The following is a 56,422-nucleotide window of genomic DNA, read 5'->3' as shown; positions in this document are numbered from 1 at the left end:
TACGGGGGGCGTATCCTGTCCTCTACCGAAGCTCTGGAGCTCGGTGAAATTCCGAAGAGCCTGGTCGTTATCGGAGGAGGCTACATCGGAATCGAGTTAGGCCAAACGTTCGCCAAGTTCGGTACCAAGGTAACTGTGCTGGAAGGTTCGGACACGATTCTCCCAGGTTTTGAGAAGGATTTGACACAGCTGGTGTCCCGCAAGTTGAAGAAATCCGGCGTCGATATTCATACCAACGCTCTGGCCCAAGGCTGCGAACAAACGGATAAGGACGCTACCGTTACATTTACGGTTAATGGAGAAGAAAAGCAGGTTACTGCCGAATACGTACTGGTGACAGTAGGCCGCCGTCCGAACACCGATGGCGAGCTTGGTCTGGATCTGATCGGAATCAAGATGACGGATCGCGGCATGATCGAAGTTGACGAGCAAGGCAGAACCAGCATTCCGCATATTTATGCTATTGGCGACATCGTTGCCGGTCCGGCGCTTGCCCATAAAGCTTCGTATGAGGGCAAAGTGGCGGCAGAATCCATTGCCGGCTTGCCAAGCGTTGTAGATTACCGTGCGATTCCGCTGGTCGTATTCTCCGATCCCGAGATTGCCAGCGTCGGCATGAGCGAATCCGAAGCCAAGGAAAAGGGAATCAACGTATCCGTGGGCAAATTCCCGTTTGCCGCTAACGGACGGGCATTGTCCTTGAACGCTACGGAAGGATATGTTAAAGTGATTGCGAACAAGGAAAATGGTCTTGTGCTTGGCGCACAAGTCGTTGGTGCGGAGGCATCCAACATTATCGCAGAACTGGGACTGGCTATCGAAATGGGGGCAACTCTCGAGGACATCGCCCTGACGATTCATGCCCATCCTACATTAGGCGAAATTGTGATGGAAGCTTCGGAGGTCGCTCTCGGACACCCGATTCATATTAAAATATAACGCACGACAACAACATGGATTCCTACAGACCAACCGCAAGGTTGGTCTTTCCATGTTGATCTTAATTCAGATACGACTTGGCCGAAAGATTGGGAGGGATTTCATTGCTGCTGCATAAAGGAGAGGTGCTGTTTCGTCAAGGGGAGACAGGGTCCTTGTATCATCTCAAGAGCGGGATGCTGAAGATCGTCCGGGTCCATCAGAATGGATCGGAATTGTTGATGAATATCATTGTTCCAGGGGAAACGATACCCCATCATTCTTTAATCTCCCAAAATCCGTATCACGGAACGGCTGTGGCGATCGTAACCAGCGAGGTGGAGCCGATTCCGGCGGAGGAATGGTATGGCAAGCTGGAGCGCAATCCGGAGAAGTACCGGGAGGTCGCTCTTTTACTGCAGCAAAAGCTAAGAATGATGCAGCAGCGAATGGATCATTTGACCACCATTTCTCCCTCGGATCGGCTGAGCATGTTCCAGAACTGGTTCGCCGAGTATATTCAAGAGGTTCCGGTCAGTGACGTTCTGACCCAAGAGGAAATCGGGCAATGGATCGGTATCCGTAGGGAAACCGTTAATAGATTACTTAAGAAGCATTCCCTCTGATGGTAGCCAGATACCTGTTTTGTCGGTATTATATAAGCGGAAAAAGTATTAACCTTCAAGCTGTTCCTATTGCCAAGATAGAGAACGTTTTATTGCGAAACGGAAAGCTTGTAAATAAGCCGTCTTAAGAAACCAGCTAATGAACAGCAGGAGTCTTAAGACGGCTTTTTATTGGTAATATAGGTGATTCATCAGCGGACGCTTTCCGTCCGAACCTCGCTGGCCAAAGCAATATCCGGCCCGAAGCATTCATAGTGGATTCTATCGGCGGCTACTCCCCATTCTGCCAGCGCACGGTAAACCGTACGAAGCATGGGCACCGGTCCGCAAAGATAAAAGTCACAGTCCGTTCCCGGAACTATGCTTTGCAGCCAAGGAAGATCGATGTTTCCATCCTTGTCATACAACCCGTTACTCCGGTCTTCCGCAGTCGGCCGAGAATAGCAAACATAGGAACGAAGCCAGTCGTTCTCGGCGGTCAGACGGGCAACATGCTCCTTCATGGCATGAGTGGACGAATTTCGGGCGGCATGGATGAAGAACGTCGTCGGACGGTTATTAGGTGAAGCGGCCAACGAATTCAGCATGGAGATCATCGGGGTCAGACCGACTCCTCCGCTGATCAGCACGATCGGCCGTTCCGATTGGCGATCCATTGTAAAGTGGCCGGCCGGAGCGCTAAGCGCCAATATGTCTCCTTCTTGAACAGAATGATGAAGGTAATGGGAGACCACTCCGTCAGGTTTTCCGTCAATCCCATCCTCTCTCTTGACACTGATCCGATAATAACCGGTTCCCGGCTTATCCGACAGGCTGTACTGGCGGATATGGGTATATTGCTGCCCCGGAATCTCCAGCTTCACGCTGACGTATTGCCCCGGTTCAAAGGAAGCCAGTTCCCCATTGTCGGCAGGCTGCAGATAGAAGGAGGTAATCACTTCGCTCTCCTTTATCTTCCGGATGACTTTGAACTCCCGGAAGCCCTCCCAGCCTCCCGGCTGCCGGGAGCTTTCCTCATACATTCCTTTCTCCACCTGAATGAACGCCTGAGCAATCGTTTCATAGGCCTCGGTCCACGCCTGAATTATTTCCTTGCTAGCCAGCTCCCCGAGAACATCTTGAATGGCGAGCAGCAGATGCTTGCCGACTATCGGATAATGCTCCGGAAGCACGCCCAGACTCCGGTGCTTATGAGCGATCTGGATAACGGCGGGAAGAATGGCCTCCAATTTATCGATATTTTGCGCGGCGGCCAGCACGGCCTGTGCGAGAGCCGCTTGCTGTCTTCCTTTATGCTGATTGGCGTGGTTGAAGATGTTTAACAATTCCGGATGATTGGCAAACATCAGTTTATAAAAACGCCCGGTGATTTCCTCTCCGTGTTCCTGCAGGACAGGCACGGTGGCTTTAATCGTCTCTATGGTCTGTTGACTAAGCATAATGTATCTTCTCCTTTCAAGGGATTGAACTGATTTCAGTATAACGTTTCATAGTTTACCCGCGTGTGATCCAGATCACTTCAGAAATGAACGCTCTGTGACTGAATTCGGTCTTTCTCTGGAATAATTTGCGTCTTTTTGGTCAACAATGGGAGAAACAATGATTTCTTCGAGCCATGCAGAACCAGGAAGGGGAATGTTCATGTTGAAAAAATGGATTTCTAGTGCGCTGGGAGCGGCTTTGTTATTTACGGCCTTAATGCCTGTCGCCAATGCCGAAGAGAAACAGAGCGGGGCCATCGATTTAACCCCCGGCGCCCGATCCGCTATATTAATGGATGTCGATACCGGTACGATCATCTTTGAAAAGAATAAAGATGAGAAGCTGCCCCCGGCAAGCATTACTAAAATCATGACCATGCTTCTGGTTATGGAAGCTTTGGACGAAGGCAGCCTGCAGATGACCGACAAGGTGCGGACCAGCGAATATGCGGCTTCCATGGGAGGCTCCCAGATTTTTCTGGAGGCCGGCGAAGAAATGACTGTGGAAGATATGCTTAAGGGAATCGCGATGGCCTCGGCGAATGACGCTTCCGTAGCCATTGCCGAGAAAATTTCCGGCTCCGAAGAAGCCTTCGTGCAAAAAATGAATGAAAGAGCCAAGCAATTAGGGATGAAAAACACGCATTTCGTCAATCCGAACGGACTGCCTGCGGCCGAGCATTATACGACTGCTCATGATATTGCCATCATGTCCAGAGAATTGATGAAGCATGAGGAAATAACGAAATTTACCGGAATGTATCAGGATTACCTGCGCAAAGATACGGCCAAGCCTTTCTGGCTGGTCAATACGAACAAGCTGGTCCGCTTCTACGAAGGAGTGGATGGTCTTAAGACGGGCTATACAAGCGAAGCCAAATTCTGCTTGTCGGCCACTGCGAAGAAAGACAACTTCCGGGTCATTGCCGTCGTTCTCGGAGAACCAAATACGAAAACCCGCAATGCGGAAGTGACCAAGCTGTTCGATTACGCCTTCTCACAGTATACGAATTATCCTATCATCAAAGCCGGAGACAGCCTGGGCGAGCTGAAAGTCAATAAAGGCAAGCACAAGCTAATCCCTCTGACCGCCAAGCATCAGTATGGCGTGCTGCTTAAGAAGGGCGAAGTAAGCGAAGGCATCCGGCATGAGGTGCGGTTAAATACTGAGCTGAAGGCTCCGATCAAATCCGGACAGGAAATCGGAAAGATTGTTGTGTACAAGGCAGACCAGCAGATTAAAGAGTTCCCGCTTTATTCTCCGATGGATATCGGCAAAGCCAACTGGTGGGATATGCTTAAGCGAACCATGGGAGGGTTATTCTTCCTCGATTGATATCCAAAATGCCAAGCTTTGTCGGATTCTATCGCATTCCTTCTACTTCTATCGCTTTTCTTCTAGTTTTGTCGGGGAGGCAGGATTTTCCCGGCAGCCCGTAGAATTGAATGGGCAAGATGGAGGAGGAATGAACAGATGAGTCTACAAATCGAAATGGAACATGGGCGAAGAGCTCTCATTGTCCGACTGGCGGGGGAGCTCGACCATCATACGGCGGATATTGTCAAGACACGCATGGAAGAAGCCATCGCCAATGAAGACGTCAATCACATCATTCTCAGTTTGGAGCAATTGAATTTTATGGACAGCTCGGGGCTGGGCGTTATTCTCGGGCGCTACAAGCAGATTACCGGTAAGGGCGGTAAAATGATCGTCTGCGGGGTTAACCCATCCGTCTATCGTCTTTTCGAAATGTCGGGCTTGTTTAAAATATTGGCCATCGAAGAAAACGAGAGACAGGCGATCTCTAGTTTGGAGGTTGTATCATGAGCAGCAATTACATGAAACTCCAATTTGCCAGCCGGTCGGAGAATGAATCGTTTGCCAGAGTAGCGGTTGCAGCGTTCGTCTCGCAGCTGGATCCTACACTGAACGAATTGACGGATATTAAGACGGTGGTATCCGAGGCGGTTACGAACGCGATCATCCATGGGTATGACGGACGGCCTGAAGGGATAGTCACCATCACCTGTTCCATCGAGGAAGATACCGTGCGAATTTCTGTAGAGGACAACGGCCGTGGAATAACCGACTTGGAGCAGGCGAGACAGCCGCTGTATACATCAAAGCCGGAGCTGGAAAGATCGGGGATGGGCTTTACCATTATGGAAAATTTCATGGATAATATCGAAATTGCCACGCAAGTCGACAGCGGAACGACGGTTACAATGACAAAGCGGATAGAATCAAAAAAATGCGCCGTTTGATTAGGGGTAATGGATATGAATGTCGATTTAAAGAACGCCTCTCATAGCTATCTTGACGATGCGGAAGTAAAGCGGCTCATCGCCCTCAGCCAATCCGGCGACCCGATTGCCAGGGATACGCTGGTGAACTGTAATATCAGGCTCGTCTGGTCGGTCGTTCAACGGTTTCTTAACCGGGGATATGAGGCGGAGGATTTATTCCAAATCGGCTGCATCGGCTTGCTGAAGTCGGTGGATAAATTCGATTTATCCTATGACGTTAAATTTTCTACCTATGCGGTTCCGATGATAATAGGTGAAATTCAAAGATTTCTGCGTGATGACGGGACAGTGAAGGTCAGCCGCTCGCTCAAGGAATTGGCTAATAAAGTACGCAAGATGAAGGATGAGCTATCCAAGACGATGGGGCGGCTGCCAACGATCAAAGAGGTGGCGGACGCGCTCGAAATCGATCCGGAAGATGTCGTCATGGCCCAGGAAGCCAACAAACCGCCATCCTCCATTCACGAAACCGTGTTTGAGAATGACGGCGATCCCATTACTCTAATGGATCAAATTTCGGATGAATCCCAGGATAAATGGTTCGAGAAGCTCGCCTTGAATGAGGCGATCGGAATGCTCAACGAACGGGAGCGGTTGATCGTTTATCTGCGGTATTTCCGCGACCAAACACAATCGGAAGTGGCCGAAAGGCTGGGGATTTCGCAAGTGCAGGTATCCCGGCTGGAGAAAAAAATACTGCAATCGATTAAAAATCAGATTGCGCAGTAATTGTTTTGCCCGGCAGCAAAACATATTTTAATCTGTCGTCGGATGGAATTAAAATGAATTAAAGATAAAAACCTCCAAATTGTACGGAGGGATAAATAAAAATGTGGCGAAGAGGAACGAGCCGAAGGCTGTGGCGTAAAAGTTCCGTGATTCGCCGCATTTTTTTGTTCTCTATTGCCTATGGAATAGGCCCGAAGGCTTTTTTGCCGTTTCGTGAAGTGTAAAGGACCAGGGCCGGGGCTTAGCTTTTCCTGGGAATGATTAGCGAGCCGCCGTTCTTCACATAATAAAGCAAGCCAGGGAACGGAAATTCGTAAGGGAGGGAGACGAGATGGAACGCCGCAATCATTCTGTCATCTATATCCGTTTTAGAAAAAGAATCCGCTGCAGGCCCGGACAATCGATCGTGCTCGGCCAGATTGCACAAATCGTTGCGGAACCGGAATGGGAAGGGAGGCTAAAGGACCTGCCGATCCGTTTCCCGGAGCCTAAAGACGGAAATATGCTGCTTATCGATATGATTCACGTAGTCCGGAAAGTAAAACAGCTGCTTCCGGAGGCGCAAATCGAACTCTATGGCGAACCCCATGTTCTGGTCGAAATTTCTAAGGATGAGCGACGAGCCCATCCGCTCGTGATCGCTTTTGTGTGGGTGCTGCTGTTTATCGGCTCCGGGTTGGCGATTATGAACTTTCATGTCGATGTCAGTATGCCTGCAGTCCATCGGAGAATTTACGAATTGTTAACCGGGAACACCACTGAAAAACCGTACCTGCTGCAGATTCCGTACTCTTTTGGGATCGGGGTGGGAATGGTTTTGTTTTTCAACCATTTGTTCAAGAAGAAGTTTAACGAAGAGCCCAGTCCGCTTGAGGTGGAGATGTTTCTGTACCAGGAAAGCATGAACCAGTATATTATTACCGAAGAATATGCCAAAATGGGCGGCAAGGAAGCGGCGCCTTATGATGACGGTATTCGTTAGTCTCCTGCAGATCCTGATCGGTCTGGCGGGAGGACTGGCCGTCGGCAGCGGTATGGTTGCTTTTCTGGTCGTGCTGGATATCATTCCGAGGCTCGCGCAGGTGACTAAATCCTACCGGTACATTCACTGGTATGAAGGGGCCGTCATTAGCGGGGCTTTATACTGGACGTTTGCCGATTTTTTCGATTGGCAGGCGGCCATGACTCCTTTTTCTGCTGTGTTTCTCGGTTTTTTCGCTGGGGGCTTCGTCGGCATGCTGGCGGCGGCCTTGACCGAGATTATCAATGTTCTGCCGATTCTGGCCAAACGGCTCGGATTAGGACAATATGTCATCCTGTTTTTGATGGCGATGATTTTCGGGAAGGTCATTGGCTCCTTGCTGGAATGGTTTCTGTTTTAGGGATTCGAAAAGGCATCGTTAGAAGCTTTTTTTACCACATGAGAAGCTTTAAGCTTTTACAAAGTTAAGATGGGTGTAAGTAAGATTCTCATTGGCATAAAAAGCTACCTTTAATACCGGGTTATTCATCCTCGAAAAGGCTTCGTTAGAAGCTTTTTTTATCCCGCTGAAAAAAGATATAGATCAGGCTAAGGTCCCCAATAAGCCTCTTTTGGATTGTGTTCTAAGAGGGAGTATGATAAATTTTATAAGAATAATAATCGCAGCAATCAGGTCCAATGGCTTATAGTATAGGGAAATATACATCATTTAGTTTCCATTTATTTACTTTTGTTGTCCCGGTACGAGATGCTGCGGCCAATAATCAAAGGTTATATATTATCTGCAGTAAAGTGTCCTAGGAAGCAAGGGACAATGGAGTGTCTTAGGGGTTTGGTTTTGTATTCCTGCTTCCGTAGAGTCAACTTTATTGCTTTATCTATAGTCTGGTTCTCTGCATCAGTGCAAAGATATTCTATTGGGAGAGGAAGTATCGATTATGTTTCTACATGGTACCAGTCAAATTAATGATAAAGGGCAGTTGGAAATAGGTGGCTGCAATACGGTAGACCTGGCGGCCCGCTTCGGAACGCCGCTGTATGTTATGGATGAGGCGTTGATTCGCCAAAGATGCCGGGAATATATTAATGCTTTTCGCGAGTCCGGTTTGAAATTTCAGGTTGCTTATGCCAGCAAAGCTTTTTGCGTTATGGCCATGTGCCGTATTGCGGAAGAGGAAGGCATGTCTCTTGACGTAGTTTCCGAAGGAGAGCTGTATACCGCTCTGCAAGCCGGTTTTCCGGCGGAGCGCATTCATTTCCACGGCAACAACAAGACGCCCGCGGAAATTGAGATGGCGATAGACGCGAACATCGGCTGCTTCGTGGTGGATAACTTCATCGAGCTGCATATGCTGAATGCGATCGCGGCCGAGAAGAAGCGGAAGGTCAATATTCTGTTAAGGATTACCCCGGGTGTGGAGGCTCACACCCATGAATATATATCGACAGGCCAGACGGATTCCAAATTCGGCTTCGATTTAGGAAACGGTTCGGCTTATCGCGCAGTTGAAGAGGCTGTGGCACAGCCTAATCTGGAGCTGCTCGGAATTCATTCCCATATCGGCTCCCAAATCTTCGAAGTAGACGGCTTCAAGCTGGCTGTCGAGAAGATGATCGGCTTCGCAACGGAGGTTCGCTCCGGGCTGAACGTCACCTTCCGCGTAGTTAACCTGGGAGGAGGCTTCGGCATCCGATATACGGAGGAGGATACGCCGCTGCCGTTGCGGGATTATGTCAAAGCTATTACAGACGGAATTGTAACCTATTTTAGCAGCCACAACTATCCGCTTCCGGAAATCTGGATCGAGCCGGGACGCAGTATCGTCGGAGATGCGGGAACGACTCTATACACCGTCGGCACGGTCAAAGAAATTCCGGGAGTGCGCAAATATGTGGCCGTAGATGGCGGAATGACGGATAATCCGCGTCCGGCCTTGTATGATTCGAAATACGAGGCCATGCTTGCCAACCGGGGGAAGGATGCGAACGCGGAGACCGTATCGATTGCCGGCAAATGCTGCGAAAGCGGAGATATGCTCATCTGGGATTTAGAGCTGCCCAAGGTACAGAACGGGGATATTCTGGCGGTATCATGTACGGGGGCGTACAATTATGCCATGGCAAGCAATTATAACCGGATTCGCCGGCCTGCGGTTGTCTTCGTCAAAGACGGACAGGCCGATCTGGTTGTCAAACGGGAATCGTTGGACGATCTGACGGATTTGGATGTTATTCCGGAGCGGCTTCAGAAGAAGGCGGCAGGAACGGTCTAAATCAATAAAGGGGAGCATGGACGTTTGCAGTCCATGCTCCCCTTTTATTGCAGGCTTGGTATCCCGTCCGTCTTGCGTGAAAATAGCCCGGTTCTGAATATGCCGGCTTCGCATCGGAACCCGATGCTGGCGTTTTTGGACCAAGTCGTTTACAATGTAAGAGTAGTCTACTATGTGAGAGAGGAGTGACCTTATGGCTAAGCAAGCGACCATTACATTGGAGAACGGCGGAGAAGTCGTCATCGATCTGTTTGACAAGGACGCTCCTAACACGGTAGCGAACTTCGAGAAGCTCGCTAACTCCGGTTTCTATAACGGTCTGGTTTTCCATCGAGTCATCCCCGGCTTCGTTGCTCAAGGAGGATGTCCCCACGGTACGGGTACCGGCGGTCCGGGCTATACGATTAATTGTGAAATTAATCCCAACAAGCATGAACGCGGGACTCTTGCTATGGCTCACGCAGGTCCGAATACGGGCGGCAGCCAATTCTATATCTGCTATGCTCCGCAGCCTCACCTTGACGGGGTGCATACCGTCTTCGGCAAAGTGGTTAAAGGAATGGAGCATGTGGATGCTTTCCAGGGAAGAGACAAGATGGAAAGCGTGAAAGTAAGCGAAGCTTAAGTAACTGAAATTAATAATCGAATACAATTTCCTTCGGGGTTGGGTGAAATTCCCTACCGGCGGTGATCCCGGGCGGCCATTGGGCGGCTGCGGGCAAGTCCGTGACCCGGCTGCTATGATACTCTTTCGCGGAGCGCAGACGGTGGATCCGGTGAGATTCCGGAACCGACAGTATAGTCTGGATGGGAGAAGGAGAAAGAAGCAAGTGGCCGGCTCGGCCTTGCGCTTTTTTTCACATGTTGGACGATGTGTTAAAGAGGCGGTTTCAGGTGTGCTTATATAAGGACAGGTCGTTGATTACTTATCAGGCATCTTTGTTCTTATGGGAGGACGCCCAACGCCCCCTCTTTAATCTTTACGGCGACAGTGTGCTTTGTTTCGCATGCATCCGCCACGATGTGAAAATAAGCCGGTGAGATCCGTTTATTTGCTTGTTTCCTTGTACCTTAATCCGCCCCCTGAAGAACGAGGCTTGTCGACCTAGCGGCCGGCTCCCGGTTTTCAAGGGGCTTTTTTCCGTATTCGGGATTTAGAGGAGAGAAGGAAGGATATGAATGTGCTGAATGATGAGTATTACATGAGGCTGGCGCTGGAGCTGGCACGCGGAACTCAAGGACAGACGGCCATCAATCCGGTTGTGGGCTGCGTGGTGGTTAAAGAGGGGCGGATCGTCGGGATCGGGGCGCATCTTCGGATGGGGACGGCCCATGCGGAAGTTCATGCATTGACTATGGCGGGCGAGCAGGCCGAAGGCGGCGTCGCCTATGTGACCCTGGAGCCGTGCAATCATTATGGCCGGACGCCTCCCTGCACCGAACGGCTCATCGAGTCCAAAGTGGCGCGTGTTGTCGTTGCATGCACCGATCCGAATCCCAAGGTGGCCGGATTGGGGCTGGAACGGCTCCGAAGCCACGGAATCGAAGTCGAGGTCGGGGTTCTGGAGGTCGAGGCGAGGGAATTGAACGAAGCCTTCAATAAATTTATTGTGACCGGGCGGCCTTTTGTCACGCTGAAGACCGCCAGTACCCTGGACGGTAAAATCGCCAGCCGAACGGGTGACAGCAAATGGATAACGAATGCGCGTTCGCGCGAATTTGTCCATACTTTGCGGCACCGCCATCAGGCAATTATGGTAGGGGTGGAGACGGTAATTGCCGATGATTCGCAGTTAACCACGAGATTGTCTGTACCCGCTCTAAATCCGGTCCGCATCGTTATCGATTCCCGTTTGCGGGTTCCTGCGAATGCGAGAGTGCTTGACGGAGAAGCGGAAACGATTATCGTTACGACTTCTGCCGCTCCCGAAGAGAAGCGCAAGGAGCTTCGGGGGCGCGGAATTGTATTGCTGGAAGCAGGCCCCGGTCCGAGGGTCGATCTGGAGCTGGCGATGCGGATGCTGGGAGAGAGGGAAATCGGTTCGATTCTGCTGGAAGGGGGCGGCAGGTTGAACGGGGCTATGCTTGAACAGGGCCTCATTGATAAATGCTATCTGTTCTATGCCCCGAAAATCATAGGAGGCCCCGAAGCGCCCGGCAATTTCAGCTTTCCCGGCTTTGACCGTATGAGCGAGGCCGTCACGATAGATAGGCTTAAGGTGGAGAGATTTGATGAGGATATTTGTATCGTTGGATATCCGGTGAAGAAATAAATAGATGCAGCAGAGATCGGAAAGGAGGAAGTTAATTGTTTACCGGACTTGTGGAAGAAATCGGAACCCTGCGCCGCATTTCCAGGCAGGGAGAGGCCATGATTTTAACGATTGAAAGCAAACGCGTGCTGGAAGATATTCAGGTTGGAGACAGCATTGCGGTCAATGGGGTTTGTTTGACGGTCATTGCCTTTGACGACGCATCTTTTACCGCAGATGTCATGCCCGAGACGTTCCGCAGATCGACTCTTCATCAGCTCGCACCCGGGAAACGGGTCAATCTGGAACGGGCCATGTCCGCGCAGAGCCGTTTCGGCGGACATATCGTACAAGGGCATGTGGATTCGACGGCGGTTATCTCGTCAAGACGCAGGGAAGATAACGCCGTCGTCTTCCGGTTGGAGCCGGAGGAGCCGGCCATTATGAAATACATCGTTCCCAAAGGCTCGATAACAATAGACGGGATCAGCCTGACCGTCGTCGAGGCGGAGAGCGACTATTTTACCGTTTCGATAATTCCTCATACGCTTGCGCAAACGGTTCTGCAGCACAAGGAGCCGGGAGAAGCGGTCAATATCGAATGCGATATCCTGGGCAAATATGTGGAGAGACTGTTATCCTTCCGGGAGCAGCCAGCGGGCCGCGCCGGTAGGAAACCGGTATTGACGGAAAGCTTTTTGGCCGATCACGGATTTTATTAATGGAAAAGGGGGGATACGCTATGGCGGATCCGGTACAATTTGATAAAATTGAAGAAGCGATTTATGATTTAAGCATAGGCAAGGTAATAATCGTGGTAGACGATGAGGACCGGGAGAACGAGGGCGATTTTATCGCGTTGGCGGAACGGGCAACTCCCGAGGTCATCAATTTCATGATCAAGGAAGGAAGAGGGCTTGTCTGCGCGCCCATTACGGAGGAGCGCGCGAGCGAGCTGAATTTGCCGCCGATGGTCAATCATAATACGGATTATCACGGTACGGCTTTTACCGTTTCGATAGACCATATAGAGACGACTACGGGCATTTCCGCGCATGAGCGCTCTCTGACGGTTCAAGCCTTGATAGACCCGCGGGCGAAGCCGGAGGATTTCCGCAGGCCCGGGCATATTTTCCCGCTGATCGCCAAGAAGGGCGGGGTGCTGCGCAGAGCGGGCCATACCGAGGCGGCCGTCGATTTGGCGGTGATGTGCGGCTCGTCCCCGGCAGCGGTCATTTGCGAAGTCATCAAGGAAGACGGATCGATGGCCAGGGTGCCGGACTTGGCCCGGATTGCGAAAGAGCATGACCTGAAGCTGATTACGATCCGCGATTTGATTCGCTACCGCAATGAGAAGGAAAACCTGGTCAAACGCGAAGTCGAGGTGAAGATGCCTACCGATTTCGGGCAGTTTACCGCGGTCGCCTATACAAATCAGGTGGATAACAAGGAGCATGTCGCACTTGTCAAAGGGGAGATTGACGGCTCCCGGCCGACGCTTGTCCGCGTTCACTCGGAATGCTTGACCGGCGACGTCTTCCACTCCCAACGCTGTGATTGCGGACCGCAGCTTGCCGCTGCATTGAAGCAAATCGACGAGGCAGGCTCCGGCGTTCTGCTCTATATGAGGCAGGAGGGCCGCGGAATCGGCTTGATCAATAAATTGAAGGCCTATAAGCTTCAAGAGCAGGGACTTGATACGGTTGACGCCAATCTCAAGCTTGGCTTTGCCCCCGATTTGCGCGAATATGGAATCGGAGCGCAAATTCTGAAGGACCTGGGAGTGCGCAAGATGAAGCTGTTAACGAATAACCCGCGCAAAATCAAAGGTCTGGAGGGCTACGGCCTGGAAGTGGTGGAAAGAGTCCCGATTCAGATGGAAGAGAACGAAAGCAATACCCGCTATCTGCACACCAAGAAGGAAAAATTGGGTCATTTGCTTCATTTTATAAACGATACAGAAGAGGAGACGAACAAACATGGCAAAATGGTATGAAGGACATTTAGTTTCTAAAGAAGCAAAATACGGAATCGTGGTAGGCCGGTTTAACGAATTTATCACCAACAAATTGCTGTCGGGGGCTCTGGACGCTCTTAAGCGCCACGGGGTGCTGGAGGAGGAGATCGAGATCGCCTGGGTTCCGGGCGCTTTCGAAATCCCGCTGATCGCCCAGAAGATGGCGGAAAGCGGCAAGTATGATGCCGTCATTACTTTGGGTGCTGTGATCCGGGGGTCTACGCCTCATTTCGATTACGTATGCAGCGAGGTTTCCAAGGGAGTGGCCGCAATCAACCTAAAGACCGGTATTCCGACGGTGTTCGGCGTACTGACTACCGATTCCATAGAGCAGGCCGTGGAAAGAGCGGGCACCAAAGCCGGCAACAAGGGCTGGGAAGCCGCAACGACCGCTATTGAAATGGTCAATCTTGTCAAGCAGCTGCAGGCCTAATGGACTTCGGGCCTTACATTGATCTGGATACGCTGTTGTTTCGGGCGGTAGCTTTCCTGCTTGCCGTTACGTTGCATGGCTGCTGGATGGCCCTGTTCTCCCGCTGGCTCGGGGACAGAACCGCCGGGGAGCAAGGCCGCCTCAGCTTAAATCCGGGCAAGCATCTCGACCCTCTGGGAACGGTCATGGTGCTGTTCGGCCCCTACGGATGGAACCGGCCGGTGCCGGTCCATCCGGATCACTTCGGGAAATCCGCCAAAGGGAAGCTGGCGCTGTGGGCATTGTCCGGGCCGCTGCTGCATCTGGTGCTGGCGCTTCTGTTCGGCTGGCTGTTTCTGGAGCTTCCGGTAGCGGCAGGTGGGGGCTCATGGGCAGGGGCTTTGTTTAAGGGAATTCTGCACTACTGTTATATCGTCAATGTTATGCTATTTCTGCTTAATCTGCTGCCTATTTATCCGTTGAACGGCTGGAAGCTGCTGCGACATCTGGCCGGTGAGCGGGCGGCGGCCTATCTGGACAAGTATGAGAAATGGGGCCTGCTCGTACTCATTGCGCTTCTTGCGCTTCCGGCAGGGCAGCGGTTGCTTGAAATGCTGTTTCAACTGGTCAATCAATGGCTGATGAAAGGTTATTCGGTATGATGAGGGGGACTAGGAATGAAGATCACTTTCAAATTGGAAACGTTCGAAGGCCCCCTCGATTTGCTGCTGCATTTGATCGATCAGGCCGAGGTAGACATTTACGACATTCCGATTAAGGAAATAACGGATCAATATCTGGACTATCTATCCACCATGCAGGAGCTTGAGCTGGAGGTGACCAGCGAATTTCTCGTCATGGCCGCCACACTGCTGTCCATTAAGAGCAAGATGCTGCTCCCCAAGCCTCCCGTGATCGAGCTCGATTGGGACGGAATGGAGGAGGAAGAAGGGGAAGATCCGCGGGCGGAGTTGGTCCGGAAGCTGATTGAATATCGCAAATATAAGGAAATCGCCGAGCACTTGAAAGACAGGGAATTGGAACGCAGCCTGATCTATACCAGGGAGCCGGAGGACCTGACGGCCTTCATTCCGAAGGTGGAGGTTAATCCGGTGGAAGGGCTTCACGTCGCCGATTTGGTCTGGGCCTTTCAGAAAGCGCTCCGTAAGATGGCCGAACGGAACCGGGTCGCCAAGATCCGCAGGGATGAAATATCCGTCAAAGACCGGATTACTGAAATTGTATCCATACTGGGCAATCGCGGGGGTAAAGTGTTATTTTCCAAATTGTTGGAAACGGGGTACAGCCGGGAGGATATCGTCGTTACTTTCCTCGCCTTGCTTGAGCTGATGAAGATGAAAAAAATACAGTGCTATCAGCACAAACTGTTTGAGGATATTGTCATCCAGGCGAAAGAGGATGAGAGTGAGGGAATCGATGAATACACAACAGATGAAATCAGCTATTGAAGGTTTGCTTTTTGTGGCAGGGGACGAGGGTCTGGATGCAAAGCAACTGGCTGAGGTGCTTGAGCAGGATGTCAGGCAGGTGACGGCAGTCCTGGAGCAGATGAAGGAAGAATTCAAATCCGGGCAGAGAGGGATCCAAGTCGTGGAGATGGCGGGTTCGTACCAATTGACGACCTTGCCCGAGCATGCTCCTTTTTTCGAACGGCTAGCTTATTCGCCGTCCCGAACTTCCCTATCCCAGGCCGCACTGGAAACGTTGGCGATCGTTGCCTATAAACAGCCGATCACCCGGGTGGAAATCGAGGAGATCCGGGGAGTCAAATCCGACCGCGCTCTGAATACTTTGGTGGCCAAAGAGCTGATTGAAGAGGTGGGGCGGGCCGAGGCGATAGGCAGACCCATTTTGTATGGCACGACCAAGCAATTTCTGGATTATTTCGGCTTGAAGAGCATTGAACAGTTGCCGGAGATGGATCATTTCGGGCAGAGCGGCGATCTGGAAGAAGAAACGAGACTGCTGTTCGAGAAGCTGGAGGTTGAGCAGCTCACCTTCGATGATATCAAGTCAGAATATAAAGAGTAAAACGAATGTTTTCATATTGTAGGCACATACTAAACTCCATGTGATGGATTCGGGATGAATTCTTCTTCGCATCGGGGTTTTTTTAGGTATTATTGAAATTTTCCGGGGCTCCCCGCAAATTATTTGCAATACGCTTCGAAGGCATACGTCACTTTGTGGGGGATTATATTTGAGGAGGCTTGCCCATGCTTGTTTTTTGGATTCTATTAGCGGCTGCTCTGATCATCATCGCCGTTATTGTCTCCTTCAGTCATTTGACCGTGAAAATATTCGCCTCCCGGGTCAAGGAAAACGATAGACTCTATATTCAACTTCATGCCCTATACGGAATAATCCGGTTAAGATACGAAGTGCCGGTTATCAAGTTTAAAGGTTTGGACAAAGGACTGAAGGTTCAGACCAAGGGGCTGGATGAGAAAAGCAGCGAACACCTTAACGAAACCAAGGAAATAATCAATTGGGAGAAGATTCAGGAAGCTTACCGCAAATTTAAAATATTCCTCAGCCAAGTGGATAATTATGCGGCCTGGATGAAATCGACTCTATCCCGCTTCAAAATAAGCCAGATGGTCTGGATAACGCGAATCGGAGCAGGAGATGCCCCGGAAACCGCCCTGTTGACGGGAGTTCTCTGGAGCGTGAAATCGACTCTACTCGGTTATCTGTTAAGACATGTCCGACTCCAAACGGAGCCCGAAATTCAGGTTCAGCCACAATATAACCGGACACTATTTACCACGGAAGTTACGTGCATAGCGAAAATTCGCCTGGGTTATGCTATGGTTGCAGGACTAATGCTGCTGGTTCGCACGATGAAAGTGAAGGGAGGATTCAAAACATGGCAGAACATCCTATCCAAGGCCTAATGAAGACGGCCATGGAAAATATCCGCGACATGGTGGATGTCAATACGATCGTAGGCGATCCGGTGGAAACTCCGGATGGCAGCGTGATCTTGCCGATTTCCAAGGTGGGCTTTGGATTTGCGGCGGGTGGCAGTGAATTTGTTACCGATCAGGGAGCCGGAACGCCGGGGACTCCTCATGAGGCTAACCATGCACAGGTTTCTCTTCCGTTCGGAGGGGGAAGCGGGGGCGGAATTTCGATAACGCCAATCGCTTTTCTCGTTGTCGGACAGCAAGGGGTGCGGATTGTTCCGTTGGATAACCAAACCCACTTGTTCGAGCGCCTGATCGACTCCGCGCCGCAGGTTGTAGAGAAAATTCAAAGCATGATGAAGGCAAACGCTGCAAACACCGCTATTTCTCCGAATTCCACTACAACAACGAGCACAACGCAAGGCCAAAAGCAAACTGCAGGTCAAAACATGCTTTCCTAATGATAAGATAAGGCTCCAAGCGGGGCCTTTCGAAGGTCAATGGGCGTTCCTTTTCCGTGCTCATTGTGAAAAGTCTAGCGACCTAATTCGTTTTCCAACGGCAAGATGTATAAAAGAAGCCTTCATTCCACTTATACAGTGATTCCGAAGGCTTCTTCCTTTATGATTGGACCGGTTTATTCTGTTTTCTCATTGGACCGGCATCCGGTTTGCGGTTAGGATCCGCTGTCGGTTGTATCCTCATTCATACGCTCATACAGGAAATCAACGATATGAACGGCTTTCATGGAGGAGCCTAGCTTCTCCTTCTCAATGCCGAGCTTCATCTGCAGCAGACAGCCGGGATTGCTGGTAAGAAGGTAGCGGGCTTCGGTTTTTTTCACGTGCTCCATCTTATGCTCGAGAATATCATTGGCCATGTCCGGCTGGACCAAATTATAAATCCCGGCGGAGCCGCAGCATTTGTCGGCATTTTTCAATTCCACGAAATTCACGTTCCCTGCGCGTTTAATCAACTGCCGGGGGGCGATGCCACCCTTCATGACGTTCCGAAGGTGGCAGGAGTCCTGGTAGGTGACGGTAACCGGCCCGTCGTCCGCATGACCGCCGTGGAAGCGGGGCAGCCGGCCCCGGCGGAACAGAAGGTCGCTGATATCGACAACTCTTTCCGCGAACCAATGAGCCGCTTCGGCCCATTCCGGATCGTCATGAAGTAAATGATTATACTCCATCAACAGGGCCCCGCAGCCTCCAGCATTGGATACGATATAATCGACTCCGGCATCCCGGAAGGCCGCTATATTTCGCCTCGCCAGCTCCTTAGCCGCTTCCATCTCGCCGCTATGGGCATGAAGCGCCCCGCAGCAATTTTGCGCTTCGGGAAGAATTACTTCAAACCCGGCCTTCGCCAGCAGCTTGACGCTATTAATGTTGGTTTCCGTAAACAGCACATCCATAATGCACCCGCGGAACATGCCGACTCGCGCTATTTTCTCGCCTTCTGCCGGGAAGACGGTGCCCAATGTTTCAATAACTCCCTTGGCGCTCGCTTCCGGCAGTATTTTTTCCATCTGGCTCATGGATTCCGGGAACAGCTTCATGACTCCCGATTTCCGCGCCAGCCACTGCAGGCCGGATTTCTGATACAACCTGAGTCCCTTGCCGAGCAATTTCATCCGGCTTTGCTTAGGGAACATATGCTTGAACATGACGCTTCGCACAAATCGGATATGGGGCGGATGATGGGTATGCTGCTCGATGGCCTCTCTGGCTTGTTCGAGCAGATGCCCGTACTTGACGTCGGACGGGCACACCGGCTCGCAAGCTCTGCAGCCCAGGCATAAATTCATCTGGTCCTTGAAGGCTTGATCCGGCTCCATCAAGCCGTCCGCCACCGCCTTCATCAAGGCGATTCTGCCCCGCGGGGAGGCGGCCTCCAGACCGGTTTCGTTAAAGGTGGGGCAGGCCGGCTGGCAGAAGCCGCATCGCATGCAATTCGTCAGCTCCTCATAGTCGAGCTTCAATTGCAGCGCCTCCGCTAACGGATTAACCGTTTTCACTGGCTTCTGAGGTGGCCCGGAATGCTCAGGACGGATTGGGGCTGAAGGTGTGGAAGCTGACGTATGCCGGGTTTCTGCTGTCGGTTTCATTTTTGCACCACCACTCTTTTGCGTGTTTCCCTGGCAAAGATTTTACCGGGATTCATAATGTTGTTGGGATCGAATACCTGCTTGATCCCTTTCATAATTTCGATTCCAACGGGCCCGACCTTCCATTCCAAGTAGGGGGCCTTGACCATTCCAACTCCATGCTCTCCGGTAATCGTGCCTCCCAGCTCGATCGCTGCCTCGAAAATTTCCGCGAACGCCTGCTCCACCCGTTCAATTTCCTCATGATTTCGCGCATCGGTTGTACAGGTTGGATGAAGGTTGCCGTCTCCGGCATGTCCGAACGTACAGATATGAACGTTATACTTCCGAGCGATTTCGTTAATCGCCAGAACCATTTCGGCAATTTTGGAGCGGGGGACGGTAGCGTCCTCCAGAATGGTAGTCGGCCTAATGCGCGCCAATGTCGATAAGGCGCTGCGCCTAGCGGTCATTAGCTTATCAGCTTCCTCTGCATCACGGGCCATCTGTACCTGCGCTGCCCCCTCCTGGCGGCAAATATCGACGATTTGTTCAATGTCCCGGCGAATGGAAGCCTCGTCGTCCCCATCCTGCTCAATAAGCAGAATAGCTTCCATATCAAGCGGCAGGTCCAGCTTGTTAAATTCAGCTACAACCCGCAGCGTGGCGTTGTCCAGAAATTCCAGCGTCGCGGGAATGATCCGGTTACCGACGATTTTGGAAACCGTTCGCGCGGCGGCATGGATATCTTTATACATAGCAAGCATCGTCTGCTTGTACTTCGGTGCCGGCAGCAGCTTGACGGTCGCTTCGGTAATGATGGCCAAGGTTCCTTCCGAGCCGACCAACAGCTTCGTCAAATCGTATCCGGCCACGTCTTTGTAGAGCTTACCGCCCGTTCGGATAATTTCCCCGGATGGAAGCACGGCCTCCAAGGCAAGAACGTAATCCTTGGTCGTCCCGTACTTGAGCCCTCGCAGCCCTCCGGCACATTCCATAATGTTGCCGCCGAGCGTGGAGATAACCATGCTGCTCGGATCGGGCGGATAGAACAGGCCAAGCTCTTCGAGAGCCATATGAAACTGCTTCGTATTCAATCCTGGCTGGAAGGTGGCGGTCAAGTTGTCTTGATCGATCTCGATGAGCCGATTCATCCGGTTCATAACGAGTACAATCCCGCCCTCGACGGGAACCGTCCCTCCGCAGAGATTGGTGCCGGCCCCCCGGCCTACGATCGGAATGCGATGCTCGTTGGCAAGCTTCAAAATTAGCGCGATCTGCTCCTTATTTTCCGGATAAATGACGGCGTCGGGCATGGCCTGGACCATCGGGGTTGCATCATAGGAATGAGTGACCAACGCCTCATTATCGTCTTTAAAATAGGCTTCGCCGACGATGTCGATGAGCTGCCGGCGAACATTTTGCTCCAGCATAAGAGTATCCTCCCCGGGATAAAAATTAATCAGGTCATCTGATGACTTTTCCATCATTATAGCTTATGATTAAATCATTGTATATGGTTGTTATGAAAGATTGGCTGGAGGAAACCAAGCAAATGAGTGTAAAACAAGTCAAGGTGCAAAAGAGCTACGAAATCGTTATGGATGATATACATTCGCGAATCCGTTCCGGAGAGCTTAAGCCCGGGGAACGGCTTCCGTCGGTTGTAGATTTGGCGGCGGATTATGGAGTCGGGCGTTCGACTCTGAGGGAGGCGTTAAGCGCGCTGAAGGCTATGGGCTTCCTGGAAATCCGGCAGGGCGGAGGAACCTTCGTCAGCCAGACCCTTCCGGCCGGGGATGAGTCCGGCAGCGTTCAAGGGGGCTTCCCGGCCTTATTCCATCAGGCGGATTCGTTGAAGGAGATGATGGAAGTGCGCAAAGTGCTGGAGACGGGCTGTGCTACGCTCGCCGCCCGCTATCGGACAGAAGACGATCTGGCCGAGCTGTCCGCTATTATGCGAAGCATGAAGGAGAATGCGGGTGACGACCGGAAGGAGGAGGAAGCCGATATCCGTTTTCATCTGGCGATTGCCAAAGCGTCTCATAACTCCCTGCTCCTGCAGATGATGGAATCCCTCACTCACAAGCTGGAGGAAACCATTAAAGAGACGAGGCTGCTTTGGTTTTATGGAGAAAGAGCTACGGCTAACCGCCTCATTAAGGAGCATCAGGATATTTATGAGGCTATTTTACAGCAGCAGGAAACGACCGCTTCTCAGCGCATGCACGAGCATTTGTCCAAGGTGGAGAAAGTACTGTCCAAATTGTTTTAATAGTTCCGCATAATCATGAGTAAAGCCGCAGTCGGATGACGCGGTTTTTTTGTTTGGCCTTTATCAGGAAGGAAAACGGACATGCTGTATGGGGGTTAGCTTAGGGTCGCAGGTTTGTACCAAAGCCATGCAGTAGCTGCATGGCTTTTTTGCGAGGATCAAGCCAATCCCGTTGAGGACATGCGAAAAGTGGATGTCTTTTCGGGAAAAGACAGGGAAATCAGCCCGATTAAAACGGTATCCCCCCTATGAAAGGAAGGCAGCAGTCTGACCCATCTCACGAAGCCGGACATGTTCCCCGAACCCCCTGCATATATATAAACCAAATATGTCTGCGGACAAGTAACGGCTGAAGACCATTGGGGGGGAAATTATGAGAAGAACCATCGTCTTATGGATCGTCATCGGCTCGCTGCTGGCCGGCTGGGGAGTTACTCCCGCTGCAGTTAAGGCCGAGCCGCCGGCATTATCCACTTACGCCGAGGCGGCTTCCCTGATCGACGTCACATCCGGAAGAATACTGTACAGCAAGCAAGGGGATAAGCCCATGAAAATTGCGAGCCTGACGAAGGTAATGACGGCTATCGTAGCTATTGAGAACGGAAACCTCAGCGATATGGTCAAGATCGGCCAGAGTGCTTTCGGCAAAGAAGGCTCCTCTCTATATTTAAAGCTTGGAGAGGAAATGAGCCTGCATCATTTGCTCTATGGCTTGATGCTGCGGTCCGGGAATGATGCGGCAGTGGCAATCGCCGAGCATATCGGCGGTTCGATTGAGGGCTTTGCTTTTCTTATGAATCAGAAGGCGCAGGAGCTGGGCATGGATAACACGCACTTCATGAATCCGCACGGACTGGACATGGAAGGGCATTATTCTTCGGCCAATGATATGGCCAAGCTGACGGCCTATGCCTTGAAAAACTCCGTGTTCCAGGAAATCGTGAAGACCAAGACGAAGAGGGTGCCCAGACCCGAGGAGAAATGGGACGCCGTATGGAATAACAAAAACCGGATGTTGAACATCTATCCCGGTGCCGACGGAGTAAAGACCGGTTATACGAAGCAGGCCAAAAGAACGCTTATCTCCTCGGCCACCCGGGACGGACAGCAGCTGGCCGCGGTGACGCTCAACGACCCGAACGATTGGCTGGATCACAGCAATATGCTTGATTACGGCTTCCGGCATTATCCGCTTCAACCGCTGGTCAAGCAAGGGGATAAAGCGGGAGACGGCTTGGTGCTGGGTGCTTCCTTCAATTACCCGATGACCGATGAGGAGGCAGCCCGGATTGCGATGGAGCCCGAGCTTCTGCAGGAAGGGACAGCCTCTTACCGGCTGGGCGAGAGGGGAATTCTGAAGCTTCTGATGGACGGCCAAATGATTGGTACGGTGCCCATCTATGCGGAAGGCAGCCCGCAATTGGCGACAAGCGTTCGTTCCGCATTCCGCTTTACAGAGGACGGTCCCGCATCCGGAAACGGCGGATTTATCTACAGGCTCAAGCAGGTATGGAGCGCCTTATTTACTTTATCCCATTGATTCAGTCCGAAGGACAAGGAGGAGGGGGACGATGGTTAATTGGATTTGGCTCTTTTTTATCCTTGCCGGATTTATTGTCGCAGCCATCAACGGCCGAATAGAGACGGTTACCCAAGCCGTCTTTGACGGCGCCAAATCCGGGGTGACGATCTGCTTCGGCTTAATCAGCATTCTGGTCTTTTGGCTGGGGATGATGAGGATTGCCGAAGATGCCGGCCTGTTGAAGATACTGTCGCGCATGCTGAGGCCGGTCGTCCGCTTTTTGTTTCCCAGTGTGCCGGACAATCACCCCGCCCTCGGCTACATTATGTCCAACATGAGCGCCAATTTGCTCGGGCTGGGGAATGCGGCGACTCCCATGGGCATCAAAGCGATGCAGGAGCTGCAGAAGCTTAATCCGGACAAGGACTCTCCCAGCCCGGCAATGGCCACTCTGCTCGCTATCAACACGGCCAGCATCACTCTCATTCCGACTACGTTGATCGCGATCCGCCTCAATTATCAATCCGCCAATCCGGCGGAGATTGTCGGCACGACGCTGCTGTCTACCGCCATTGCTACAGCCGCGGCAATTATCGTCGACCGCTGGTACAGAAGCCGCAGCAGCATTAATTCGTCTTGAAAGGATGAGCCGTCTTGTATTCCATCCTCACCCTGATTTCAGCTTGGTCGATCCCGGTAATCATTGCGTTTATTCCGCTATTTGCCGCATACCGAAAGGTGCCCGTCTATGAGTCGTTCGTTGAAGGGGCGAAGGACGGCTTCCAGACAGCGGTGTCGATCATTCCGCAGCTGGTCGGGATGATGGTTGCGATTTCGGTGTTCCGCGCATCGGGAGCCATGGATATGATGATCGGGCTGATCCGCCCGGCCCTCGATTATATCGGGGTGCCCGGCGAAGTTCTGCCCTTGGCCATTCTGCGCCCCTTAACCGGCTCCGGCTCGCTCGCATACACCGCTGATTTAATGGGGCAGTTCGGGCCCGATTCGCTGATCGGACGTATCGCCTCGACTATTCAAGGAAGTACGGATACGACGCTGTACGTGCTGACGGTTTATTTCGGTGCCGTAGGCATCCGCAAAGCGGGTTACGCTCTCAAGGTAGGCCTTATATCCGATGCGGTGGGCTTTATTGCTTCCATCCTGGTCTGCTATCTCGTATTCGGGTGACCCAATCCATGCGTTTCTCATATACTAAAGCATTCTTACATCGAGAGGTGAACGGCATGCGGCCGTATTCCGGCATCATCATTCATCATTCGGCTTGCTCCTCCATTAACGGCAAAGGCTATGATTTTCTGGTTACATCGGATGGAGATATCATCTCTTCTTTCACCCCGACAGATCCCCATTACATTCATCTTTGTCTGGAAGGAGACTTTTCCCATATCGAATCTTCCGGACAGACTCCGCAGGTGCAGGAACAGTTATTTGTCATCCAGCGCCTTATTCTTCGTTTGTACGAACAATTCGAATTTTCCTCCAGACAGCTATATGGGCATCACCTGCATTGCCCGGGAACGTACTTTCCCTGGGACTCCCTTGTGATTTCACTTCAGGATGGTTATCATTAGTTTTGAGGTGAAGGCATATATGGAAAGATTGCAGAAAGTGCTCGCCCAAGCGGGTGTAGCTTCGAGAAGAAAATGTGAAGAATATATTACCGCCGGAAGGGTAGAGGTTAACGATGCCGTAGTGACCCATCTGGGCGTGAAGGTCGATCCTGAGCAGGATGAGATCAAAGTGGACGGACGAGCCATCCGCCTTCAGAAGAAAATGTATCTGCTATTTAACAAGCCGAGAGGAGTCATAACGAGTGTTAAGGACCCCGAGGGGCGAAAGGTGGTCACGGACTTCCTTAAAGGCATCAAGGAACGGGTTTATCCGGTCGGAAGATTGGATTACGATACGGAAGGCTTGCTGCTGCTCACCAACGACGGCGAATTCGCGAATTTATTGACGCACCCTAAATATCACCTGCCGCGTACGTATCTGGCTACGGTGAAGGGGGTCCCGCACGGAACGGTTCTGGAGCAGCTGCAGCAGGGGGTAGAGCTGGATGATGGCCCTACGGCGCCCGCAGAAGTCGAATATCATGATATAGATCCGGAGAAGAATCAGACGGTTATTCAAATAACGATCTATGAAGGCAGGAACCGCCAGGTGCGAAGAATGTTCGAGGCGGTTCATTTTCCTGTGCTCAAATTGAAGAGAATTCAATTCGGCCCGATACTGCTTGCGGGACTGCCCAGGGGGAAATACCGCCATCTGGACAAACATGAGGTGGAAGCGTTGAAAGCCGCGGCTTTACGGTCACACAATGTTCAAAATAGCAAATAAGCTGCTCCCTTCATTTTAGATATAATTAGGGGGGAGTTTAGCTATTGCGGGATGAAGGTGATCGGTTTGGGAAAATATAGAAGATGGATGCAGATGATCATCCTGAGCTCCATTATTGTTCTTGGCGGATGGACCGTATATTCTGCTGTGAATGACAGCGGGCTGAAGGCTGAACCCGGAGGCCCCGCCCCCCAGTTCAAGCTTATGGATCTGGAGGGAAATGAACGGAGTCTTGCGGACTGGAAAGGAAAGGCCATCGTGATTAACTTCTGGGCGACCTACTGTGAGCCCTGCCGCGAAGAAATGCCCGATCTGCAGAAGCAATACGAGAAATGGGCTTCATCCGATGTTATCGTCCTAGGGGTTAACGCCGGAGAGAGCAAGCTCAAGGCGCAGAATTTCGTCAATCAGGCCAAGGTGACCTTTCCGATCCTGCTCGACAGCGATGAGAAGGTGAGAAAACAATACGGAATCACCCAGTATCCGTCCACCGTGTTTGTTAAGCCGGACGGAACGATCGATCAGATCAAGGTCGGGATGATGGACGAGCCTTTCATTGAACACAGCGTCTCCAAGCTATATACTCGGCAATAAAGATCAGCATTGGCTTCGGGAGGTGGCAACAGGTGATTGAAAATACGAAATGCGAGTGCGGTCACCAGAATCATGTGGGGACCGTACTTTGTGAATCTTGCGGGAAGCCTTTAATGGATGACGCGGGCAACGCGCCGTTGGAGATGAGATACGACGGGGTCGCGCGAAGGTCGCAGAAGACCAATCCGTCCTGGATTGACCGGATCTGGAATTTCTTCTCTTCCGTGAAGATAGCAGTCTATCTGATTATTATTACTCTTTTGCTGTCGATTCTCGGAACGATATACCCTCAGGAAAGTACATTTATCAATTTTGATCCTTCGACCTATTACAAAGAAAACTACGGCACTCTCGGCCATATTTATTATTTGCTGGGCTTGTCCCATACTTATGAATCCTGGTGGTTTATCACCTTGCTGTTTATGATAGGGACTTCGCTTGTAGTCTGCAGTCTGGACCGCGTTCTTCCGCTGTACAGAGCGCTCAGCAAGCAGAAAATCCGCAAGCACCTTATTTTTATCAAACGGCAGAAGGTTTCTTATTCTGCGGAACTGCCCATTTCATCCGAAGATGAAACGGCGGCGGCCGCTTGGGTAGACGAGATGGCTGCACAGCTGCGCAAGAAGAGGTACCGGGTCCATACGGACGGTTCAGCCCTTATGGCGGAGAAATACAGATTTAGCCGCTGGGGTCCTTACATTTTGCATATCGGCCTCATTATTTTCCTGCTTGCCGTTCTTATGAGAGGGATTCCGGGCTGGCATATGGACAAGTACATGGGTTTTCTCGAGGGGCAGACGGTCCGGATTCCGGATACGCCATATTATTTTAAGAACGAGAAATTTACCGTCGATTTTTATGACCAGGAAGAAATGACGGAAAAGTTCCGGGAGAAGGATATTAACGTTTACAAGAAGTTTGAAACGAAAGGAATTCTGTATGAATGTACCGCTAATTGCGACGATGATCCATTTGCAAAACCGGAATTGAAGGAAGTGCACCGCCAGGATATTGTAGTGAATAAGCCGCTGGAATACAAGGACTTGCTGATGTATCAGTTCGATTTCGCCCAGACGCCTACCTTACTGTCGGTAAGGCCGTCGATCACGAACAAAAAGACGGGGGAATCGTACGGCCCCTTCGAATTGTCGATGCTGGAGCCGGAGACAAGTTATGAAGCCGGTCCTTACCACCTGCAGGTGAAAGGATATTATCCGGATTTCGGACTGGATGACAAAGGGACGCCGATTTCCCTGTCGCCCAATCCCAATCAGCCGGCTTTCATCTTTACGATTACCGGTCCCGACTTGGCGCCCGATGGCGAGGTATTCATCTATTTCCCTCGCCAGATAGATAAGGAAACGTTCCGTCAGGATGACATTAACGGTGCGATCGCCGAGAAAATAGAGATTTCCGCAGGCTCTATGGAAAATGTCGAGATTGCCGAGTTTACCAGTTATTTAAACGTTCGTGTCGATAAAGCCATGCCTTATATTTGGGTGGCGTCCGCCATATCCATGATTGGGCTCATCATGAACTTCTACTGGCAGCACCGCCGGATATGGCTTCGAATTGACGGCAGGGAGCTTAACCTGGGCGCTCATACGAACAAGAACTGGATCGGTCTTCGCAATGAAGTGGCCCAAGCGTTAGGCAAGGTCGGTGTGACCGTCGACGCGAAATCGTTAGATACTTATGGAGGGAGAAAATCGTGAGCCAACTTTTAGACAACATCAGCTCCTATAGCGGCAATTATCTCTTGATCGCGTTCATTCTGTATACTGTTGCTTTCCTGCTGTTCGTCATGGGGTTGACAGGCAGAAGATGGAGCGGGCGCACTCCTGAGGAAAATTCCCGCCGGTGGGGCAAACGGGGATTTATTGTTACAGTTGCCGGATTGGTCATGCATTTGCTGTTTTTCTTCACCCGCTGGTATGCCGGAGGGCATATCCCGACGAGTAACATGTACGAGTTTATGACTTGTCTGGCGATGATGATTATCATTGCTTTTGTAATCGTTTATTTAATTTACAAGAAGCCGGTTATCGGAGTATTCACCATTCCGGTAGCAATCGTCATTATGGCCTATGCTTCCATCTTCCCGCGGGAAATTCAACCGCTGATCCCGGCACTGCAAAGCTATTGGCTGGCTATTCATGTTACCATGGCCGCTTTGGGGGACGCCTTCTTCGCGGTAGCTTTCGCGGGAGGCTTGATGCACCTGCTGAGAACGGTCGATTTCAAGTCGGAGACGAAGATTGGCCGCTGGGAGAGAAGAGGGGTAGAATTCACTATCTTCTCACTTATCATGATCATTGCTTTCGTCGGAGCCACGTTCGGTTTTAACGCAGCCGGTTATAAAGCCGAGTTTCAGAAGCAGGTAACGACCGTAGATGCTGCCGGTAAAGAGCAGGTGACTACCCAGAAGGAAGTATATGTCCTGCCTCCGATCGTGAAGCCTCACGGCATGGAGACGGTAGAGATGAAGCCCTTCCTCGGGATGAAGCAGCCGCTGTTCTCCACACCTTCCTGGATGAACGGCAAGGATGCGGGGCGCAAATTCAATACGGTCATCTGGTCTTTCATTAGCGGATTAATTCTGTACGGACTGCTGCGACTGATTCTGCGCAAGCCGCTCGGAGCGAAGATCGCCCCGTCTTTGCAGGGGCTCGATCCGGATGATTTGGACGAGATCAGTTACCGGGCGGTCGCTATCGGGTATCCCGTCTTTACGCTGGGGGCGCTGATCTTCGCCATGATCTGGGCGCATGAGGCCTGGGGCCGCTTCTGGGGCTGGGATCCCAAGGAAGTCTGGGCGCTCATCACCTGGCTGTTCTATGCCGCTTACTTGCATTTGCGCTTATCCAAAGGCTGGCAGGGCAAGCCTTCGTCCTGGCTCGCCGTCCTTGGCTTTATAGTGGTTGTCTTTACGCTTGTCGGGGTTAACCTGATCATTGCGGGACTTCATTCGTATGCCGGTGTATAATATATGGGAGCGAATGGCCGACATTACGGCCGAGGAACATGCTGGAAGGAGTGACAACCGATGTCAGAAACGAACACAACCATCCTGGTGGTCGATGACGAAGAACGCATTCGCCGTCTCCTGAGAATGTATCTGGAGAAGGAAGGTTACGAGATTGATGAAGCGGAGAACGGGGAGATCGCTTTGCAGAAGGCGGTGGATCACGATTATGATCTGATCCTGCTTGACTTGATGCTTCCCGGAATTGACGGAATTGAGGTATGCGCCAGACTCCGGCAGGTGAAATCGACCCCAGTCATCATGCTGACAGCCAAAGGGGAGGAGGCCAACCGGGTGCAGGGCTTCGAGGTAGGAACGGACGATTATGTAGTCAAGCCTTTCAGCCCGCGGGAAGTTATCTACCGGGTGAAAGCGATACTGCGACGCTCGTCCGCAACGGCTTACTTGTCCAAGGATGCCAACTCGAGCAATAATATCGTCTTTCCCCATCTGGTGATCGAGCATGATGCCCACCGGGTGACGGCAGGAGGACAGGAAGTGACACTGACTCCGAAAGAATATGAATTGCTGCACTACCTGGCTATCTCCCCGGATAAAGTATTCTCCCGTGAGGAGCTGCTGAAGGATGTCTGGAACTATGAATTTTTCGGTGACCTGCGGACGGTGGACACCCATGTGAAGAGATTGCGGGAGAAGCTGAACAAAGTCTCCCCCGAGGCGGCTTCCATGATTACTACCGTGTGGGGCGTCGGTTACAAGCTTGAGGTGCCTAAATAGTGTTCATCATTAAGAGCGTGGTAGGCAAGCTTTGGATGACGATTATCGGACTGGTGGCCGTCGTTCTTCTTATTCTCGGATTCTTCTTATTTCGTTACATCGATACCAGCTTTCCGAATGTAAGCAATCAAGAGGAGAACCTGTTGAGGCTTGCTAATAAGATCGCGTCCGAAGCGTCTGCCCACCATAACGACAACCCTTATTTCGAGGCCTTGTCCGAATTGCTCGAAACCCAGGATTCCGGGATGAAGCTTCTGGAACGGGGGGCGATCAGCATGGACGAGCCGCTGTTCATGGCGGGCGACAAAATGATCAAGCTCAAGGAAGTGCTGAAGCCCGAAGAACTGGAGGCAGCATTTGCGGGCGAAACGATTCGCAAGCGATTTTCGGTCTCGATGAACCCATGGCATGGAGGATATGTATATGTGGCGATGCCCTTGTATATCGAAGGGCAGGCCGAGCCGTACTCGGTCATGATCGTTTATCAATCCATGCAGTCGGTCGAGGATACTCAAGTATATGTCAAGCGGCTGTTTGCCCTCGTTTCTTTAATGGGCTTTCTGCTGACGACCTTCTTCGCCTTCTTCCTTATTACCCGGATAACCAAGCCGTTGACCGAGCTGAAGAAAGCGGCCGACTCCATCATCTATGGCCAGTATGACAAAAGAGTTCCTCCCGTCTCCAACGATGAAATCGGCGAGCTGACCCAAACGTTCAATCTGATGGCCGACCGGCTTCAGGGGACGATCAAGGATTTGAACCATGAGAAGCAAAATCTGGCCAGCGTTCTTCACAGTATGGAAGACGCGGTGATTTCCTTTGATCCGGAAGGAAATATCATATTCATCAATCCGCATGGCGAGATGATGATGGAGGATTGGAACGGGCTGGATTGGGACGAGCAGGAAGAAGATGCTATGGCCCCTTATAAAGGGCATATTCCGGACCCTCTGCGCCAGCTGTTTAATGAAGTGGTGAAAGAGACGAAAGGCATCAGCTCCAGGCTCCATGTCAAGAACGGTGTCTGGTCCGTCGTCATGGCTCCGCTGTATTCGGAGGAGCAGGTGCGGGGAGTAGTTGCGGTGATCCGTGACGTTACCGAAGAAACCCGCCTGGAGAAGCTGAGAACGGATTTCGTAGCCAATGTGTCCCATGAGCTGAGAACTCCGTTGTCCATGCTGCAAGGGTACAGTGAGGCTCTGGTGGATGACATTGCGGCATCGCCGGAGGAACGCAAGGAGCTCGCTCAGGTAATTCATGACGAATCCTTGCGGATGGGGCGACTTGTTAAAGATTTGCTGGACTTGGCGCGGATGGAAAACGGCCACATGGAGATGAACCTCCGCGAGGTTAACATTATGGAACTGATCCAGCGTGTGCAGCGCAAGTTTCTTGTGCTTTCCAAAGATCAGGGAATTCGGCTCGAAACCGACCTGCGCTGTCATGACTTGGTGCTCCGCAGTGCGGATGAAGACCGGCTGGAGCAAGTTCTGACGAACTTGCTGGATAATGCCATTCGCCACAGCTCGGAAGGCTCAACCATTACTCTACGCTGCGATAAAGCGGAGTATATGAAAGCCTCGGCTGTAAGGATCCAGATCGAGGATGAAGGCGAGGGTATCCCGCCGGACGCGCTGCCTTATATTTTCGAGCGGTTCTACAAAGCCGACAAGGCGAGGACCAGAGGAGCGGCGGGCGGCACCGGTCTCGGGCTTGCCATCGTCAAGAACATTGTCGACGCGCATCGCGGAACGATTTCCGCGACAAGCACCGTTGGACAGGGAACGACTTTTTCCATCCTGCTTCCGACGGAATCGTAAGCCATTAATCGAAATCAGGCCTCTTCCATTCGTGGAAGAGGCCTGATTTTGTTGAAAAAACGAGACTAATCTTGTTGTACGTGAAACAAACAGTGCCGTTTTACAAAATGATTTGCTTTACTTTCATAATTTCCGGCAGTTTGCTTAATTCGTTGACGACTTCCGCCGAAGCGTGCTTGTCAATGGCCAGAACCATGATTGCGGAGCCGCCCGCTTCCTTCCGTCCCACTTGCATGGATGCGATGTTGACATCGTTCATGCCGAGCAGCGTTCCGACCCGACCGACCATCCCCGGCTTGTCATTATGCGAGATAAGAAGCATGGCGCCTTCCGGAGATGCATCCACCGTATACTTGTCAATCTTCACAATTCTCTCGCCATAGCCTTCAAGAACGGTTCCCGCCAGTGTCCGGGTTTCTTTATCCGTCTTCAAGGTTACGGTAATCAGATTAGTGAAGCTTTCGGAAGCTGACGATTTCTGCACGACAATTTTGATGTCTCTCAGCTTGGCCATATGCATCGCATTGACGATGTTGACATCTCCGCCCAGGTGATTGGAGAGGAGGCCTTTGACAATGTAACGGTTGAGATGGGTCGTATCCAGGTCGGCCAGCTCGCCGGTGAAGCCTACCGTGATTTCCTGGGCGGGGCCTTCCGTCATTTGACCCAGGAAACGGCCCAGCTTCTCGCTCAGCGCGAAGTACGGCTGTAGCTTGTTCAGCACGATCGGTGGAACAGGAGGCATATTCACCGCATTCTTGAACGGCTCGTTGCGCAGAATATGCAGCACCTCCTCCGAAACATCGATAGCGACGTTCTCCTGGGCTTCCACCGTGGAAGCACCCAGATGGGGGGTGACTACGATTTTCGGATGGTTCAACAGCGGATGGTCCGGAGCCGGCGGTTCTTCTACAAATACGTCAAAGCCCGCTCCCGCTACGATACCTTCCTCGATAGCTTCCACCAGCGCCTGCTCGTTAATAATTCCGCCGCGTGCGCAGTTCACGATGCGCACTCCCTTTTTCATAAGCTGGAATTGCGGACGGTCGATCAAGTTGCGGGTTTCATTCGTCAGCGGAGTATGGACGGTAATAAAATCAGCCTGCGAGGCAATTTCGTCCACCGTGGCCAATTTGACTCCGAGCTTGTCGGCGCGCTCCTGGGTAAGGAACGGATCGTAGCCTACAATCTCCATTCCGAATACTTTGGCTCTTTTGGCCACCTCGCTGCCGATTCGGCCCATACCGATAACTCCGAGCACTTTGTTCCTCAGCTCGACGCCTACGAACGATTTGCGGTCCCATTCGCCGGAGACGGTCTTCTTATAGGCTTGCGGAATTTGCCGCGCAACCGCCATGAGCATGGCGAATGTAAGCTCGCAAGTGGCAATGGTGTTACCGTCAGGAGCGTTAACTACGACAATGCCCCGTTGGGTGGCAGCTTCCAGATCGATATTATCCACACCGACGCCTGCGCGTCCGATCACTTTCAAGCGGGCGGCCGCCTGCATGATTTTAGCGGTAACCTTGGTCTGGCTGCGGACGAGAAGTGCATCGTATTCGCCAATAATGGCTGTCAGCTCATCCTCGGAAAGCCCCGTCTTCTTGTCTACGATAACATCGTCAGCCTCACTTAGCTGGCGTATGCCCAAATCACTGATTGGATCAGAAACTAACACTTTGTACATGGTTGATTGTCCTCCTCTAAGTCAGTAAGATACCCGGCGGTTGGGAGCAGCCGTGTATTTAAATTAAAAAACTCCCATCTCCTCTATACGGATTCCGTACAGAAGGGACGAGAGTTAACTTTCGTGTTGCCACCCTTATTCGCTGTATGCTTGCGCATGACAGCCTCAGCGGCCATTCGCTGGCCTTGAAGATAACGGCTTCTGCCGACCGCACCTACTTCGAAGCATGATGGGGAATAGGATCCTTCTCATCCGCTCGTTGTTCAGCGCAGCAACTCCGGAATGCTCCGCATAATTATCACCGCCGATTCACACCGACCATCGGCTCTCTGAAGGCTTCCTTACGCTTGGTTCCATCACTGTTATGTTGCGTTATTGATTTTTTCATAATGTACCATGCAAGTCCGCAAAGGTCAACAACTAATTAAAGACAATTTTGTGTCAACTTGTTCCCGGCCGGCTTCCGCTTTACTTCCCGCTGTGTCTATCCAGGCATTCCTGGTATAGATTGGCGGCGAAAGCGGCATCCTTCCAGCCTTCGATAACGGTCTTCTTATTTTCCAAATCTTTATAAACCTCGAAGAAATGGGCGATTTCCTTAAGCTTGTGCTGAGGGATATCCTCCAACGAATTTACGCCGTCATAGCGCGGATCGTTCACGGGAACGCCTAACAGTTTCTCATCCGGTCCTTTATCATCCGTCATAATGAGGACGCCGATCACGCGGGCTTCGATTACGCATCCGGGGAACGTCGGGAATGAAGTCAGAACGAGAATGTCCAGCGGGTCCCCGTCCAGCGCCAGTGTGTTCTTCAAATAACCGTATTCGGCCGGATAATGCATTGGAGAATACAGCACCCGGTCCAGAATGAAGGCTCCCTTGTCTTCATCGTACTCGTACTTGTTCTGACTTCCTGTTGGAATTTCAATGAAAGCATCTACGACTAAATTTGACATGTTCTTTCCTCCTTAAACTCTAACCATTCCTACTGGAATGTAAGGCTTTTACCGAAACTTACCGTTTATTATTTTATAGTAAGCTGCTCGGCAAAAGCAATCATTGTCCGCTTGAATTCGTCTTTTTTTTTCGTTATCCTTCAAATAAGCTTCATAAAGCTCATTGGCAGAAAGGAAGATCCGCATGATTCACCATAATATAACACCGGAAGATTTCGACCGCAAGCTAAAGGCGGGGGAATTGGCTGCAGATCTTATTGTCGATGTCAGGGAGCAGGAGGAATGGGATTATTATCACCTGGAGGAAGCGGTACACATCCCAATGAATAGTATTCCCGAAAGAATGAAGGAGCTTCCATCCGATAATCTGATTTATATTGTATGCGCCCATGGTGTCAGAAGCGAGATGGTCGTCCGCTACCTGCTGCAGAACGGATTGGAGAATGTCGTTAATGTAATTGGGGGGATGGCGGCAGTTTCCGGTCTCCGCGGTTTTATTTACGACTAGCTGTTACAGCGCGAAAGGGATTCTATGAAAAAGTGGAAGCTAAAATTTAAGAAATGGAAGGCAGGGCAGGTCGATATCAGCAGGCTGGATGACCGGGTGATTCTGCTAAATTTATATTTCACTCAGTTAGCGTGCCTGCTGCTGGCTCTTATTCTTATCCTGTTTCAGAAGAACAACGGGTTGTCGTCCCTGCTGAGTATTACGGATCCTATTCAGGCCGTCCTTTGGGGAGCGGGGTTCGCGTTGGTTGTCCTGGCGGCGGATATGCTGATTTCCCGCTGGGTGCCGGAGGAAGTGACGGATGATGGCGGGATTAATGAGAAGATGTTTGGCAGGAGGCCCCTATGGCATATTCTAATTTTGTGCTTCATAGTGGCGGTTTGTGAGGAGCTGCTGTTTAGAGGGGCTCTGCAGCATTGGATGGGCCCTTATTGGACCAGCATACTCTTTGCGGCTATCCATGTCCGCTATCTTCAGCATTGGCTGATGACGGGCCTCGTGTTTTGCATCAGCTACGGCCTGGGCTGGATCTTCATCCATACCGGGACGCTGTGGACCCCGATCATCGCCCATTTCCTAATCGATCTGGTGATGGGCTGTATAATAAGATTTAAGAAGGATGCGGCGTAACGGACTTGTCTTCCGCCGCAATCCGCCATCAGGCAGCGGATAGCCTCTCAAGGGCTATCCGTTTCTATTGTGCGGGGATCAATGAATCCGTAGCCTTCCTCTTCGAGTTTGTCCAGCAAGGTGTCCAGCGCCTCAACGGTCCATGGGAGCTCATGCATGAGAATATTGCTTCCCGGATGAAGCTGGTCCAGAACATTTTGAATAACGACCTCCGGCTTGTTCTTGGCCGATGCGTCCCAGTCCAGGGAGCCGTTGGACCAGGTCATGAAGAGCGCTCCTTCTTCCTTCACCTTCTCCTTCACGTAGTCGTTCGCCGAACCGAACGGAGGGCGGAAAAACTTCGGCGCACTGCCGACCATCTCGGCGACAATCTTCTGAACGTCTTCAATTTGCTGATCAATCGTTTCCTTGCTTTCGTTTTTCAAATCAATATGGTCCCAAGAATGATTCCCAATGATTTGCCCCCGATCGTGGATCAACTGGAGCAGCTCGGGGTTCTGTTTAATCCGATAGCCATTGACGAAAAAAATCGCTTTGGCCTCATGCTTGTCGAGGGTGTCCAGCATGGATTCAATCATTTCCTTATCCTTCGGGCCATCGTCAAAAGTCAGCAGCACCATCTTCTTGTTTCCATCGGGATCTAAAGGAGTCAGGGCGTAATTGTCTTTCATCCGATAGGCAATGGCAGGAGCCTCCGGAACGGGCTCAGGTGTCGGATCTGCCGGCGGCTCCGGAGACGGAACCGGCGTAGCGGACGGTATCGGATCCGCAGGTGAAGCAGACGGCCCGTTCGCGGCGGAAGGAGCGGAGCAAGCCGTGAGGAGAACCGTCCCCAGAGTAAGAACTATCCAAGTCTTTTTCATAAATATCTCTCCCATGATTAGTTAAAATCGCTGCGTAAAAGTAAACCGGATACACCCTATTGTAACTAAGATCGGCATGAAATCCCAGCCCGGCGGAGGTTTCCTGTTTTTCACGGCGATAAGTTTGATATAGCAGGCAAACAATAAATTGTGAACCGGAATCAAGTAACTATTAGGGAGGCGAAATCAATGCGCATGGCCACTTTTTTAATGGGTGGAATTGCAGGAGCAGCGGCAGCCATCTATGTCAGCCGCAACCGCGATAAAGTTTGGTCCGGACTTGTCCAAGCTGCCGGTTCAGCTCAGAAGATGATGTCCAATTCCAAAGTTTTCGGATTTGCTTCAGCAACCAGCCAGACCGGAGCTTCGAGCGAACCAAAGCAGCCTGAAGCCAAGACTGCCGGCAGCATCGCTGATAATACGCAAACGTCCAAGTATCAGCTCAAGGACGTTGAGGAAATTGTTAGCAAGGATCCCGAGCTTACAGCGACGGTGCAGGAAATATTGGAGCATAATCAGAACCAAAAGTCGGAATTCAGCCCTATTCGCTCTTAATCTGACTTCATGAGCACAGGCCTAGCGGTAAGTTGTCCCGCTAGGTTTTTTATCCAAATTGAAAGTATAAGTTCAAATGTGTTTGTGGGATGAATTACCATTTAACTCCTGATATTTACGATTCTGCATGCCGCCTTCAGACGGTACGGTTTATTTTCCGGGCGGCCGTAAATCGAAGAAGCGAATACATAATTAGTAAAGCTTTTTTATAGATCATTTATTAGGCTCCCAATTGTAAAACCAAAGAAAGGAATACGCTGCCGAAATAAACTATTATCCCTCAATCTTTTTGCAACAAATTGGCCATAAAGAAGAAGAACATGCTATAATAATAGTGCTATAAACTTTTATACAATCCAAAGCACAATTAATCATATTTTTCATAATCTGTTATTAGGGTTCCAAACGACAGATGTGAAAGTAGAAGGGGGGTCCTATATGAAGATTGAGCGGTTAAGTTCGGATAAAATAAGAATTTTCCTAACCTTTGACGATTTGACCGAACGCGGTATTCAGAAGGAAGATATGTGGCGAGAAATTCCCAAGGTTCATGAACTGTTCAGCGAAATGATGGAGCAGGCTTATTCGGAACTCGGGTTCGACGCGACAGGTCCCCTTGCTGTAGAAGTGTTCGCACTGCCTGCCCAAGGAATGGTGGTCATCGTTACGAGAGGGAAGATGAACGGCTCCGATTCCCAGGACTCTCTCTTGGATGAAGAGGAAGATATCTATGAGATGGAGGTAACACTGGAGCAAAGCGATACGATCTCCTACGTCTTCCATGACTTTGAAGAGCTGCTCAGAATGGCGAAGGTGATTAACCCGCTCGTTAAGGACGGCGGTACGCTTTACTCTTACCAGAATAAATGGATTCTTCAGCTTGATCCTGCAGGAATGGATGAGAAAGACAGTAATTACCAGGCGATTATTGCTGTTTTGTCGGAATATGGGGACGCAGCTTCGGTAACTCCGGCTGTATTGGAGGAATACGGGAAAGCAGTCATCCGGCAGGACGCCATTCAAGTTTTGTGTACTCATTTCAAGTGACATAAATATTTCAGGCATCTTCAAAAACTTCTGTTTTTGACGGATGCTTTTTGCTGCGTCAGGAATCCCGGGGCTTAGCGCTGTATAACCAGACTTGGCTTCGATCCATATAGAACTTTATTATCCTCGTGGACCAGGCAGATACCGGCGGGCGTTCATCATTCCAAATCCTATACACGACCCGTCATCCTGTGTGGACAAGCCTGAAAAAATGTCGAAATCCGGTTGATTTTGTGGAAACATCCTGAGGCTTGGTGGTATGCTAGTAACAGCGACTGCTGGATAGAGACGACGGTGATTGGCCGCGGGGCGGCTTAGCACGATCATTCTTTGAACGGAGTGGAATCCATGGGAGGAACAGAAAATTTAAATGTGTTGCATTCGACTCAAGTAGTAGTGAAAGAGGCACTGACCAAACTGGGTTATTCGGAGGAAATGTTCGAGCTTCTCAAAGAACCGTTACGTATGCTTACCGTCCGCATTCCCGTCCGGATGGATGACGGCAAGATTAAAGTCTTTACCGGATACCGGGCGCAGCATAACGATGCCGTAGGCCCCACTAAAGGAGGAGTTCGCTTTCATCCCGACGTGACCGAGGACGAAGTGAAGGCTCTGTCCATCTGGATGAGTCTGAAGTGCGGCATTGTTAACTTGCCGTACGGCGGGGGTAAGGGTGGTATCATCTGTGACCCGAGAGAGATGTCGTTCGGCGAATTGGAGAGGCTGAGCCGCGGCTATGTCAGAGCCATCAGCCAATTGGTCGGACCGACCAAGGATATTCCGGCGCCCGATGTGATGACGAACTCCCAGATCATGGCTTGGATGCTGGATGAATACAGCCGGATTCGCGAATTTGACGCTCCGGGATTCATTACCGGAAAGCCGATTGTGCTTGGTGGCTCGCAGGGAAGGGAAACGGCGACGGCCAAAGGGGTTACCATCATGATCGATCAGGCGCTCAAGAAGCGGGGAATAGATGTGAAGGATGCCCGGATCATTATCCAAGGATTCGGCAATGCGGGAAGCTACCTGGCTAAGATGATGCACGAAGCGGGAGCCAAAGTGCTCGGTATTTCAGACGTATATGGCGCGCTCTATGACGAGAAGGGCCTGGATATAGAATATTTGCTCGATCGAAGAGATTCCTTCGGGACAGTCACCAAATTATTCAGCAACACGATTTCGAATAAAGAGCTTCTCGAACAGCCTTGCGATATACTTGTTCCTGCCGCGATCGAGAATCAGATTACTCATGAGAACGCCCATCTGATCAAAGCGGGAATTGTCGTTGAGGCCGCCAACGGACCGACAACGCTCGAGGCGACCAAAATATTGACGGAACGGGGAATACTTCTTGTTCCTGACGTTCTGGCCAGTGCCGGAGGCGTAGTCGTATCTTATTTCGAGTGGGTCCAGAACAATCAGGGCTATTACTGGACGGAGGAAGAGGTTTACAAGAAGCTTCATGAGGTTATGATTCAAGGCTTCGAGAACGTTTATCAATTGCATCAGACACGCGGAGTAGATATGAGATTGGCCGCTTATATGGTAGGAGCAAGAAAAATGGCGGAAGCGGCGAAATTCCGGGGCTGGGTCTAAATGCTCTGGCTGTCGCTTCTGACGGCTGCGATTGCGCCAGGAATGGCACTCCTAGTTTACTTTTATCTTAAGGACCGGTATGATCCCGAGCCTGTGCACATGGTGGCCAGAATGTTTTTGTTCGGGGCGCTGCTCGTGTTTCCGACCATGGTGCTGCAGCGGGCGCTTGTCCTTGGATTGGGAGAGAGTCCTGTATTATATTCCTTCGTATATTCTGCCGGAGTTGAAGAGTTTTTTAAATGGTTCGTGCTTTACTTCGTTCTATACAAGCATGCGTTTTTCGATGAGCCTTACGATGGAATTGTATATTCCGTTGCCGTATCGGCGGGTTTTGCGACGGTGGAGAATGTTTTTTACGCGCTGTTGAATTTTGTCACATTCTCGGATTTGCTCCTTCGGGCTTTGCTCCCCGTTTCGGGTCATGCTCTGTTCGGAGTATCCATGGGATATCATCTGGGCAGAGCGAAGTTTTCCCAACAGCGAGAGAAACGCTTTCTACTATTTGCCATATGTATCCCTATATTGTATCACGGGTTATTCGATTACATCCTGCTGCTGAGAACCAACTGGATGTTTTTGATCGCTGTGTTTATGGTATTTTTGTGGGTAAGAAGCTTGCGCAAGGTGCGCAAAGCGAATGACAGATCCTCCCGTCGGCACCTTCATCCGCAGGAAGAGGTTAAAATGTCCACATTCAGCTAATAATGACGGATATCAGAATTAGTTGAATACCTTTCGGGAAGGATGGATGAGGCTTGCATCCACGTGTCAAAGTAAGCATCCGCTGCAAAGCGTGCGGTGAGCGGTTCGTGCTGAAGGGAAACCGGGAGAAGGGACGGATCGAAACCGGGTTCAAACGTTGTTTGTGCGATAATGAAAGAGATTTTGATATCGACATACTGGATTACGACTGAGAACAGAGGCTGTGAAGCCTCTGTTTTGTTGTTTTGACCTTCCATAGCCTGTGGGTAGGGCGATTAATCTATCCCTCCGGGCATGAATAAAGCCTTTCCTTTTAACGAAAGCTATGTGCATCTAATGCTGATTTAAAAGGAGAGAATATAAGTATGTATAAGCGATTGAGCGCTGTAATGTTCCCGATACTACTCATTGCTCTAATCGGAACGGGGGTGTGGGGCTACCAGGAGAACCGGGAGAAGAATACGGTATTAATCAAGGCGGAGAATCAATACCAGAGAGCGTTCCATGACCTGACCGCTCACATGGATAAACTGCATACCGAGCTTGGCAATACGCTCGCAGTGAATTCCGGATCCCACGATATGTACCGGAAAGGGCTTGTCAATGTCTGGAGAATTACCAGTCAGGCGCAGAATGAAATCAGCCAGCTTCCTTTAACACTGCTGCCCTTCAATAAAACGGCTCTTTTTCTGGACAATATCTCCAAATTTTCGTACCGTACTGCTGTAAGAGATCTATCCAAGCAGCCTCTGAATGAGGAAGAATCGAAGGCTTTGTTTACCCTATATGAAAGGGCCAAAGAGATCAGAGACGAGCTGCGAGGCGTCCAGGATCAGATTATCGCCAACAATCTGCGCTGGATGGATGTAGAGGTGGCGGTAGCTTCGCAAGGGCAGAAGCTGGACAACGTCATTGTGGACGGTTTTCAATTGGTGGACCAGAAGGTAAGCCAATATCCGGAAGTGGATTGGGGACCGACGATGGCTACCGTTAACCAGGACAAGTCGTTCTCCGCTTTATCGGGAGACGAAGTGACAGCGGAAGAGGTGAAGCAACGGGCCGTACAATTTCTTGGAGTTCAGGATGACGGAAGCCTGCAGGTTAATGAGAATGGAGCCGGCACCGAGGCGAACACCTTCTCCGTGTCCGGCGTGAAGCCGGGTACCGACCGGGAAGTCCACCTGGATTACACGAAGAAGGGCGGCCAGTTGATCTGGTATATGGCACCGAGAGAAGTTACGGAGAAGACGATAGACCTTCGGGCAGCCCGCGATTCGGCATTGGAGTTTCTGGATCATCACGGCTTTTCTACGATGGCTCCGGTGTCTGTAGACGAATATGCCAATGTAGCGAGTCTTACCTTTGCCAACCGGATTAACGACGTAGTGGTGTATCCCGAGAAGATGGTTGTTGAAGTGGCCCTGGACAACGGGGAAGTACTTGGACTGCATGCCGCCGATTATGTTCTCGAGCACAAGGACAGGGAGATCGGGAAGCCATCCTTAACCGAGGAAGAAGCACGCAAATCGTTAAATACGCAATTTGAGGTGACGGGAACCCGTTTATGTCTCATTCGCAACGATATGGATCAGGAAACGCTCAGCTATGAATTTACTGGAAAAGTTAACGGCTCAAACTATAAAATATTTATAAATGCAAACAGCGGTGTTGAGGAAAAAGTGGAGCCCCTGCGCCAGCAAGATGTTGTAGCAGCTCAATAAAAACCGGCGGTAAATATTGGGAAGGAGTCCTTGAGTTCCAGGGCTTCTTCTTTTTTTTGCTTGTAAAGGGCTTTTTTGTCAAGAAAAAAATGGTATAATAGAACTAGGTATTAATACCTATTGGGAGGTGGAGGACTTGCTTCCAGATATCAATCAAGTTATTTCGTTATACATTCTGTCCTGTGGCGAGGATGGAACCGGACAAGAATATAAATCGCGTATAGCCGATGTTTCGGACGATGCTCTGGATATCCAAATTCCTATTCACGAAACAACCGGCCGTTTAAAGCGTCTACATATAGGAGATGAATTGGAAATCGTATTTATTGCCGAAGGAGGAATGAAATATTATTTTCCATCCCGCGTCCTCGGTTACCGCAAAGATAACATAGACTTAATTAGATTGAAGAAACCCGAACCGGGTACAGTGAGCAAAATTCAGCGGCGCAGCTTCCTTCGCGTCCCCGCTCAGCTGGAGTTGATTATGGAGGTACAAGGGCGGCCTGCGGTTCGTGCCATCACGGAAGATATAAGCGGTGGAGGAGTTTCCTTCCGTTGTCCGGGTGAACTGTCCTATTCCCAAGGAGGACTAGTGGAGGGTCGGCTTAAGCTGCCTCAGTCAATGGAAGAGGTCCGGTTTGCAGGCCATATGGTGCGGCGAGCAGAGTCAGAGAACGGAAAACCAATCATTATAGTACAGTTTGCGGAAATCGCCGAACGGGATCGACAGAGCATCATCCGATATTGTTTCAAAAAGCAGATCGATATCCGTAAAAGGTGATGTTTTTGCAATGATGACTTTGATTATGGTATAATCTTGAGCGTTGGCAGGCTTCTTGCGCCTGTTTTGGATGACCGGATCAGGTTATATTATCGGGCAGAGAAGAGATTTTTCCAGCTTTATCTGCCGGGTTATAGTCAACGGTCTGTTATCTTTCTTATTGCCCGGGGCCGCTATTGGACCTGTGCAATATAGAAGGAAAGTATTAAGCGGTTGGCAGATTTTATGGGAGGCACTACTTTTGGAGAAAATTAATGTTGCTCTAGACGGCCCTGCAGGAGCGGGCAAAAGCACGGTAGCTCGGCACGTGGCTAAAGCTATGGATTATATTTACGTCGATACGGGAGCTATGTACCGGGCAATCACCTGGAAAGCGCTTCAACTTGGAATTCGTCCTGAAGATACAGAAGCGGTTATCGAAACCGCACGTAATATGAAACTGGAATTGTTCGCTCACGAGTCCGGACAACAGGTTTATGTGGACGGAGAGAATGTGACAGAGCTTATCCGGTCGCAAGAGGTGAACCGGGCCGTATCCATCATTGCACAAATTCCTGAAGTGCGGCAGCTGCTTGTGGAGAAGCAGAAGAAAATAGCCGCGGCCAAAGGGGTCGTCATGGATGGAAGAGATATAGGTTCCTCAGTGCTTCCCGACGCCGAGGTGAAGATTTTCTTAACTGCAAGTCCGAGAATTCGTGCTGAACGCCGCTTCAAGGAAATGAATCAGCCGGGAATCGACCTGGACGAGCTGGAGAAGCAAATTTGCCAAAGAGACGAGATGGATCGTAATCGGGTACATTCTCCGCTTGTTCAAGCTGAAGATGCGGTGCTTCTAGACACTTCGGACATGGATTTGAACGAGGTGGTTGAAGCGGTGCTCAAGCTATGCCGATCTAAAGTGACGGGGGAAGGTAATTAATGCTGTATCGTGTATGCAGAGCCTTATTAAGGGGGATTTTTGCCGTCCTGTACCGATTGGAAGCCAAGGGACTGGAAAATATTCCGGAAAGCGGTCCTGTGATTCTGTGTGCCAATCATATCAGCAATTTCGACCCTCCGGTTGTCGGCATACCTGTTAACCGCAAGGTCCACTATATGGCGAAGCAGGAATTATTCAACATTCCGGGATTCGGATGGCTCATTCACAAGCTCGGGGCTTTCCCGGTCAAACGGGGAGGAGTCAGCAAGGAATCGATCCGCCTGTCCATTCAGCTGTTGAAAGACGGCAACGTCCTCGGGATTTTTCCGGAAGGAACCCGCAAGAATGCAGGGGGAATGGGGAAGAAAGGGGCCGCCATGCTGGCTATTAAAGCCCAGGCGACCGTCATTCCGGTCGGCATCGTCGGCAGCTACGCTCCTTTTTCTAAAATGATCGTGCTTTATGGGGCGCCAGTTGATCTAACCGAATTCGCTGAAGGCGGCTCGGAGGATTTGGAAAAAGCGACCGAGAAGATCATGACAACGATTCGCGCGATGATCGCCGATCATAAAAATTCGGCGAAAAATTGATTGCTGCGCATGGACATGGTATCTTGGAATTATACAGCTTTTAAAAAATTGTCTATCATGCCCATCTTTACATATATGGGTTGCTAAACGAGGAGGTAATTGACAATGTCTGAGGAAACAAAAATGCATGAGAACACACCTGAAGAAAACACGGAGGCCAACGCGGAGCAAACCGCAGAGGCGGAAGCAGGATATGCCAACATTACCGCACTGAAAAAAGGCGATACCGTACAAGGTAAAGTCGTTAAAGTAGATAACGATCAAGCATTTGTCGATATCGGCTACAAATATGACGGAATCATCCCATTGCGCGAGCTGTCTTCCATTCCGCTGGAAAATGCGGCTGCTGCCGTAGAAGTAGGTCAAGAGGTGGAATTGAAGGTAGTAACGATTGATGACGAGAAGGAGAAGCTCGTCTTGTCCAAGCGTGCTGTCGACAGCGAGAAGGCTTGGGATGAATTGCAAGCTAAGCTGGACAGCCAGGAAACGATCGAAGCCGCTGTGGCCGACGTCGTTAAAGGCGGTCTTGTCGTAGACGTAGGACTTCGCGGCTTTGTTCCCGCCTCGATGGTGGAGCGCCATTATGTCGAAGATTTCAGTGACTATAAAGGACGCACCCTGCGCCTGAAAGTGAAAGAGCTCGATCGCGAGAAGAACAAAGTCATCCTGTCCCAGAAGGATGTTCTGGATGAAGAATTCGAAGCCAACAAGCAAAGAATTTTGAACAGCATCGAAGTAGGGCAGGAAATTGAAGGAGCCGTTCAGCGTCTGACTCCTTTCGGCGTATTCGTAGACATCGGCGGAATCGATGGGCTGGTCCATATTTCGGAAATGGCTTGGCATCATGTTGAGCAGGCATCCGAGCTTGTTAAGGAAGGCGATATTGTGAAGGTGCAGGTGCTTAAGGTAGATCCGGAGAACGAGCGGATCAGCCTGAGCATGAAGGCTGTTCAACCCGGACCTTGGGAGCAGCTCGGCGATCACATTCAACCAGGGGCCATCGTACCCGGTACGGTTAAGCGTCTTGTAAGCTTCGGAGCGTTTGTTGAGATTGCTCCGGGAGTTGAGGGGCTTGTCCACATTTCTCAAATCGCTCACCGTCATATCGGAACCCCGCATGAGGTACTGGAAGAAGGACAGGAAATCAATGTTAAAATTCTGGACCTCAATCCTGCGGAAAAGCGTGTCAGCCTGAGCATTAAAGAAACGGAAGAAGCTCCTGCCGCTCCGCCGAAATCGGAGAAGCCCCGCAAGGAGAAAGATTCTGCCAATGATTATGTGGCTCAACCTAACCAAAGCCTGAGCCTGACGCTCGGCGAGCGTTTCGGCGACAAGCTGAGCAAGTTTAAGTAATACTACCATCGACAGACGGGTCTGCGGATCCGTCTGTTTCTTTGCAGTTCGCCATTCAGCATCCTGGTACTGATCCGACATAAAGTTGGATCAGTACCAGGATGCTTTTTTCTATTTCGGACAAGGGCAGGATGGGAAACGGCCTATTGATCCATACTAAAATTGCAAGTGTCAGGGAAAAATATAGCGCAGGTGAGCCGAAATGAATCCGGGATACTTGTCCTACATATTAATTTGTATAACCGTTATCTTGTTGGTGAGCGGTTGGAAGGATGCACTGCTTAGAGGCGTTTCCGCCAGAGCGATCACTTTGTTTTTCATCGGCTGCTTTGCCCTTTCCGAAGTGAAGTTTTCTCTCGGGCAATGGACAATAAGCGGACCCTACGCCGGACTTGTTATCTTGTTCTTCTTCTTGCTGTTGGCCCTTCCCGAAGAGATATCCGTCTTCTACTTGATGGCCTGCGGACTTACACTCGGCCTGTTTTATTTCCTTGCGAACGGAATATCGCTATCTTTGGCCGGGCTGCCCGGAAGCTCCCAGCTTTGGTTGGGCTTGCTCATCGGTTTGCTTGTTATCAGCCTGTATCGAAATCCGATTGCCCAATTGGCCTGTATCACTCTATGCATTCTTTCCGGCAGTTTGCTGCAAATGTATTCCCATGCTTCATTGGCCGGTTATAGACTCGGCTTCGGGCATATGAAGGATCATTGGTGGCTGTTTGCCTTCAGCGCGAGAATCATAACGGCAGCGTTGGGATACATTGCTTTGATGACAAGAACGTGGTTCCAGCAATGGACAGAGGCCCGGAAGGAGAAAGAATAGCATGCGCTTAATTATCGAGAACCAATTTCTGACCGGGGTAATCATAGGAGTTTTATACGGAGTATTGACCCGTATCATGCTTCTTCGTACAGATTACCGTCAATATCCTACTTATCCTCACGGCCGGATAATCCATATTTCGTTGGGAGTGATTGCGGCAGGCCTTGGTGCTGTAGCGGTCCCTTCTTTGCTCGGCAAAGATTATACGGCCGTTACATTTCTCTCGCTGGCAGCCCAGCAGTTTCGCGACGTCCGCAATATGGAGAGGGAAACCTTGTCCAAGCTGGATGAGATGGAGCTCGTACCACGGGGAGCATCTTATATCGAAGGCATTGCAATGGTATTCGAAGGGAGGAATTACCTGGTTATTTTTACCGCATTCGTGACGACGCTGCTCAGTGTTTTGTTCGCCTGGTATTGGGGAGTTCTGTTCGGTTTGTTGGCATTATTCATAAGCTTCCGGTTCCGGTCGGGCAAGACGGTAGGCGCTATTGCGGATGTCCGCTGTGCGGAAGTGAGAGTGGAAGGCCCCAATCTGTATGTCGGAGACATTTATATCATGAACGTGGGCCTGGAGGAATCGCAGAAGCTGATTGCCAAGCGAGGATTGGGGTTGATCGCCACTCCGAGAAGCACCAACGGCCGGTTAGCTCTGGCCAATCTTGGACAGCGGCAGGCGCTGCTGCATGACTTGTCAACCATCTTGGGGATTTACCGCGATTCCGGAGAGCCGTCCCTTATCCCCTTGTCGAAGCTGGACATTAACGATGGCCGGCTGGGCGTCTTCCTCATGCCTATCGACAGAGACGGGACAAAGGCGGAGAAAGTATTCCTCAACGTTCCACTGCTGGAAAGTGCGATAAAGATGCCCAACCAGGCGAAAATATAATCCGGATTTGCGGAGGCAAGTACAGCAGGAAAAACGAGGAAAGACAAGAAAGCCTGCCATCACCGGTTAGTTGGAAAGGATGATGAAGACGATGGACATCAAGCCGATTCTGGCTATTATAACGATGCACAAAGACAAGGTCAACGCGGGCGGAGCCCCTTTATTTATTACGGAAAATAAAGAGGAGCTGCAGACGGTAGCCTTCAAGCTGGAGAAAATACTGGATGCCATGGCCCATGATTTAGAGAACGGGACGATGATCATCGTTAAACATTAATTAGCCATTTATAAGCATTTTTGCTATGATGGAGAATGGATAAAAAAGAGTAAGCATGGAGTATAGGGAGTGGATGGAATGGCAAAACCCGTTATTGCCATCGTTGGCCGTCCCAATGTCGGCAAGTCAACGATCTTCAATTGGATCGTGGGCGACCGGATGGCCATCGTGGAAGATAAACCCGGGATTACAAGAGACAGGCTATACGGAACCGGTGAATGGCTCGGAACATCCTTTAATGTCATCGATACCGGCGGTATAGAATTGGATGGAGAAGATTCGATCCTTAGATCGGTGCGGGTTCAAGCCGAATTAGCGATAGAAGAGGCCGATGTCATTCTGTTCATGGTGGACGGCAAGGCAGGCGTCACGCCGGACGATGAAGAAATCGCGCGCATCCTGTTCAAATCGGGCAAGCCGGTTGTGCTGGCCGTTAATAAAGTGGACAATATCCAGAGACAGGAGCTCATTTATGAGTTTTACAGCCTGGGCTTCGGCGATCCGATTGCCATCTCGGGTGCTCACGGGTTGGGATTGGGAGACATGCTGGAAGCCGCAGCCCGACATTTTCCCCCGGAGACGGAGGATCCTTATGGCGATGAGGTTATCAAGGTTGCTTTGATCGGCCGCCCCAACGTCGGCAAATCTTCTCTGGTTAATGCCATATTGGGTGAAGAAAGGGTCATTGTCAGTGATGTCGCCGGGACGACTCGCGATGCGATAGATACCCCGTTCGAGAAAGACGGACAGCAGTATGTGCTGATCGATACGGCCGGAATGCGCAAGCGGGGCAAAGTATATGAAACAACGGAGAAATACAGCGTCATGAGGGCGATGAAGGCGATAGAACGCGCCGACGTGGCTCTGATAGTCATTAACGCGGAGGAAGGAATTATCGAGCAGGATAAACATATTGCCGGGTACGCCCATGAGGCCGGCAAGGCCAGCATCTTCGTTGTCAACAAGTGGGATGCGATTGAGAAAGACGACAAATCTACACAGCAGTTTACGCAAAAAATAAGAGATCATTTTTTGTTCATGCCTTATGCGCCGGTGCTTTTCGTTTCGGCGAAGACGAAGCAGAGGCTGAACAGGCTGATGCCGGTTGTGTCTGAGGTGGCTGAGAATCATGCGGCACGCATAACGACGCACCTGTTGAATGATGTCATTATGGATGCCGTAGCGATTAATCCGCCGCCAACCGACAAAGGTAAAAGACTGCGAATCAATTATGTGACTCAAGTAGCTGTCAAGCCTCCCACTTTCGTTATATTCGTTAACAACCCCGAATTGATGCATTTTTCCTATGAGCGGTATTTGGAGAACAAAATACGGGGGTCGTTTAACTTCGAGGGGACTCCGGTACGAATCATTACTCGCAAAAAGTCTTCGGATGAATAAGGTTAAGGGGGAGCGCGAGTGCAAGTTTTTGCAGCATTGATTATCAGTTATCTTCTTGGTTCCATCAGCTTCAGCTTTCTTGCGGGGAAGCTGCTGAAGGGAATCGATATCCGCAAGCATGGAAGCGGTAACGCCGGGGCAACCAATACTTTGAGAATATTGGGCAAGGGACCGGCCATCGCTGTGCTTGCTCTGGATGTGATTAAAGGAATCGCCGCAGTATGGATTGGACGATGGCTCGGAGGAGAAAACGATTGGGTGCCGGTATGGGCCGGACTTTCCGTTATTGCAGGGCATAACTGGCCGGTATATTTCGGCTTTAAAGGGGGCAAAGGGATAGCGACCGCTATCGGCGTGACGGCGACCCTCTGCTTCCTGCCCGCTCTGTTTGCCGGAATTATTGCCATCGGCTCTATATTCATAACAAGGTACGTATCGTTGGGTTCTCTTATTTTTACTGGCCTACTTCCTATTTCTATATGGATAATGGGAGAACCTCTACCGGTATTGATCGGCAGCTTGCTTATTGCCGTATTTTCCTTTGTCCGTCACCGGACGAATATTATGAAGCTGATTCGCGGACAGGAGAACAAGCTGGGAAGCAAACGATGATCCCGCTGGGATCGTGAAGGAAGGAGCAGGAATACGATGGGAAAAAGCAAAACAACGGTCCTTGTAGCCGGAAGCTGGGGAACGGCGCTTGCAACGGTTCTGGCTTCGAATAACCACGAGGTCGTCCTGTGGACCCGGTCCGGACAGCAGGCGGAGGAAATCAACCGGACTCATCGCAACAGCCGGTTTCTGAAGGATACCGTGCTGCCTGACAATATTACAGCCACTACCTCCATCGAAGAGGCGGTCCGGGATTCGCGGGCTGTTCTTGTGGTCTCGCCTTCGCATGGCATGCGGGAGGTTGTTCGTCAAATCCGTCCTTGGCTTCGTCCCGATTCGTTATTAATTCATGCAACCAAAGGCTTCGAAGCGGATTCGCTCAAGCGCATGTCCACTGTCATCAGCGAGGAGCTGCCGGAATACGACCATGACCGAATTGTCGTATTGTCCGGTCCGAGTCATGCCGAGGAAGTGGTTCAGAAGAGCCCTACAACCGTGGTAGTGGCCGCTCAATGTCTGGAGACCGCATATGCGGCTCAAGATTTGCTGAATAACTCGTATTTTCGCGTTTATACGAATCCGGACGTCAGCGGCGTGGAAATCGGCGGCGCTCTGAAGAATATCATTGCTCTCGGAGCAGGGATGTCGGATGGCCTCGGCTTTGGGGATAATGCCAAGGCGGCGCTGATGACCCGCGGGTTGGCAGAGATCGCTCGGCTCGGCGCGGCGATGGGTGCCAGTCCTCTCACGTTCGCCGGTCTGGCGGGTGTCGGCGACTTGATCGTCACCTGCACCAGCCGGCACAGCCGGAATTGGCGTGCGGGCCATATGCTTGGACAGGGAGCCGCTCTGGAAGAAGTACTGGAAACTATGGGCATGGTCGTCGAAGGCGTGAAGACAACCAAGGCCGCTTACGCACTATCCGGCAAATATCAGGTCGAAATGCCGATTACAGCGGCTTTGTATGAGGTATTGTTCAATGGCAAACAGGCTAAAGATGCGGTAGAGGATTTAATGGGCCGCGTTCCAACGCATGAAATGGAAGAAGTGGCGCAGAGCGGACACCTTCGCTGGAATTAGATAGTACCCCGCCTACACATTTGCCGCTTTTCGTACATATTATACCTTAGTGCAACGAAGACTGGACTAAGGGAGGGGAAAGGATGAGCGGCAAACAAAACCCCAAAGACATATTGAACGTGGTCAAGAACAAGACCGGAAAATCCATTTCCGAGAGAGATATTCAGAAGCTGGCCAGTGGAGTGAAGCCGTCCACCTTGCAGAGCGAAGAGCAGCTCCGGCAGTTGATCCGCCAAGTATCGTCTCTGGTCAATGTGAAAGTGTCGGAATCCACTATGAATGATATTATTCAAGCGGTAAAAAGCAGCAAAGTGAATCCGAACAGTCTGGAGCAATTGATGAAAATGATATCCAAAAAATAATCTTGATTGAGGAATAGGGGCCGAGAAATCGGTCCTTTATTTTTTGCGGAATAACAGGGCTATTAAATCTCATGGAATCGAAGAGCTCTTATTTTCCCTGCCGTGTACACAGCTTGGATGTCCACACAATTGTCACCGATTTGTTGGTTAGACCGGATTACAAAAACAATTAGCAGAATGATATAATACATAAGATGCGGATTTTGGAAAGAGAGGTTATCAAATCTTGAGCAGTTTGGATAAAATGTGGGCATCGTTCGTTGCGATGGGCTTGATGCTGGTCGCTACCGTGCTGATTACGTATGCCAGACAAAAAACCAAAGGCTTTGTCCGATTTATCCTTTCTCTTATTGCGTTTCTTCTTTTTGTTCCGATTTTGCTGTACATGCTGCTTTCCATGATTTAACTGACATTGGAGGTAATCGAAGAATGCTCGAGCTTGTGGGCCGCTTTGGGAAGAAAACGGTACAACCTGAAACGGGCCTGTCCATTCTTGAACTGGCCCTTAAAAATAATGTAGACTGGGGATTTTCCTGTACAAGGGGGACTTGTGCCCGCTGCAGGTGCTACATTTCGCAAGGAATGGAATTACTCGAGGAACCTACGGAAGCGGAAATTGCCCGTCTGGATCCGGAGGAATTCGATGAGGGGTTCCGCCTCGGCTGTCAGGCCAGAATTAAAGAAATCGGACCGATTAAGGCTACCAACAAGACCTATTTCTAGAAGTCCGCACCAGGAAACGGAGGAGAAATCCGATCCCGCCGGACCCCACCTATTTTGAATGATTGAAATCGAACCCGGGCTCTTGCTGAAAGACCCCGGTCATTTCACTTTTCAGCTGCAGGTGCGGAATAAAGAATGGAAACCTATAGATGAGATGGTTATACTGTCTAACATCGTAAGAATCTGCTGAGAAGTTTAGTTTGGAGATTAGACCGGAAGGCGCGGTATACGATGAAGCTTGACGATAATGTAGAATACGCGATCAGAGTTATGGACGGGAAGCTGAAGAAAGCCCGCCACGACACCGTGTGGCTGCTTGGAGGAAGCAGCGGACTTCTGCTGCAGGGAGTCGATTTATCGCGGCAGCCCAGAGATATTGATGTATACACAGATTCGAAGGATGCGGAGGAGATTTATTCTCTGCTTAACGATTTCGCGACGGACAAGCTTGGGCCGAGTGAGACGGAAATTTATTCCTCCCGGCTTGCTCACTTCCATATTGCGGGCATGCCGCTAGAGCTGGTCTCGGATTTTCGGATTTCAACCGCTGCCGGCAGCTATCATGTCAATGTAGGCGCTTTGTTTCCTTACAGCCCGGAGGTTGGCTTGGGCGGATGTAAGGTACGTTTGATGCCGCTGGCTCATGAGCTGGTCTTTAACGTCCTCCGGGCGAGGGAGGATCGGTATGAGCCAATTGCCGCGAGAATGAAGCAGGCTCCCGATCAATACTTTCCCGCCTTGGAACGTATTGTGGAAGATAATCGGTTGACTCCGTCCGTTGTTGAGCAAATCAGCCGTTTGACAGAAGTTTGAAAATAAGGTAATATCCACTCCGATAAGCTCGGCAGGAATATGCCGTCGCATAAAGCCGGGAAAGGAAGATAGGATGAACGAGGTACGGTTTTGGCCTGATGAGAGGCAGATTAACGTTCGTCCAGGAACGACTTTGCTGGAGGCGGGCCGCAGGGCCAAGGCCCATATACGCACACGCTGCGGCGGAAGAGCCGCCTGCCTGATGTGCAAAGTCAAGGTGCCGGACCAGTCTGGGCTTACCCCTGCTAACCTGAACGAGAAGCAGAAGCTTGGCTCCCTGATTGGGGATGGATTCCGACTGGCATGTCAGGCTAGAGTAGCCGGGAATGTAGAGGTTCATATCCCGGAGGATCCGCTCAAGGCAGCGGTTCGCAAGCTGTTAGCCGAGAGGCAGGAGGAGGACGGGCTGAACATGCCCGGAAAGGATGAATGAGATGATAGCTGACTTGCGTTGGTCTAGACGCTGGAGGCAGCCGTTAACCGGTCTGATGCTGATACTGACGGTTATGCTGCTTAGCGGCTGCATGTATTCCGGCGAGGTGAAGAAGCGGAATGCTCCGGCCTCGGGGGAATTTATTGTCATTGTGCAGAATGCCGTTGACCAGTATAAAGAAAGAACCGGAGTACTGCCTATCAAAAATAAGGAAAGCGATACGCCAATATACGAAAAGTATTTCATTGATTTCAACAAACTGACTCAGTCCAACCTGCTGAGCATGGTTCCGACGAATTCGTTCGAGAACGGAGGAACCGCCATCTACGTTCTGGTGGATGTTGAAACAGAGCCCAAGGTGAAGCTGATGGATCTGCCCCTGTATCAGCAAATGGTGGATATTCAGCGAGAAGTATTCGCTTATAGGGACAAGCAGGGAAAGCTCCCTAAGGGGGAGAAGGTTGCGGAAGGCGTCTATTTGCTCGATTTTGAGCAGTTACGGATGAAGAAGCCGGTGATCCAGAGCCCGAATTCCGGCCAGACGCTTCCTGTTTTGGTGGAAGATACGGGTGACGTCTATATTGATTATGCACTCGATATAATGAAGGTAATGGAAAAGAAAGGTTCGGAAACGATCGGTCCCGATACGGATCTGCGCGAAATTCTTGTTGCGGAATCCTTGTTTGTGCCGGCGTGGTCCCTACCTTATAAATGGATTGACGGTATGCCCAAATTGGTAAACTCTTTCGGACAGAGCTGAATGCCCGATTTGAGAGAGGCAAGCTGTTACGCGAACTGCTTAATCCAAGCTCCGATAAACTCTATGGTCATTGATCTATGACTATAGAGTTTTTTTTGTAGAATAACCTGTTGCTCTCTCACATATATGATAGAAGTAGCCTTCTTTTATTGGGGGTTGGTCGAAAACTCCTTAGGAAAAGGAAGCGAGGGGGTTAAATGTTGTCATAATCCATAAACCTGTACATATAGTAGTACTAGTCCAATGTATGTACGAGTGTGGCCGCACACGAACCGATCCGGGAACGTTCTCCGGTTCGTCCAAAGCGCGTGCTTCGTCAATAAACCTTGTAGGAGGGGATCTTTTTGGAGAAAATCGATATTTTTAAGGACATCGCGGAACGAACCGGCGGTGACATCTACCTAGGAGTCGTGGGAGCGGTCCGCACTGGGAAATCAACATTCATCAAGCGGTTTATGGAAGCAGGAGTATTGCCAAATATTCGCAATGAGGCGGACCGTGTGCGCGCGACGGATGAGCTGCCGCAAAGCGCCGCTGGAAGAACCATTATGACGACGGAGCCGAAGTTCGTTCCTAACAATGCGGTGCAAATCACCGTGACGGAAGGGTTAAATGTCAATGTGCGCCTGGTGGATTGCGTCGGTTATGCGGTGGAAGGGGCCAAGGGATACGAGGATGAGAACGGCCCGAGAATGATTTCGACCCCATGGTTCGACGATCCGATTCCGTTCCAGGAAGCGGCCGAGATCGGCACGCGCAAGGTCATTCAAGAGCATTCCACACTCGGGGTTGTCATTACAACGGACGGCAGCATTTCGGAAATTCCACGTTCCTCCTACGTAGAGGCCGAGGAAAGGGTCGTCGCCGAGCTGAAGGAAGTCGGCAAACCGTTCATCCTGATCATTAATACGATGAAACCATACAGTGATTCCGCACAGGAGCTTCGTCATGAATTGGCCGCCAAATACGATATCCCGGTTATGGCGATGAGTGTAGCGACAATGGGCGAAGAAGAATGTATGTCCGTTCTTCGCGAGGTGCTCTACGAATTCCCTGTTCACGAAGTGAACGTCAACCTGCCCAGCTGGGTCATGGTTCTGAAGGAAAACCATTGGCTGCGCACCAGCTTTGAGAGCTCGGTCAGAGAGACTGTACAGGACATCCGCAGGCTGCGGGATGTAGACCGGGTCGTGGGGCAATTCTCGGAATATGACTTTATTGACAGGGCGGCTTTGGCCGGAATGAACATGGGTCAGGGCGTCGCCGAGATCGACTTGTACGCTCCGGACGAATTGTATGACAAAATATTGATGGAAGTCGTCGGGGTGGAAATCCGCGGCAAAGATCATCTGCTGCAATTGATGCAGGAATTCACTCATGCGAAGAGGGAGTATGACCAATTTGCGGAAGCGTTGGAAATGGTGAAGACAACCGGCTACGGCATCGCTCCTCCGACTCTTGCGGAAATGGCGCTTGACGAACCCGAATTGATCCGTCAGGGCTCTCGCTTCGGGGTTCGGTTGAGGGCAACGGCGCCATCCATTCACATGATTCGGGTAGACGTGGAATCCGAATTCTCGCCGATCATCGGCACCGAGAAGCAAAGCGAAGAATTGGTGCGCTACCTGATGCAGGATTTCGAGGAAAATCCGCTCAAGATATGGGAATCCGATATTTTTGGACGGTCGCTGCATTCCATCGTACGCGAAGGAATTCAAGGAAAATTGGCGATGATGCCGGATAATGCGCGTTATAAACTGCAGGAAACTTTGGGCCGGATCATTAATGAAGGCTCTGGCGGTTTGATCGCAATCATCCTTTAAATAAGAGCAGGTCATGGTTTAAAGAGCACTCCCCGGAGTGTTCTTTATTTTTATTTTTTAAAAAAAGATTGTAGAATACTTGAAAATGCAACAAAGGTGTATTACTATAAATTTGTTCGTTTTTCCTTGTAAATACGTATATTTTGCGAGTAATCCGTTAACACATGGAGTAAGGACATTTAATTATCGTTGGAGGAGGTGAAAGACTATGAATAAATCCGAATTGATTGCTAAAGTGGCTGAAACGTCGGAGCTGTCCAAGAAAGACGCTACTAAGGCTGTTGAAGCCGTATTCGATGCTATTTCCGAAGCTCTGAAAAGCGGTGATAAAGTCCAATTGGTAGGTTTTGGAAACTTTGAAGTTCGTGAGCGTTCCGCGCGTAAAGGACGGAATCCGCAAACGGGTGAAGAAATCGATATCGCAGCCAGCAAAGTACCTGCGTTTAAACCAGGGAAAGCTCTGAGAGATGGAATTCAATAATCTCCTGTTTACATATCCGATTTCATAAACCGTGCCGCCTTGTCGCGCACGGTTTTTTCAACTTATAAAAGTATAAATTTCACCTTATATCTGTTCTTACCACATTAGAAAGTTTAAGTTCATTAAGCATTAAAATGGAACAAACTTTCTAATTGGCATAAAAAGCTTCCTCTAATACCGGGTTAATCATCTTCGAGATGGCTCCGTTAGGAGCTTTTTTTACATTTCATCGTTAAACACGCCTGCCCAAAGGACGATAGCCGTTTATCCTTGTTTCGAATCATTGGGCACTGCGGCAGTGGAAGCCGCCCGACAGGAAGAATACAACAAATAAGGAATAAGGTCTTGACTTACCGGTTGGGAGGCGATATACTAATTTTTGCAGCTTATGCATCGGGGTATAGCGCAGCCTGGTAGCGCGCACCCTTGGGGTGGGTGAGGTCGCAGGTTCAAATCCTGTTACTCCGATTTTATGTTCCATAACCACTTTCTTCAGTGTACTTTGTACACAGGGGAGAGTGGTTTTGCTTTATTGATCGCTATTTTTGAAAACAGCATGTCCTGCACTTCGCTTCTTTTTGATGCAATGCCTCTAACTAGATTGAGCTGATCGATTGGAAGTCGAAGATTCACTTCCCCGGTTGACATTGTCCTGTTTTTTTAGCATCATTAGGAAACAGAAGAG

At 50.6% G+C, this 56,422-nt stretch carries 62 protein-coding genes, 1 tRNA gene, 1 riboswitch and 1 other annotated feature (1 of these 65 only partly in view); of the genes, 57 read left to right on the top strand and 6 right to left on the bottom strand.

Going from position 1 to position 56,422, the window contains the following annotated elements; all coding sequences use genetic code 11:
- On the top strand, positions 1-939 hold the 3' portion of the coding sequence (gene lpdA, locus ACTHRH_RS04620; RefSeq protein WP_144933379.1) for a dihydrolipoyl dehydrogenase. The gene continues 471 nt to the left of window position 1, outside the view; only the last 939 of its 1,410 coding nucleotides appear in the window; the start codon falls outside the window, past its left edge; the stop codon is at positions 937-939.
- 104 nt (positions 940-1,043) lie between these two features.
- Entirely contained in the window at positions 1,044-1,544 is a 501-nt protein-coding gene (locus tag ACTHRH_RS04615) for a Crp/Fnr family transcriptional regulator (RefSeq protein WP_144933378.1), read from the top strand.
- Between the two features lie 191 nt (positions 1,545-1,735).
- On the opposite strand, the gene hmpA is transcribed toward ACTHRH_RS04615, so the two are convergent.
- On the bottom strand, positions 1,736-3,022 hold the full coding sequence (gene hmpA, locus ACTHRH_RS04610; protein WP_379289381.1) for an NO-inducible flavohemoprotein: 1,287 nt from the start codon (positions 3,020-3,022) through the stop codon (positions 1,736-1,738).
- Between the two features lie 163 nt (positions 3,023-3,185).
- Here hmpA and ACTHRH_RS04605 point away from each other — a divergent pair, with 163 nt between their 5' ends.
- From ACTHRH_RS04605 to ytfJ, 17 genes are all read left to right on the top strand, one after another.
- On the top strand, positions 3,186-4,361 hold the full coding sequence (locus ACTHRH_RS04605) for a D-alanyl-D-alanine carboxypeptidase family protein (RefSeq protein WP_440414298.1): 1,176 nt from the start codon (positions 3,186-3,188) through the stop codon (positions 4,359-4,361).
- Between the two features lie 138 nt (positions 4,362-4,499).
- Positions 4,500-4,853, top strand: coding sequence for an anti-sigma F factor antagonist (gene spoIIAA / locus ACTHRH_RS04600; RefSeq protein WP_144933375.1), 354 nt, complete (start codon positions 4,500-4,502; stop codon positions 4,851-4,853).
- Positions 4,850-5,290: an anti-sigma F factor gene (spoIIAB, locus tag ACTHRH_RS04595; RefSeq protein ID WP_144933374.1), complete on the top strand. Its 441-nt coding sequence runs from the start codon at positions 4,850-4,852 to the stop codon at positions 5,288-5,290. Before spoIIAA ends, spoIIAB begins: the two co-directional genes overlap by 4 nt.
- A gap of 15 nt (positions 5,291-5,305) precedes the next feature.
- A complete protein-coding gene (gene sigF / locus ACTHRH_RS04590; protein ID WP_144933373.1) occupies positions 5,306-6,061 on the top strand; it encodes an RNA polymerase sporulation sigma factor SigF in 756 nt (251 codons plus the stop codon).
- A 331-nt stretch (positions 6,062-6,392) separates the two neighbouring features.
- Positions 6,393-7,043, top strand: a complete 651-nt coding sequence (locus ACTHRH_RS04585) for a stage V sporulation protein AA (protein ID WP_144933372.1) — start codon at positions 6,393-6,395, stop codon at positions 7,041-7,043.
- A complete protein-coding gene (locus ACTHRH_RS04580) occupies positions 7,024-7,443 on the top strand; it encodes a stage V sporulation protein AB (RefSeq protein WP_144933371.1) in 420 nt (139 codons plus the stop codon). The genes ACTHRH_RS04585 and ACTHRH_RS04580 overlap by 20 nt, the downstream gene beginning before the upstream one ends.
- 538 nt (positions 7,444-7,981) lie before the next feature.
- Positions 7,982-9,316 carry a diaminopimelate decarboxylase gene (gene lysA / locus ACTHRH_RS04575; RefSeq protein WP_440414294.1) on the top strand — a complete coding sequence of 445 codons (1,335 nt, stop codon included), beginning with the start codon at positions 7,982-7,984 and terminating at the stop codon, positions 9,314-9,316.
- A gap of 193 nt (positions 9,317-9,509) precedes the next feature.
- Complete coding sequence (locus ACTHRH_RS04570) at positions 9,510-9,941, top strand: peptidylprolyl isomerase (RefSeq protein ID WP_379285531.1); 432 nt, start codon at positions 9,510-9,512, stop codon at positions 9,939-9,941.
- A gap of 25 nt (positions 9,942-9,966) precedes the next feature.
- Positions 9,967-10,139: riboswitch (FMN riboswitch) on the top strand.
- Positions 10,140-10,491: 352 nt separating this feature from the next.
- Positions 10,492-11,589 carry a bifunctional diaminohydroxyphosphoribosylaminopyrimidine deaminase/5-amino-6-(5-phosphoribosylamino)uracil reductase RibD gene (ribD, locus tag ACTHRH_RS04565; protein ID WP_379285533.1) on the top strand — a complete coding sequence of 366 codons (1,098 nt, stop codon included), beginning with the start codon at positions 10,492-10,494 and terminating at the stop codon, positions 11,587-11,589.
- 35 nt (positions 11,590-11,624) lie between these two features.
- Positions 11,625-12,290 (top strand): riboflavin synthase, encoded by a 666-nt coding sequence (ribE, locus tag ACTHRH_RS04560; protein WP_379285535.1) that lies wholly within the window; start codon positions 11,625-11,627, stop codon positions 12,288-12,290.
- 20 nt (positions 12,291-12,310) lie between these two features.
- Positions 12,311-13,564 carry a bifunctional 3,4-dihydroxy-2-butanone-4-phosphate synthase/GTP cyclohydrolase II gene (locus tag ACTHRH_RS04555; RefSeq protein ID WP_144933366.1) on the top strand — a complete coding sequence of 418 codons (1,254 nt, stop codon included), beginning with the start codon at positions 12,311-12,313 and terminating at the stop codon, positions 13,562-13,564.
- Positions 13,548-14,018, top strand: a complete 471-nt coding sequence (gene ribH / locus ACTHRH_RS04550; protein ID WP_144933365.1) for a 6,7-dimethyl-8-ribityllumazine synthase — start codon at positions 13,548-13,550, stop codon at positions 14,016-14,018. The genes ACTHRH_RS04555 and ribH overlap by 17 nt, the downstream gene beginning before the upstream one ends.
- Positions 14,018-14,659 (top strand): site-2 protease family protein, encoded by a 642-nt coding sequence (locus tag ACTHRH_RS04545; protein ID WP_379285538.1) that lies wholly within the window; start codon positions 14,018-14,020, stop codon positions 14,657-14,659. The genes ribH and ACTHRH_RS04545 overlap by 1 nt, the downstream gene beginning before the upstream one ends.
- A 15-nt stretch (positions 14,660-14,674) precedes the next feature.
- Positions 14,675-15,466 (top strand): segregation and condensation protein A, encoded by a 792-nt coding sequence (locus ACTHRH_RS04540; RefSeq protein ID WP_144933363.1) that lies wholly within the window; start codon positions 14,675-14,677, stop codon positions 15,464-15,466.
- The gene (scpB, locus tag ACTHRH_RS04535; RefSeq protein ID WP_144933362.1) at positions 15,435-16,049 is read left to right on the top strand and encodes an SMC-Scp complex subunit ScpB; all 615 of its coding nucleotides are present in this window, start codon (positions 15,435-15,437) and stop codon (positions 16,047-16,049) included. Before ACTHRH_RS04540 ends, scpB begins: the two co-directional genes overlap by 32 nt.
- Positions 16,050-16,234: 185 nt before the next feature.
- Entirely contained in the window at positions 16,235-16,915 is a 681-nt protein-coding gene (locus tag ACTHRH_RS04530) for a DUF2953 domain-containing protein (protein ID WP_379285543.1), read from the top strand.
- A complete protein-coding gene (ytfJ, locus tag ACTHRH_RS04525) occupies positions 16,888-17,388 on the top strand; it encodes a GerW family sporulation protein (protein ID WP_440414289.1) in 501 nt (166 codons plus the stop codon). The genes ACTHRH_RS04530 and ytfJ overlap by 28 nt, the downstream gene beginning before the upstream one ends.
- Before the next feature lie 215 nt (positions 17,389-17,603).
- Here ytfJ and ACTHRH_RS04520 read toward each other — a convergent pair whose 3' ends face one another.
- Complete coding sequence (locus tag ACTHRH_RS04520) at positions 17,604-19,037, bottom strand: (Fe-S)-binding protein (protein ID WP_144933359.1); 1,434 nt, start codon at positions 19,035-19,037, stop codon at positions 17,604-17,606.
- Positions 19,034-20,449 carry an FAD-binding oxidoreductase gene (locus ACTHRH_RS04515; RefSeq protein WP_144933358.1) on the bottom strand — a complete coding sequence of 472 codons (1,416 nt, stop codon included), beginning with the start codon at positions 20,447-20,449 and terminating at the stop codon, positions 19,034-19,036. The genes ACTHRH_RS04520 and ACTHRH_RS04515 overlap by 4 nt, the downstream gene beginning before the upstream one ends.
- Positions 20,450-20,571: 122 nt before the next feature.
- Here ACTHRH_RS04515 and ACTHRH_RS04510 point away from each other — a divergent pair, with 122 nt between their 5' ends.
- The 11 genes from ACTHRH_RS04510 to ACTHRH_RS04460 all read left to right on the top strand — a co-directional run bounded on the left by ACTHRH_RS04510 (position 20,572) and on the right by ACTHRH_RS04460 (position 31,348).
- Positions 20,572-21,291 carry a FadR/GntR family transcriptional regulator gene (locus ACTHRH_RS04510; protein ID WP_144933357.1) on the top strand — a complete coding sequence of 240 codons (720 nt, stop codon included), beginning with the start codon at positions 20,572-20,574 and terminating at the stop codon, positions 21,289-21,291.
- A 373-nt stretch (positions 21,292-21,664) separates the two neighbouring features.
- Positions 21,665-22,831, top strand: a complete 1,167-nt coding sequence (locus ACTHRH_RS04505; RefSeq protein ID WP_144933356.1) for a D-alanyl-D-alanine carboxypeptidase family protein — start codon at positions 21,665-21,667, stop codon at positions 22,829-22,831.
- A 31-nt stretch (positions 22,832-22,862) separates the two neighbouring features.
- Positions 22,863-23,453 (top strand): nucleoside recognition domain-containing protein, encoded by a 591-nt coding sequence (locus ACTHRH_RS04500; protein ID WP_144933355.1) that lies wholly within the window; start codon positions 22,863-22,865, stop codon positions 23,451-23,453.
- 14 nt (positions 23,454-23,467) lie between these two features.
- Positions 23,468-24,001, top strand: coding sequence for a spore maturation protein (locus ACTHRH_RS04495; RefSeq protein WP_144933354.1), 534 nt, complete (start codon positions 23,468-23,470; stop codon positions 23,999-24,001).
- 56 nt (positions 24,002-24,057) lie between these two features.
- Positions 24,058-24,405: a hypothetical protein gene (locus ACTHRH_RS04490; RefSeq protein WP_379285553.1), complete on the top strand. Its 348-nt coding sequence runs from the start codon at positions 24,058-24,060 to the stop codon at positions 24,403-24,405.
- Positions 24,406-24,424: 19 nt separating this feature from the next.
- Complete coding sequence (locus ACTHRH_RS04485) at positions 24,425-25,171, top strand: pseudouridine synthase (protein ID WP_144933352.1); 747 nt, start codon at positions 24,425-24,427, stop codon at positions 25,169-25,171.
- Between the two features lie 51 nt (positions 25,172-25,222).
- Positions 25,223-25,765 (top strand): redoxin domain-containing protein, encoded by a 543-nt coding sequence (locus ACTHRH_RS04480; protein WP_260981969.1) that lies wholly within the window; start codon positions 25,223-25,225, stop codon positions 25,763-25,765.
- A gap of 32 nt (positions 25,766-25,797) precedes the next feature.
- Positions 25,798-27,480: a cytochrome c biogenesis protein ResB gene (resB, locus tag ACTHRH_RS04475; protein WP_144933351.1), complete on the top strand. Its 1,683-nt coding sequence runs from the start codon at positions 25,798-25,800 to the stop codon at positions 27,478-27,480.
- Complete coding sequence (gene ccsA / locus ACTHRH_RS04470) at positions 27,477-28,751, top strand: cytochrome c biogenesis protein CcsA (RefSeq protein ID WP_304505320.1); 1,275 nt, start codon at positions 27,477-27,479, stop codon at positions 28,749-28,751. Before resB ends, ccsA begins: the two co-directional genes overlap by 4 nt.
- Positions 28,752-28,811: 60 nt before the next feature.
- On the top strand, positions 28,812-29,528 hold the full coding sequence (locus ACTHRH_RS04465; protein WP_144933350.1) for a response regulator transcription factor: 717 nt from the start codon (positions 28,812-28,814) through the stop codon (positions 29,526-29,528).
- A 35-nt stretch (positions 29,529-29,563) separates the two neighbouring features.
- Positions 29,564-31,348, top strand: a complete 1,785-nt coding sequence (locus ACTHRH_RS04460; protein WP_440414306.1) for an ATP-binding protein — start codon at positions 29,564-29,566, stop codon at positions 31,346-31,348.
- 100 nt (positions 31,349-31,448) lie between these two features.
- On the opposite strand, the gene serA is transcribed toward ACTHRH_RS04460, so the two are convergent.
- Together serA and ACTHRH_RS04450 are read right to left on the bottom strand one after the other, a co-directional pair.
- The gene (gene serA / locus ACTHRH_RS04455; RefSeq protein WP_150959799.1) at positions 31,449-33,035 is read right to left on the bottom strand and encodes a phosphoglycerate dehydrogenase; all 1,587 of its coding nucleotides are present in this window, start codon (positions 33,033-33,035) and stop codon (positions 31,449-31,451) included.
- Between the two features lie 100 nt (positions 33,036-33,135).
- Positions 33,136-33,404, bottom strand: a binding site (T-box leader).
- A gap of 99 nt (positions 33,405-33,503) precedes the next feature.
- A complete protein-coding gene (locus tag ACTHRH_RS04450) occupies positions 33,504-33,992 on the bottom strand; it encodes an inorganic diphosphatase (protein ID WP_379285561.1) in 489 nt (162 codons plus the stop codon).
- 184 nt (positions 33,993-34,176) lie between these two features.
- Between ACTHRH_RS04450 and ACTHRH_RS04445 the strand changes: the two genes are divergently transcribed.
- Together ACTHRH_RS04445 and ACTHRH_RS04440 are read left to right on the top strand one after the other, a co-directional pair.
- Positions 34,177-34,500: a rhodanese-like domain-containing protein gene (locus ACTHRH_RS04445; RefSeq protein ID WP_144933346.1), complete on the top strand. Its 324-nt coding sequence runs from the start codon at positions 34,177-34,179 to the stop codon at positions 34,498-34,500.
- 24 nt (positions 34,501-34,524) lie between these two features.
- The gene (locus ACTHRH_RS04440; protein ID WP_379285563.1) at positions 34,525-35,130 is read left to right on the top strand and encodes a CPBP family intramembrane glutamic endopeptidase; all 606 of its coding nucleotides are present in this window, start codon (positions 34,525-34,527) and stop codon (positions 35,128-35,130) included.
- Positions 35,131-35,177: 47 nt separating this feature from the next.
- Here the strand turns inward: ACTHRH_RS04440 and ACTHRH_RS04435 are convergent, their stop codons facing one another.
- The gene (locus ACTHRH_RS04435; protein WP_144933344.1) at positions 35,178-35,993 is read right to left on the bottom strand and encodes a polysaccharide deacetylase family protein; all 816 of its coding nucleotides are present in this window, start codon (positions 35,991-35,993) and stop codon (positions 35,178-35,180) included.
- 189 nt (positions 35,994-36,182) lie between these two features.
- On the opposite strand from ACTHRH_RS04435, the gene ACTHRH_RS04430 reads away from it, so the two are divergent.
- From ACTHRH_RS04430 to ACTHRH_RS04310, 25 genes are all read left to right on the top strand, one after another.
- Positions 36,183-36,548 carry a hypothetical protein gene (locus tag ACTHRH_RS04430; protein WP_150959800.1) on the top strand — a complete coding sequence of 122 codons (366 nt, stop codon included), beginning with the start codon at positions 36,183-36,185 and terminating at the stop codon, positions 36,546-36,548.
- 438 nt (positions 36,549-36,986) lie between these two features.
- Positions 36,987-37,595 (top strand): genetic competence negative regulator, encoded by a 609-nt coding sequence (locus ACTHRH_RS04425; protein WP_144933342.1) that lies wholly within the window; start codon positions 36,987-36,989, stop codon positions 37,593-37,595.
- A gap of 348 nt (positions 37,596-37,943) precedes the next feature.
- Entirely contained in the window at positions 37,944-39,194 is a 1,251-nt protein-coding gene (locus tag ACTHRH_RS04420) for a Glu/Leu/Phe/Val family dehydrogenase (protein ID WP_144933341.1), read from the top strand.
- On the top strand, positions 39,195-39,896 hold the full coding sequence (gene prsW, locus ACTHRH_RS04415; protein WP_144933340.1) for a glutamic-type intramembrane protease PrsW: 702 nt from the start codon (positions 39,195-39,197) through the stop codon (positions 39,894-39,896).
- 53 nt (positions 39,897-39,949) lie between these two features.
- Positions 39,950-40,108, top strand: coding sequence for a hypothetical protein (locus ACTHRH_RS04410; RefSeq protein ID WP_186328193.1), 159 nt, complete (start codon positions 39,950-39,952; stop codon positions 40,106-40,108).
- Positions 40,109-40,261: 153 nt separating this feature from the next.
- Positions 40,262-41,617, top strand: coding sequence for a germination protein YpeB (gene ypeB, locus ACTHRH_RS04405; RefSeq protein ID WP_144933339.1), 1,356 nt, complete (start codon positions 40,262-40,264; stop codon positions 41,615-41,617).
- A gap of 136 nt (positions 41,618-41,753) precedes the next feature.
- A complete protein-coding gene (locus ACTHRH_RS04400) occupies positions 41,754-42,398 on the top strand; it encodes a flagellar brake protein (RefSeq protein WP_186328192.1) in 645 nt (214 codons plus the stop codon).
- A gap of 241 nt (positions 42,399-42,639) precedes the next feature.
- The gene (cmk, locus tag ACTHRH_RS04395; protein WP_144933337.1) at positions 42,640-43,317 is read left to right on the top strand and encodes a (d)CMP kinase; all 678 of its coding nucleotides are present in this window, start codon (positions 42,640-42,642) and stop codon (positions 43,315-43,317) included.
- A complete protein-coding gene (locus ACTHRH_RS04390) occupies positions 43,317-43,907 on the top strand; it encodes a lysophospholipid acyltransferase family protein (RefSeq protein ID WP_144933336.1) in 591 nt (196 codons plus the stop codon). Before cmk ends, ACTHRH_RS04390 begins: the two co-directional genes overlap by 1 nt.
- Positions 43,908-44,012: 105 nt before the next feature.
- Positions 44,013-45,260, top strand: coding sequence for a 30S ribosomal protein S1 (gene rpsA, locus ACTHRH_RS04385; protein ID WP_186328191.1), 1,248 nt, complete (start codon positions 44,013-44,015; stop codon positions 45,258-45,260).
- A 202-nt stretch (positions 45,261-45,462) separates the two neighbouring features.
- A complete protein-coding gene (locus tag ACTHRH_RS04380; RefSeq protein ID WP_379285569.1) occupies positions 45,463-46,083 on the top strand; it encodes a hypothetical protein in 621 nt (206 codons plus the stop codon).
- Between the two features lies 1 nt (position 46,084).
- Positions 46,085-46,972: a YIEGIA family protein gene (locus ACTHRH_RS04375; RefSeq protein ID WP_144933334.1), complete on the top strand. Its 888-nt coding sequence runs from the start codon at positions 46,085-46,087 to the stop codon at positions 46,970-46,972.
- 91 nt (positions 46,973-47,063) lie between these two features.
- Positions 47,064-47,249 carry a capping complex subunit for YIEGIA gene (locus ACTHRH_RS04370; protein WP_186328190.1) on the top strand — a complete coding sequence of 62 codons (186 nt, stop codon included), beginning with the start codon at positions 47,064-47,066 and terminating at the stop codon, positions 47,247-47,249.
- A 78-nt stretch (positions 47,250-47,327) separates the two neighbouring features.
- The gene (gene der, locus ACTHRH_RS04365; RefSeq protein WP_144933333.1) at positions 47,328-48,650 is read left to right on the top strand and encodes a ribosome biogenesis GTPase Der; all 1,323 of its coding nucleotides are present in this window, start codon (positions 47,328-47,330) and stop codon (positions 48,648-48,650) included.
- 18 nt (positions 48,651-48,668) lie between these two features.
- Positions 48,669-49,262, top strand: a complete 594-nt coding sequence (gene plsY, locus ACTHRH_RS04360) for a glycerol-3-phosphate 1-O-acyltransferase PlsY (protein WP_144933332.1) — start codon at positions 48,669-48,671, stop codon at positions 49,260-49,262.
- Between the two features lie 36 nt (positions 49,263-49,298).
- Positions 49,299-50,342: an NAD(P)H-dependent glycerol-3-phosphate dehydrogenase gene (locus ACTHRH_RS04355; RefSeq protein ID WP_144933331.1), complete on the top strand. Its 1,044-nt coding sequence runs from the start codon at positions 49,299-49,301 to the stop codon at positions 50,340-50,342.
- An 83-nt stretch (positions 50,343-50,425) separates the two neighbouring features.
- Positions 50,426-50,704, top strand: a complete 279-nt coding sequence (locus ACTHRH_RS04350; RefSeq protein ID WP_150959805.1) for a stage VI sporulation protein F — start codon at positions 50,426-50,428, stop codon at positions 50,702-50,704.
- A 226-nt stretch (positions 50,705-50,930) separates the two neighbouring features.
- Positions 50,931-51,110 (top strand): DUF2768 family protein, encoded by a 180-nt coding sequence (locus ACTHRH_RS04345; protein WP_144933329.1) that lies wholly within the window; start codon positions 50,931-50,933, stop codon positions 51,108-51,110.
- Between the two features lie 23 nt (positions 51,111-51,133).
- Entirely contained in the window at positions 51,134-51,427 is a 294-nt protein-coding gene (locus ACTHRH_RS04340; protein ID WP_144933328.1) for a 2Fe-2S iron-sulfur cluster-binding protein, read from the top strand.
- Between the two features lie 231 nt (positions 51,428-51,658).
- Positions 51,659-52,240, top strand: a complete 582-nt coding sequence (locus ACTHRH_RS04335) for a nucleotidyltransferase domain-containing protein (protein WP_150959806.1) — start codon at positions 51,659-51,661, stop codon at positions 52,238-52,240.
- A gap of 73 nt (positions 52,241-52,313) precedes the next feature.
- Positions 52,314-52,673, top strand: a complete 360-nt coding sequence (locus tag ACTHRH_RS04330) for a 2Fe-2S iron-sulfur cluster-binding protein (RefSeq protein WP_150959807.1) — start codon at positions 52,314-52,316, stop codon at positions 52,671-52,673.
- 1 nt (position 52,674) lies between these two features.
- The gene (locus ACTHRH_RS04325) at positions 52,675-53,433 is read left to right on the top strand and encodes a hypothetical protein (protein WP_144933325.1); all 759 of its coding nucleotides are present in this window, start codon (positions 52,675-52,677) and stop codon (positions 53,431-53,433) included.
- A 344-nt stretch (positions 53,434-53,777) separates the two neighbouring features.
- Positions 53,778-55,256 (top strand): stage IV sporulation protein A, encoded by a 1,479-nt coding sequence (spoIVA, locus tag ACTHRH_RS04320; protein ID WP_144933324.1) that lies wholly within the window; start codon positions 53,778-53,780, stop codon positions 55,254-55,256.
- 208 nt (positions 55,257-55,464) lie between these two features.
- On the top strand, positions 55,465-55,737 hold the full coding sequence (locus tag ACTHRH_RS04315) for an HU family DNA-binding protein (protein WP_144933323.1): 273 nt from the start codon (positions 55,465-55,467) through the stop codon (positions 55,735-55,737).
- Positions 55,738-56,131: 394 nt separating this feature from the next.
- Positions 56,132-56,205: transfer RNA gene (locus ACTHRH_RS04310), tRNA-Pro, on the top strand.
- The last annotated feature ends 217 nt before the right edge of the window (positions 56,206-56,422 follow it).

Origin of the sequence: Paenibacillus sp. SAFN-117, assembly GCF_051966115.1 — a bacterium.
GTDB classification, from domain to species: domain Bacteria; phylum Bacillota; class Bacilli; order Paenibacillales; family NBRC-103111; genus Paenibacillus_L; species Paenibacillus_L residui.
Note: the sequence above shows the minus strand (reverse complement) of the source record. Positions and strands in the feature narration are given on the sequence as shown.

What these genes read in the sequence shown, in the direction of transcription:
- ACTHRH_RS04605 (WP_440414298.1), top strand. Translation starts at nt 3,186, where the DNA reads ATGTTGAAAAAATGGATTTCTAGTGCGCTGGGAGCGGCTTTGTTATTT.
- spoIIAA (WP_144933375.1), top strand. Translation starts at nt 4,500, where the DNA reads ATGAGTCTACAAATCGAAATGGAACATGGGCGAAGAGCTCTCATTGTC.
- spoIIAB (WP_144933374.1), top strand. Translation starts at nt 4,850, where the DNA reads ATGAGCAGCAATTACATGAAACTCCAATTTGCCAGCCGGTCGGAGAAT.
- sigF (WP_144933373.1), top strand. Translation starts at nt 5,306, where the DNA reads ATGAATGTCGATTTAAAGAACGCCTCTCATAGCTATCTTGACGATGCG.
- ACTHRH_RS04585 (WP_144933372.1), top strand. Translation starts at nt 6,393, where the DNA reads ATGGAACGCCGCAATCATTCTGTCATCTATATCCGTTTTAGAAAAAGA.
- ACTHRH_RS04580 (WP_144933371.1), top strand. Translation starts at nt 7,024, where the DNA reads ATGATGACGGTATTCGTTAGTCTCCTGCAGATCCTGATCGGTCTGGCG.
- lysA (WP_440414294.1), top strand. Translation starts at nt 7,982, where the DNA reads ATGTTTCTACATGGTACCAGTCAAATTAATGATAAAGGGCAGTTGGAA.
- ACTHRH_RS04570 (WP_379285531.1), top strand. Translation starts at nt 9,510, where the DNA reads ATGGCTAAGCAAGCGACCATTACATTGGAGAACGGCGGAGAAGTCGTC.
- ribD (WP_379285533.1), top strand. Translation starts at nt 10,492, where the DNA reads ATGAATGTGCTGAATGATGAGTATTACATGAGGCTGGCGCTGGAGCTG.
- ACTHRH_RS04555 (WP_144933366.1), top strand. Translation starts at nt 12,311, where the DNA reads ATGGCGGATCCGGTACAATTTGATAAAATTGAAGAAGCGATTTATGAT.
- ribH (WP_144933365.1), top strand. Translation starts at nt 13,548, where the DNA reads ATGGCAAAATGGTATGAAGGACATTTAGTTTCTAAAGAAGCAAAATAC.
- ACTHRH_RS04545 (WP_379285538.1), top strand. Translation starts at nt 14,018, where the DNA reads ATGGACTTCGGGCCTTACATTGATCTGGATACGCTGTTGTTTCGGGCG.
- ACTHRH_RS04540 (WP_144933363.1), top strand. Translation starts at nt 14,675, where the DNA reads ATGAAGATCACTTTCAAATTGGAAACGTTCGAAGGCCCCCTCGATTTG.
- scpB (WP_144933362.1), top strand. Translation starts at nt 15,435, where the DNA reads ATGAATACACAACAGATGAAATCAGCTATTGAAGGTTTGCTTTTTGTG.
- ACTHRH_RS04530 (WP_379285543.1), top strand. Translation starts at nt 16,235, where the DNA reads ATGCTTGTTTTTTGGATTCTATTAGCGGCTGCTCTGATCATCATCGCC.
- ytfJ (WP_440414289.1), top strand. Translation starts at nt 16,888, where the DNA reads ATGGCAGAACATCCTATCCAAGGCCTAATGAAGACGGCCATGGAAAAT.
- ACTHRH_RS04520 (WP_144933359.1), bottom strand. Translation starts at nt 19,037, where the DNA reads ATGAAACCGACAGCAGAAACCCGGCATACGTCAGCTTCCACACCTTCA.
- ACTHRH_RS04515 (WP_144933358.1), bottom strand. Translation starts at nt 20,449, where the DNA reads ATGCTGGAGCAAAATGTTCGCCGGCAGCTCATCGACATCGTCGGCGAA.
- ACTHRH_RS04510 (WP_144933357.1), top strand. Translation starts at nt 20,572, where the DNA reads ATGAGTGTAAAACAAGTCAAGGTGCAAAAGAGCTACGAAATCGTTATG.
- ACTHRH_RS04505 (WP_144933356.1), top strand. Translation starts at nt 21,665, where the DNA reads ATGAGAAGAACCATCGTCTTATGGATCGTCATCGGCTCGCTGCTGGCC.
- ACTHRH_RS04500 (WP_144933355.1), top strand. Translation starts at nt 22,863, where the DNA reads ATGGTTAATTGGATTTGGCTCTTTTTTATCCTTGCCGGATTTATTGTC.
- ACTHRH_RS04490 (WP_379285553.1), top strand. Translation starts at nt 24,058, where the DNA reads ATGCGGCCGTATTCCGGCATCATCATTCATCATTCGGCTTGCTCCTCC.
- ACTHRH_RS04485 (WP_144933352.1), top strand. Translation starts at nt 24,425, where the DNA reads ATGGAAAGATTGCAGAAAGTGCTCGCCCAAGCGGGTGTAGCTTCGAGA.
- ACTHRH_RS04480 (WP_260981969.1), top strand. Translation starts at nt 25,223, where the DNA reads ATGAAGGTGATCGGTTTGGGAAAATATAGAAGATGGATGCAGATGATC.
- ACTHRH_RS04465 (WP_144933350.1), top strand. Translation starts at nt 28,812, where the DNA reads ATGTCAGAAACGAACACAACCATCCTGGTGGTCGATGACGAAGAACGC.
- ACTHRH_RS04460 (WP_440414306.1), top strand. Translation starts at nt 29,564, where the DNA reads ATGACGATTATCGGACTGGTGGCCGTCGTTCTTCTTATTCTCGGATTC.
- serA (WP_150959799.1), bottom strand. Translation starts at nt 33,035, where the DNA reads ATGTACAAAGTGTTAGTTTCTGATCCAATCAGTGATTTGGGCATACGC.
- ACTHRH_RS04450 (WP_379285561.1), bottom strand. Translation starts at nt 33,992, where the DNA reads ATGTCAAATTTAGTCGTAGATGCTTTCATTGAAATTCCAACAGGAAGT.
- ACTHRH_RS04445 (WP_144933346.1), top strand. Translation starts at nt 34,177, where the DNA reads ATGATTCACCATAATATAACACCGGAAGATTTCGACCGCAAGCTAAAG.
- ACTHRH_RS04440 (WP_379285563.1), top strand. Translation starts at nt 34,525, where the DNA reads ATGAAAAAGTGGAAGCTAAAATTTAAGAAATGGAAGGCAGGGCAGGTC.
- ACTHRH_RS04435 (WP_144933344.1), bottom strand. Translation starts at nt 35,993, where the DNA reads ATGAAAAAGACTTGGATAGTTCTTACTCTGGGGACGGTTCTCCTCACG.
- ACTHRH_RS04430 (WP_150959800.1), top strand. Translation starts at nt 36,183, where the DNA reads ATGCGCATGGCCACTTTTTTAATGGGTGGAATTGCAGGAGCAGCGGCA.
- ACTHRH_RS04425 (WP_144933342.1), top strand. Translation starts at nt 36,987, where the DNA reads ATGAAGATTGAGCGGTTAAGTTCGGATAAAATAAGAATTTTCCTAACC.
- ACTHRH_RS04420 (WP_144933341.1), top strand. Translation starts at nt 37,944, where the DNA reads ATGGGAGGAACAGAAAATTTAAATGTGTTGCATTCGACTCAAGTAGTA.
- prsW (WP_144933340.1), top strand. Translation starts at nt 39,195, where the DNA reads ATGCTCTGGCTGTCGCTTCTGACGGCTGCGATTGCGCCAGGAATGGCA.
- ypeB (WP_144933339.1), top strand. Translation starts at nt 40,262, where the DNA reads ATGTATAAGCGATTGAGCGCTGTAATGTTCCCGATACTACTCATTGCT.
- ACTHRH_RS04390 (WP_144933336.1), top strand. Translation starts at nt 43,317, where the DNA reads ATGCTGTATCGTGTATGCAGAGCCTTATTAAGGGGGATTTTTGCCGTC.
- rpsA (WP_186328191.1), top strand. Translation starts at nt 44,013, where the DNA reads ATGTCTGAGGAAACAAAAATGCATGAGAACACACCTGAAGAAAACACG.
- ACTHRH_RS04380 (WP_379285569.1), top strand. Translation starts at nt 45,463, where the DNA reads ATGAATCCGGGATACTTGTCCTACATATTAATTTGTATAACCGTTATC.
- ACTHRH_RS04375 (WP_144933334.1), top strand. Translation starts at nt 46,085, where the DNA reads ATGCGCTTAATTATCGAGAACCAATTTCTGACCGGGGTAATCATAGGA.
- ACTHRH_RS04370 (WP_186328190.1), top strand. Translation starts at nt 47,064, where the DNA reads ATGGACATCAAGCCGATTCTGGCTATTATAACGATGCACAAAGACAAG.
- der (WP_144933333.1), top strand. Translation starts at nt 47,328, where the DNA reads ATGGCAAAACCCGTTATTGCCATCGTTGGCCGTCCCAATGTCGGCAAG.
- ACTHRH_RS04355 (WP_144933331.1), top strand. Translation starts at nt 49,299, where the DNA reads ATGGGAAAAAGCAAAACAACGGTCCTTGTAGCCGGAAGCTGGGGAACG.
- ACTHRH_RS04350 (WP_150959805.1), top strand. Translation starts at nt 50,426, where the DNA reads ATGAGCGGCAAACAAAACCCCAAAGACATATTGAACGTGGTCAAGAAC.
- ACTHRH_RS04340 (WP_144933328.1), top strand. Translation starts at nt 51,134, where the DNA reads ATGCTCGAGCTTGTGGGCCGCTTTGGGAAGAAAACGGTACAACCTGAA.
- ACTHRH_RS04335 (WP_150959806.1), top strand. Translation starts at nt 51,659, where the DNA reads ATGAAGCTTGACGATAATGTAGAATACGCGATCAGAGTTATGGACGGG.
- ACTHRH_RS04330 (WP_150959807.1), top strand. Translation starts at nt 52,314, where the DNA reads ATGAACGAGGTACGGTTTTGGCCTGATGAGAGGCAGATTAACGTTCGT.
- ACTHRH_RS04325 (WP_144933325.1), top strand. Translation starts at nt 52,675, where the DNA reads ATGATAGCTGACTTGCGTTGGTCTAGACGCTGGAGGCAGCCGTTAACC.
- ACTHRH_RS04315 (WP_144933323.1), top strand. Translation starts at nt 55,465, where the DNA reads ATGAATAAATCCGAATTGATTGCTAAAGTGGCTGAAACGTCGGAGCTG.